40 protein-coding genes and 1 tRNA gene (1 of these 41 only partly in view) are annotated in these 49493 nt (G+C 50.6%); 38 read left to right on the plus strand and 3 right to left on the minus strand.

Annotated elements, in window-relative coordinates:
* On the plus strand, positions 1-3393 hold the 3' portion of the coding sequence (locus AC1W8Y_RS12000; RefSeq protein ID WP_482014718.1) for a YhdP family phospholipid transporter. Its footprint begins 246 nt before the window's first position; the window shows 3393 of its 3639 coding nt (coding positions 247-3639); its start codon lies off the left edge, out of view; the stop codon is at positions 3391-3393.
* Here AC1W8Y_RS12000 and rho read toward each other — a convergent pair whose 3' ends face one another.
* Positions 3394-4650: a transcription termination factor Rho gene (gene rho / locus AC1W8Y_RS12005; RefSeq protein ID WP_482014719.1), complete on the minus strand. Its 1257-nt coding sequence runs from the start codon at positions 4648-4650 to the stop codon at positions 3394-3396.
* A gap of 92 nt (positions 4651-4742) precedes the next feature.
* The gene (trxA, locus tag AC1W8Y_RS12010) at positions 4743-5069 is read right to left on the minus strand and encodes a thioredoxin TrxA (protein WP_482014720.1); all 327 of its coding nucleotides are present in this window, start codon (positions 5067-5069) and stop codon (positions 4743-4745) included.
* 253 nt (positions 5070-5322) lie between these two features.
* Between trxA and AC1W8Y_RS12015 the strand changes: the two genes are divergently transcribed.
* From AC1W8Y_RS12015 to trmD, 17 genes are all read left to right on the plus strand, one after another.
* The gene (locus AC1W8Y_RS12015) at positions 5323-7284 is read left to right on the plus strand and encodes a DNA topoisomerase IV subunit B (RefSeq protein ID WP_482014721.1); all 1962 of its coding nucleotides are present in this window, start codon (positions 5323-5325) and stop codon (positions 7282-7284) included.
* A 9-nt stretch (positions 7285-7293) separates the two neighbouring features.
* Complete coding sequence (gene parC, locus AC1W8Y_RS12020) at positions 7294-9603, plus strand: DNA topoisomerase IV subunit A (RefSeq protein WP_482014722.1); 2310 nt, start codon at positions 7294-7296, stop codon at positions 9601-9603.
* Between the two features lie 51 nt (positions 9604-9654).
* The gene (locus AC1W8Y_RS12025; RefSeq protein ID WP_482014723.1) at positions 9655-10686 is read left to right on the plus strand and encodes a CDP-6-deoxy-delta-3,4-glucoseen reductase; all 1032 of its coding nucleotides are present in this window, start codon (positions 9655-9657) and stop codon (positions 10684-10686) included.
* An 85-nt stretch (positions 10687-10771) separates the two neighbouring features.
* The gene (locus AC1W8Y_RS12030) at positions 10772-12103 is read left to right on the plus strand and encodes an extracellular solute-binding protein (RefSeq protein WP_482014724.1); all 1332 of its coding nucleotides are present in this window, start codon (positions 10772-10774) and stop codon (positions 12101-12103) included.
* A gap of 255 nt (positions 12104-12358) precedes the next feature.
* Complete coding sequence (locus AC1W8Y_RS12035) at positions 12359-13063, plus strand: TrbG/VirB9 family P-type conjugative transfer protein (RefSeq protein ID WP_482014725.1); 705 nt, start codon at positions 12359-12361, stop codon at positions 13061-13063.
* Positions 13060-14655 (plus strand): type II secretion system protein GspD, encoded by a 1596-nt coding sequence (locus tag AC1W8Y_RS12040; RefSeq protein ID WP_482014726.1) that lies wholly within the window; start codon positions 13060-13062, stop codon positions 14653-14655. The genes AC1W8Y_RS12035 and AC1W8Y_RS12040 overlap by 4 nt, the downstream gene beginning before the upstream one ends.
* Positions 14655-15941 (plus strand): hypothetical protein, encoded by a 1287-nt coding sequence (locus AC1W8Y_RS12045; RefSeq protein ID WP_482014727.1) that lies wholly within the window; start codon positions 14655-14657, stop codon positions 15939-15941. Before AC1W8Y_RS12040 ends, AC1W8Y_RS12045 begins: the two co-directional genes overlap by 1 nt.
* The gene (locus tag AC1W8Y_RS12050) at positions 15931-16347 is read left to right on the plus strand and encodes a hypothetical protein (RefSeq protein ID WP_482014728.1); all 417 of its coding nucleotides are present in this window, start codon (positions 15931-15933) and stop codon (positions 16345-16347) included. Before AC1W8Y_RS12045 ends, AC1W8Y_RS12050 begins: the two co-directional genes overlap by 11 nt.
* Positions 16344-18065 carry an ATPase, T2SS/T4P/T4SS family gene (locus tag AC1W8Y_RS12055; protein ID WP_482014729.1) on the plus strand — a complete coding sequence of 574 codons (1722 nt, stop codon included), beginning with the start codon at positions 16344-16346 and terminating at the stop codon, positions 18063-18065. Before AC1W8Y_RS12050 ends, AC1W8Y_RS12055 begins: the two co-directional genes overlap by 4 nt.
* 61 nt (positions 18066-18126) lie before the next feature.
* Positions 18127-19242, plus strand: a complete 1116-nt coding sequence (locus AC1W8Y_RS12060; protein WP_482014730.1) for a hypothetical protein — start codon at positions 18127-18129, stop codon at positions 19240-19242.
* Between the two features lie 21 nt (positions 19243-19263).
* Positions 19264-19902 carry a prepilin-type N-terminal cleavage/methylation domain-containing protein gene (locus AC1W8Y_RS12065; protein ID WP_482014757.1) on the plus strand — a complete coding sequence of 213 codons (639 nt, stop codon included), beginning with the start codon at positions 19264-19266 and terminating at the stop codon, positions 19900-19902.
* Entirely contained in the window at positions 19902-20765 is an 864-nt protein-coding gene (locus tag AC1W8Y_RS12070; protein ID WP_482014731.1) for a pilus assembly FimT family protein, read from the plus strand. Before AC1W8Y_RS12065 ends, AC1W8Y_RS12070 begins: the two co-directional genes overlap by 1 nt.
* 65 nt (positions 20766-20830) lie before the next feature.
* Positions 20831-23461: an alanine--tRNA ligase gene (gene alaS / locus AC1W8Y_RS12075; protein ID WP_482014732.1), complete on the plus strand. Its 2631-nt coding sequence runs from the start codon at positions 20831-20833 to the stop codon at positions 23459-23461.
* 41 nt (positions 23462-23502) lie between these two features.
* On the plus strand, positions 23503-23754 hold the full coding sequence (locus tag AC1W8Y_RS12080; RefSeq protein ID WP_482014733.1) for a sulfurtransferase TusA family protein: 252 nt from the start codon (positions 23503-23505) through the stop codon (positions 23752-23754).
* A 132-nt stretch (positions 23755-23886) separates the two neighbouring features.
* A complete protein-coding gene (gene rpsP, locus AC1W8Y_RS12085) occupies positions 23887-24147 on the plus strand; it encodes a 30S ribosomal protein S16 (protein WP_482014734.1) in 261 nt (86 codons plus the stop codon).
* An 18-nt stretch (positions 24148-24165) separates the two neighbouring features.
* Positions 24166-24786 carry a ribosome maturation factor RimM gene (rimM, locus tag AC1W8Y_RS12090; protein ID WP_482014735.1) on the plus strand — a complete coding sequence of 207 codons (621 nt, stop codon included), beginning with the start codon at positions 24166-24168 and terminating at the stop codon, positions 24784-24786.
* Between the two features lie 28 nt (positions 24787-24814).
* Positions 24815-25558: a tRNA (guanosine(37)-N1)-methyltransferase TrmD gene (gene trmD, locus AC1W8Y_RS12095; protein ID WP_482014736.1), complete on the plus strand. Its 744-nt coding sequence runs from the start codon at positions 24815-24817 to the stop codon at positions 25556-25558.
* Here trmD and AC1W8Y_RS12100 read toward each other — a convergent pair.
* Positions 25555-28428 (minus strand): valine--tRNA ligase, encoded by a 2874-nt coding sequence (locus AC1W8Y_RS12100; protein ID WP_482014737.1) that lies wholly within the window; start codon positions 28426-28428, stop codon positions 25555-25557. The two genes, trmD and AC1W8Y_RS12100, sit on opposite strands and share 4 nt — an antisense overlap.
* 142 nt (positions 28429-28570) lie before the next feature.
* Between AC1W8Y_RS12100 and ndk the strand changes: the two genes are divergently transcribed.
* From ndk to AC1W8Y_RS12200, 20 genes are all read left to right on the plus strand, one after another.
* Complete coding sequence (ndk, locus tag AC1W8Y_RS12105) at positions 28571-28996, plus strand: nucleoside-diphosphate kinase (protein WP_482014738.1); 426 nt, start codon at positions 28571-28573, stop codon at positions 28994-28996.
* 30 nt (positions 28997-29026) lie between these two features.
* Positions 29027-30196: a dual-specificity RNA methyltransferase RlmN gene (gene rlmN, locus AC1W8Y_RS12110; RefSeq protein ID WP_482014739.1), complete on the plus strand. Its 1170-nt coding sequence runs from the start codon at positions 29027-29029 to the stop codon at positions 30194-30196.
* Positions 30193-30702 (plus strand): helix-turn-helix domain-containing protein, encoded by a 510-nt coding sequence (locus tag AC1W8Y_RS12115; RefSeq protein WP_482014740.1) that lies wholly within the window; start codon positions 30193-30195, stop codon positions 30700-30702. Before rlmN ends, AC1W8Y_RS12115 begins: the two co-directional genes overlap by 4 nt.
* Positions 30699-31988: a flavodoxin-dependent (E)-4-hydroxy-3-methylbut-2-enyl-diphosphate synthase gene (gene ispG, locus AC1W8Y_RS12120; protein WP_482014741.1), complete on the plus strand. Its 1290-nt coding sequence runs from the start codon at positions 30699-30701 to the stop codon at positions 31986-31988. The genes AC1W8Y_RS12115 and ispG overlap by 4 nt, the downstream gene beginning before the upstream one ends.
* Positions 31989-32072: 84 nt before the next feature.
* A complete protein-coding gene (gene hisS / locus AC1W8Y_RS12125; protein ID WP_482014758.1) occupies positions 32073-33362 on the plus strand; it encodes a histidine--tRNA ligase in 1290 nt (429 codons plus the stop codon).
* 7 nt (positions 33363-33369) lie between these two features.
* Positions 33370-34005 carry a YfgM family protein gene (locus AC1W8Y_RS12130; protein ID WP_482014742.1) on the plus strand — a complete coding sequence of 212 codons (636 nt, stop codon included), beginning with the start codon at positions 33370-33372 and terminating at the stop codon, positions 34003-34005.
* Positions 34006-34049: 44 nt separating this feature from the next.
* The gene (bamB, locus tag AC1W8Y_RS12135) at positions 34050-35174 is read left to right on the plus strand and encodes an outer membrane protein assembly factor BamB (protein WP_482014759.1); all 1125 of its coding nucleotides are present in this window, start codon (positions 34050-34052) and stop codon (positions 35172-35174) included.
* A 3-nt stretch (positions 35175-35177) separates the two neighbouring features.
* The gene (gene der / locus AC1W8Y_RS12140; RefSeq protein WP_482014743.1) at positions 35178-36581 is read left to right on the plus strand and encodes a ribosome biogenesis GTPase Der; all 1404 of its coding nucleotides are present in this window, start codon (positions 35178-35180) and stop codon (positions 36579-36581) included.
* 3 nt (positions 36582-36584) lie between these two features.
* On the plus strand, positions 36585-37655 hold the full coding sequence (hisC, locus tag AC1W8Y_RS12145; RefSeq protein ID WP_482014744.1) for a histidinol-phosphate transaminase: 1071 nt from the start codon (positions 36585-36587) through the stop codon (positions 37653-37655).
* Positions 37656-37831: 176 nt separating this feature from the next.
* Complete coding sequence (gene hfq, locus AC1W8Y_RS12150) at positions 37832-38086, plus strand: RNA chaperone Hfq (protein WP_482014745.1); 255 nt, start codon at positions 37832-37834, stop codon at positions 38084-38086.
* Between the two features lie 79 nt (positions 38087-38165).
* Complete coding sequence (gene hflX, locus AC1W8Y_RS12155; RefSeq protein WP_482014746.1) at positions 38166-39263, plus strand: GTPase HflX; 1098 nt, start codon at positions 38166-38168, stop codon at positions 39261-39263.
* Positions 39238-40524, plus strand: coding sequence for an FtsH protease activity modulator HflK (gene hflK / locus AC1W8Y_RS12160; RefSeq protein WP_482014747.1), 1287 nt, complete (start codon positions 39238-39240; stop codon positions 40522-40524). Before hflX ends, hflK begins: the two co-directional genes overlap by 26 nt.
* 11 nt (positions 40525-40535) lie before the next feature.
* A complete protein-coding gene (hflC, locus tag AC1W8Y_RS12165; RefSeq protein ID WP_482014748.1) occupies positions 40536-41408 on the plus strand; it encodes a protease modulator HflC in 873 nt (290 codons plus the stop codon).
* Positions 41409-41417: 9 nt separating this feature from the next.
* On the plus strand, positions 41418-42578 hold the full coding sequence (locus AC1W8Y_RS12170) for an ATP phosphoribosyltransferase regulatory subunit (RefSeq protein WP_482014749.1): 1161 nt from the start codon (positions 41418-41420) through the stop codon (positions 42576-42578).
* On the plus strand, positions 42575-43870 hold the full coding sequence (locus AC1W8Y_RS12175) for an adenylosuccinate synthase (protein ID WP_482014750.1): 1296 nt from the start codon (positions 42575-42577) through the stop codon (positions 43868-43870). Before AC1W8Y_RS12170 ends, AC1W8Y_RS12175 begins: the two co-directional genes overlap by 4 nt.
* 16 nt (positions 43871-43886) lie before the next feature.
* Entirely contained in the window at positions 43887-44411 is a 525-nt protein-coding gene (locus tag AC1W8Y_RS12180) for a phosphoribosyltransferase (protein ID WP_482014751.1), read from the plus strand.
* A gap of 161 nt (positions 44412-44572) precedes the next feature.
* The gene (rpsU, locus tag AC1W8Y_RS12185) at positions 44573-44785 is read left to right on the plus strand and encodes a 30S ribosomal protein S21 (protein WP_482014752.1); all 213 of its coding nucleotides are present in this window, start codon (positions 44573-44575) and stop codon (positions 44783-44785) included.
* Between the two features lie 52 nt (positions 44786-44837).
* Positions 44838-46709, plus strand: a complete 1872-nt coding sequence (gene dnaG, locus AC1W8Y_RS12190) for a DNA primase (RefSeq protein WP_482014753.1) — start codon at positions 44838-44840, stop codon at positions 46707-46709.
* A gap of 405 nt (positions 46710-47114) precedes the next feature.
* A complete protein-coding gene (gene rpoD / locus AC1W8Y_RS12195; protein ID WP_482014760.1) occupies positions 47115-49382 on the plus strand; it encodes an RNA polymerase sigma factor RpoD in 2268 nt (755 codons plus the stop codon).
* Positions 49383-49407: 25 nt separating this feature from the next.
* A tRNA-Ile gene (locus AC1W8Y_RS12200) sits at positions 49408-49486 on the plus strand.
* Positions 49487-49493: the final 7 nt, after the last annotated feature.

The following is a 49493-nucleotide window of genomic DNA, read 5'->3' on the forward strand; positions in this document are numbered from 1 at the left end:
GACGGCACGAATTTACTCAAAATACCTGAATTGGATGGGGTGATTTCCTGGTCAAGCATTTTCTTAGGTGCTCCAGATTTTGTTCAGCTTAGCATTCATGACTTGAGTCTGACGGCATTTAAAAGAGCCGACGGTACCCTCGTGTTGCTTGGCATTGAATTGCCCCCGTTTGATCCAGGTCAAGTCAATCACCCATTGCAGGTCCCTGCGGTGAGTTGGATACTCAATCAAAAATTACTTGAATTAAAAAATGCCAATCTGGTTTGGACGGACGAGGTGAGGCCAGGCCGATCCCTAAGAATATCCGACATCAATCTCACCGTTCAAAATGGTTTACTGAGCCATCAAATCCTGTTGACAGCGCAGGCACCCCCAGAGCTGGGTGGGCAAGTATCCGCCATGATGCGTATGGATCAGGCATTTACTCAATATGTGCCAGCTCTCGGGCGAAAACTTGAGCTTTTCGGACAAATTGACAGATTTAAGCCTGAGGCGCTCCAAGAATGGTTCGACTTACCTCTTGTTGCAGGTACCTATGGCGCTAGGGCTTGGGTTGAATTTCACAACGGCCAACTTGGCGAAACGACGCTTGACGTGGTGGCACAGAATGCCAATGTCTCCGTTGGTTCCTCAACATTTCAAGCCAAGCAATTAAAAGCCAGGTTGAAAGGTCTGTTAGCCGATATTCTTCCTCAGGTTGAGTCGCCGTTGCTGGTCTCAAGTGCCGGTCACAGTAAAGGGGTGCATATCAGCGGTGCATTGCAAGGCGCCAGATTAACCAGTCAGATGTTTGAGCCCAACCGGCTTGATCTCGGCCAAGTCGACGTTGATGCAACCATTAATATATTAAATCTTACCGGTGCATCGGTTAACTTCACCAAATTGGCGGTGAAAAACAGCGCAACGGCATTTAGCTTGCAAGGTAGTTGGCATGCCGGTGGTGTATTGGGTCTTGGCTTTGCGGATGTCACCGGTTTGATTGAACATCTTGACGCCAATTATTTGTATCGCTATCTCCCGACGCTGGTCGAGAAAGAAAGCCGTGATTGGTTGCATCAGGCATTTCTGTCTGGTGAATTTATCCAGTCTAAAGTCAAACTTGCGGGCGATTTGTCGTACTTCCCGTTCAACGACTGTGGCAATTTTGGGCAGTTTAGGATTGAGGGTCAGTTAAAAAACATTCAACTCGATTATGCACCCCCCACCAAACTGATTGCCGGTTGGCCTGTCTTGGAAGAGCTTAACGGGGCTTTTAAATTTGAGAGATTGGGGGTTGATGTCAACGTTCAAACTGGTTTTTTTAAATCGACAGGCAAAGATCGAGTAAAGATAAGCAGTGCAACGGCGAGTATCGCAGACCTCTACTACGACCCGTTCATTCGATTGCACGTCAATACCGTCGGTGCTGGACAGAGCTATATCGAAACGATTGTGCAGACCCCCTTGGCAGAGCGGTTTGGGGAAGGGCTTGCTGATGCAAAATTAACGGGATCTTTGGCTGTGCCTGTTGACTTGGTCGTTAACCTTTTCCGACCTGAAGAGATTGACGCGAGTGGGCATATTGCCATGGATGGTGAATCGCTTGAGTTATCCAAGGATTTGCCACTGATTGAGAACATGAGCGGTCGCATTGATTTCTCCGGAGAAACTGCAAAATTCACAGACGTCCGAGCACAGATGCTCGATGGAAAGATCCTCGTCGACGGCAGTTTCGATCACGAAAATGGTGTCGTTAAGGTCGACGGTGAGCTAGGGGCTGCCTGGGTCCATAAAATGATTGGCGCCTCGCTGCAAGACCTAGTGACCGGTGATTTGCAATATAAAGGCGTGATGAAACTAAACGCCAATGGCGGCATCGACGTATCACTCACGTCATCGCTGAAAGGATTGAGCCTTAAGTTACCTAGCCCGTTTGGCAAATCTGCCGAACAGGATGTGCCATTGATTATCAAGTATGTCGGCACACGCAAAGAGGCTGATCAACGCAAAAGCTTGTTTGTTTCATACGGACCTCGCTTGAAAGGTCGATTCGAACGTACGTCGACTAAACACGGTTCGCCCCTGTTTGACAAAGGGGTAATTACTTACGATCGTGTGGGCACGCTGCCCAGCAGCGGTTTAGCGGTCGAAATGACCCTGCCGACGGTTGACGCGGATATCTGGAGTTCGTTGCTCGCACCCACTGAAAAATCTCAAAAGCCCCCCAAAGTCACTTCAGAGCAGTTCTTACCGCCTTTGACGCAAGTCAAGCTCAATGCCCAGCACTTGGTGTGGGGAGACGTTGGTCTCAGCGATGTTGATCTCAAGCTCGAGCATAAAATATTACCTTCGAGCGTGTGGCTGGCGAATCTAAATTCTCAAGAAACGGGTGGCACGGCCGAATGGGTTCAAGGCAGTGCGTCGAAGATTGGCAAATTAACCGTCAGATTGTCAAAAGTGGTTTACGGGTCGGCCGCCGAAGTTGTCAAAACCGATACTGACCCTGATCAGATCAAGCCAAGTGCAATTGACGCAGCCCTCGAAGATGACAGATTTTCAGATATTCCGTCGATCGATCTCACGATTGACGACTTGACGATGTACGGCACCAAGCTTGGCCAGTTCAGTTTAAAAGGGTCAAGTAGTGAGCGAGGCAAAAAGTGGGATATTGAAAGCCTTCACGTCGTTAATCCTTATGCCACTTTAGAGGCCAGTGGGGTTCTTCGGATACCCAGTGCACAGCGGGGTGTTACCTTAACGAGCAAGCTCAACATCTCGGATCTGGGCGGATTGACCAATTACATGGGCTATCCAGGGCATGTAAAAGACGGGGTAGGGGTCTTGAATGCCGATATCGACTGGCGCAATTTTCCTTGGGCTTTTGATTATGCGGGTTTGTCGGGCAAGGCTGATATCAATTTAAAAAACGGCGTGTTTGAGAATTTAAATTCGCGCAGCGCCAAATTGCTTGAATTGTTGTCTGTTCAATCCTTGCAACGCTTATTTAGTTTGAATTTCAAAGCAGGCACCGTTTTTCAAAATGGATACCCGTGGAATGTCATTAGTGGCAAATTCGCCATCAAAAACGGGGTCGTCTCAACAGAAGATTTGACGACGTCTTCTCCGGTGGCAGAGATCGTCTTAAAGGGCAACTCTGATTTGAAAGAACGCCAATGGGATATGCATGCAGACGTGAAGCCAATTTTTGATATGAGCGGCACCGCAGTGGCATCGGGTTTCGTGGTTAACCCGTTTGTGGGGCTTGGTGCCCTAGTGACTCAATATGTATTGCGTCGACCAATCGAAAATGCACTGACTGCACAATACAAAGTAACCGGTCCCTGGGACGATCCCAAATTGGATCCCATTGGTGCGAGTCCTTCTGCGGTAGGCGCGGAAGGAGCACCACGCTAATTATTTTTTCATCATATCGAAGAATTCGGCGTTGTTCTTCGTCGAACGCATCTTGTCAAGGATGAATTCCATTGACTCGACTTCGTCCATGCCGTGGATAAACTTTCGTAAGACCCATACTTTTTGCAAGAGATCTGGCTTAATCAATAGCTCTTCACGACGCGTGCCAGATTTATTCAGATTGATCGCTGGATAAACGCGTTTCTCTGCTAAGCGACGTTCAAGGTGAATTTCAGAGTTACCCGTGCCTTTGAACTCTTCGTAAATCACTTCATCCATCCGGCTGCCGGTTTCGATCAACGCTGTGCCGATAATGGTTAGCGAACCGCCTTCTTCTAGGTTACGGGCTGCACCAAAGAAACGCTTGGGGCGCTGTAGCGCATTAGCATCAACCCCACCCGTTAGCACCTTACCTGATGCCGGGACAACGGTGTTGTAAGCCCGTGCCAAACGCGTAATCGAGTCAAGCAAGATAACAACATCTTTCTTCATTTCAACCAGACGTTTTGCTCGCTCGATCACCATTTCTGCCACCTGCACGTGACGGGTCGCTGGCTCATCGAAGGTCGAAGCAACCACTTCGCCTCGCACCGTTCTTTGCATCTCAGTGACTTCTTCCGGACGTTCGTCGACCAGCATCACTATCATGACAGCGTCAGGGAAATTGGCTGTGATGGCATGCGCAATGTGCTGCATCATCACCGTTTTTCCGGATTTGGGGCTTGCCACAATCAAACCGCGTTGCCCTTTGCCAATCGGCGCGAAGATATCAAGAATCCGACCCGTCAGGTTCTCTTCGCTTTTGATATCGCGCTCAAGTGGCATGACCTTATCGGGATGCAGAGGCGTTAGATTTTCGAACATGATGCGATGTTTCATCGCTTCGGGCGGGAAGTCATTGACCTTGTCTACTTTGACCAAAGCAAAGTACCGTTCGCCTTCCTTGGGTGTCCGTACTTCTCCCTCTATCGAGTCACCCGTGTGCAAGTTAAAGCGACGTATCTGTGAGGGGGAAATATAAATATCGTCTGTGCTGGCTAAATACGAGGTGTCGGGTGATCGTAAAAAACCGAAACCGTCAGGTAAAACCTCTAGCACGCCGTCGCCAAAAATTTGCTCACCCAGTTTCGCACGCCGCTTCATGATGGTAAACATCAGCTCTTGCTTGCGCAGCCGGTTAGCGTTTTCTATTTCAAGGCCGGCGGCCATTTCTAGTAGCTGCGAGACGTGCAGCGCCTTCAGTTCATTAAGGTGCATTGATGTGCGTAAAAAAAGATCTTGGGGTGGGAGGGATACAACTAGAAGAAAAATGGCGGGCCTCGGACGGACCCGCGCGCGGTATCTTTACTTTAAATCGCGCTTTTGAGCCAATCGCTCAGTTGTGACTTGGATAACGCCCCAACCTTGGTAGCCGCAACCTGACCGTCTTTAAATAACATCAAGGTCGGGATGCCACGTATATTGAATTTTGCCGCAGTTTCTTGATTTTCGTCAACATTGACCTTCGCGATTTTCACCTGACCAGCGAATTCTGTTGCAAGTTCTTCAAGAATTGGTGCAATCATCTTGCACGGACCGCACCAAGCAGCCCAGTAATCCACCAGTACTGGCTCAGAAGAATTTAACACATCAGCCTCGAAGCTGACATCGCTGACATGCTGAATGTTTTCGCTCATGATTGTTCCCTGCAAAGCACAACTGCTAAAGTTTATGACATTAATACAGCAGATTAGAGCATAACATTAAGACTAACAGGTAAAAATCATCCCATTGATGCGCTTGAGGGTGGGACAATACCGAGGCTGCGCATTTCGCCGAACGGCTCTGCTGACAGCGTTGAGCATTCTTTATCCTCTCTGGTGATATGCGCGTTATTGCACGTATTTTCCGTAAAATGCAGTGCTTTTTCCACAGACAATTGGGGATAACTTGAGTAAGACGTCTTACAACGAATCATCGATCCGCGTGTTGAAGGGGTTAGAACCCGTTCGCCAACGTCCAGGGATGTACACCCGGACGGAAAGCCCATTGCACATTATTCAAGAGGTCATTGATAACGCTGCCGATGAAGCCCTGGCTGGTTTCGGTAAACATATCCAATTAACCCTGCATCAGGATGGCAGCGTGACCGTTGAAGATGATGGGCGCGGGATCCCTGTTGGCCTTCATCCAGAGGAAAAGGCGCCCGTGGCTGAACTGGTGTTCACCCGTCTACATGCAGGGGGCAAGTTCGATAAGAAAGACGGGGGCGCGTACGCATTTTCTGGTGGTCTGCATGGCGTGGGTGTGTCTGTCACTAACGCCTTATCCAAGCGCCTTGAACTTGTCGTTTGGCGAGAGGGAGGCTGTCACCGAATGGAGTTTGCCAACGGTGATGTCACGACGCCTCTTGGTCCTGCACCGGCATTGGCAAGAAAAAAATCGGGCACACGAGTGCGTGCCTGGCCCGACCCCGTTTTTTTTGACTCGGCAGCAATCCCTCTCGCAGAGTTGACACATCTGCTTCGCAGCAAGGCCGTCTTGATGGCTGGCGTTAAAGTATCCCTGCATATCGAGAAAACGGGAGAGACCCGTTCGTGGCAATACGAAGCGGGCTTGGCTGGTTATTTGAATGAAGCCCTGGCTGGGATAGAGCTCAAAGTGCCATTGTTTCAGGGAGAGCAATTTGCACGCGCAGACGATGAATCGTTTGCAACGGGCGAGGGCGCCCAATGGGTGGTAGCGTGGTCCGACGAGGGCAATGTAATTCGAGAGTCTTACGTTAATCTCATTCCGACACCAGCTGGTGGTACGCACGAGGCAGGTCTCAGAGACGGCCTGTTTACAGCGGTTAAAGCATTCGCTGAAATTCACAGTTTGATGCCAAAGGGCGTCAAGCTTCTTCCCGATGATGTCTTTGCCCGCACAAGCTTTGTCTTGTCGGCCAAAGTGCTTGACCCTCAGTTTCAGGGGCAAATAAAAGAAAGGTTAAACAGTCGTGATGCCGTTCGTCTGGTCGGTGGTTACGTGAGGACGTCACTCGAGCTGTGGTTAAACACCCATGTTGAATTCGGTAAGAAACTGGCTGAACTTGCCATTAGACAAGCGCAAGCCCGGGCAAAATCCGCACAAAAGGTTGAAAAACGTAAAAGTTCAGGCGTCGCTGTGCTTCCGGGCAAACTCACTGATTGCGAGTCAACCGACATTTCAAGAACCGAGGTGTTCTTAGTCGAGGGCGACTCAGCGGGCGGCTCAGCGAAAATGGGGCGAGATAAAGAGTTTCAGGCGATTCTCCCCTTGAGAGGCAAAGTCTTGAATGCCTGGGAGGTTGATCGTGATCGATTGTTCGCCAACAACGAGATTCACGATATTGCGGTTGCAATTGGCGTTGATCCCCACGGACCAAACGACCAACCCGACTTGTCTGGTTTGCGATATGGCAGGATATGTATTCTGTCTGACGCGGATGTGGACGGCTCTCACATCCAAGTCTTGTTGTTGACACTTTTTTACAAGCACTTCCCAAGGCTCGTTGAATTAGGCCACGTTTACATTGCACGCCCCCCATTATTCAGAGTCGATGTACCGGCGGTTGGTAAACGGCCTGCTCGAAAAATCTATTGCTTGGATGCAGGGGAACTCGAGGCCTTAGAAGATAAATTGCGTCAAGAAAATGTGCGCGATGGTTCTTGGGGTATCAGCCGATTCAAAGGTCTCGGTGAGATGAATCCCGAGCAATTATGGGATACCACCATGAACCCCGATACTCGTCGAATGCTGCCAGTCGGTTATGGCGAAATGGATTCTGTATCGACGACACGGATGTTTGACATGCTGATGGGTAAGGGCGAGTCCGGACAAAGACGCAGCTGGATCGAAGAGAAAGGCAATCTCGCCGAGTTAGATATTTAAGGCAAGCGAATGAACGACGTATTACAACCGGACCTGTTCGATCAGGGCGAATCAAGTGAATCGATCACACTCGGCAAATATGCCGAGCAAGCATATCTCGATTACGCGGTCTCTGTCGTCAGAGGTCGTGCCTTACCCGACGTTGGTGATGGACAAAAACCTGTTCAACGTCGAATTCTTTACGCCATGCAGGCGATGGGGCTTCAATCGGGATCACGCCCTGTTAAGTCGGCACGCGTGGTCGGTGATGTACTTGGTAAATATCACCCTCATGGGGACCAAGCCGCTTATGAGGCTTTGGTCAGAATGGCTCAAAGCTTCACGCTACGTTACCCGCTGATTGACGGTCAAGGTAATTTTGGTTCGCGTGACGGGGATAATGCAGCGGCGATGCGCTACACCGAGGCAAGGTTGACACCGCTTGCTCGAGTGTTACTGGACGAGTTAGATGAGGGGACAGTAGATTTCGTCCCTAACTATGATGGTAGTCATCAAGAGCCTGCAATGCTACCTGCTCGACTACCTGTCATGTTGCTTAATGGCGCGTCAGGGATTGCTGTGGGTATGGCAACCGAAATCGTATCGCACAACTTGCGAGAAATCGCTCAAGCTTGCGTTGCGCTGATTAAACAGCCCAAACTATCTGAAACAGAGCTATTGCAATTGGTGCCTGGGCCGGATTTCGCAGGGGGAGGACAAATCATTACCTCGCCTGAAGACATCGCTCTTGTCTATCAAACGGGGCGCGGCTCAATTAAAGCCAGGGCACGTTGGCAGTTCGAGGAAATGGCTCGTGGGCAATGGCAATTGGTGGTCCATGAGCTTCCTCCCGGCGCCTCTTGCCAACGGGTCTTAGAGGAAATTGAGGATTTAACGAATCCGAAGGTAAAAACAGGTAAAAAAGCACTGACCCCAGAGCAGCAGCAAACCAAGACCCAAATGTTGGCCTTGCTAGACGCCGTTCGAGACGAGTCGGGTAAAGACGCGGGTGTGCGTCTCGTTTTTGAACCTAAAACCTCAAAGATAGATCGAGATGAGTTTGTCACTACCTTGTTGGCTCAAACCAGCATGGAAACCAATGTCTCCGTTAATCTGGTTTGTATTGGCACTGATGGCCGCCCCAGACAAAAGCCGCTGCGAGAAGCACTCAGCGAATGGGTTGAGTTTCGTCTTGCGACCGTCCTTCGAAGAACTCGTTTTCGTTTGGACAAGGTTACTGATCGGATCCACGTGCTCGAGGGCAGAATGCTGGTCTACCTCAATGTCGATGAGGTGATTCAAACGATTCGTGAATCCGACGAACCGCGGCCAGCGCTGATGGCAAGATTCAAGCTGAGCGAGCGGCAGGCAGATGACATTCTGGATATGCGTCTGCGTCAGTTAGCAAAGCTTGAAGGTTTTAAGATTGAGCAAGAACTCGCCGATAAAAAATCTGAGCAAGCACGTCTGCAAGAGTTAGTAGAGCAGCCCTCTGCACTGAAACGGTTGGTGACAAAAGAAATTGAGGCGGACGCTAAACAATATGGTGATGATAGACGTACGCTCATCGAAGTGGCTGAGCGCGCTGTGCGAGAAGTCAAAATTGTTGATGAACCTGTCACCGTGATTGTGTCGCAGCAAGGCTGGTTGAGGTCGAGGCAAGGTCATGGTCACGACACGACTCAATTTACGTTTAAAAGCGGAGACGATTGTTATGGCGTCTTCGAATGTAGAAGCACTGATACGCTCATTGCCTTTGGTGACAACGGCAGAGTCTACTCTGTCCCTGTTTCTGGTTTACCGTCAGCGAGAGGTGATGGCGCGCCGGTAACCTCAATGATTGATTTGACGCCCGGTAGCCGGATAGAGCACATGATTGCGTCTGCTGCTGAGCAACAGTGGCTGTTGACTACCAAGAAAGGGTTTGGTTTTTCAACGAAACTGACCGACATGACTAGCCGTCAGCGAGCTGGTAAACAGTTCGTCACGCTCGAGACCGGGGATACTTTGTTACGCCCGGCACGGCCGATCCCGGGTGCTACCCACGTTGCGCTTTTCTCTGCAAAAGGCAAACTCCTCGTGATTGCGCTTGACGAGGTTAAAACGCTATCTGGGGGCGGGCGAGGAACCATTCTGATGATCATTGACGAGTCAGATGCGTTGTCGCAATGCGTGCCTATCTCAAGTCAAGGTTTGAGAGCGACCGGACTCTATAGAAACAAGCAAGTCGAAGACCTGCTTCAAGGGGCTTCCTTAGCGTCGTATGTCTCAAAGCGTGCCCGTAAGGGCAAACTGCTCGACGCTCGACCTAAAAACCCTGTTCTGTCTCCAGTGGTTTAATGGCGACAGTGCTATAAATCTGCCCATCCCAAAAACTCAGGTTAGCTTTTTATGTCTTTTCAAATCACCATTCAACCAAGTCAGCATCAATTCAACGCTCAGCCAGATCAATCTGTGCTTGACGCTGCGCTGGCTGCCGGTATCGTGTTGCCCTACAGTTGTAAAAGTGGCGCTTGCTCTACGTGCCGTGGCAAAGTCGTGCGTGGTACCTATGAGGCGGGTACAAGTCCGGCACAAATCTTGAGTGCTGAAGATATTGAGGCTGGTTTTACCTTGTTTTGCCAGGCGAAACCCACCTCCGACATGGTAATCGAGTCGCGAGAGGTTAGATTTGCCACGGATATCCAGATTCGCAAGCTCCCCGTTCGTGTCACTGCAATACATACGGCTGCGCCCGATGTAAAAATCCTGACACTGCAGCTGCCGGCAACAGAGACGTTTCGTTTTTATGCAGGCCAGTACATTGAATTACTTCTGAAAGACGGTAAGCGTCGTAGTTATTCCATGGCAAATGCGCCGCACGATGCTGCGACGCTTGAATTGCATATTCGACACATGCCGGGTGGTTTGTTTACAGATCATGTGTTTGGCAGTGGCGCGACACAGATGAAAGAACGCGAAATTCTTCGATTTGAAGGTCCGTTTGGTTCATTTTTTTTACGAGAAGATTCAAAAAAGCCCATCGTTATGGTGGCAAGCGGTACCGGTTTTGCACCCATTAAGTCAATCGTCGAACATATGATTCACCAAGGTATTCAGAGACCCATCAATCTATATTGGGGTGGTCGTCGACCAGCTGACCTTTACTTGGACGAGCTAGCCAAAGGGTGGGCCCGCGATTTGCGAGACTTTACGTACGTTCCTGTGGTGTCTGATGCTTTGGAAGAAGATGCATGGACTGGTCGCACTGGATTTGTACACCATGCGGTCATACAAGATTTTCCTGATATGCAACAATTTGAAATCTATGCGTGCGGGGCACCCATTGTTGTCGAATCGGCCCGTAAAGACTTTTCGGCAAAATGCCGGTTACCCGAAGATGCGTTCTTTGCAGATGCGTTTACCTCTGCGAAGGACGTTTGATCGAGTGTGCCAAGCATGCCGGTTGCATTTGTTCGATGCCAACTTCCATTCATTAACTTTGTAGTGCCTTATGAGGATTACCAGCTTGTCTTACCCCACTCGTCTTATTGCCACCCTTAGTGCCAGCTTAATCTGTGCGCTCTCTCAAGCAACCACCGAAATTGAGGTGTGGCATACGCTTAACCCAGCTAACCGCGCAGAGTTTGAGAAGATCGTCAAAAGGTTCAATTCAGAGCAAAGCGATGTCAAAGTCGAATTAAAGGCGTTTGTCGATCAGACGGCGCTTGCCAGCCCAGAATCACGTGCTTTAGCTGCAAAGCGTAAGCCTGACTTGGTGCAGATTGATGACAATCGTTCGCCTGATGTCATTGCAAATCATCACGACATCCTCCCTCTTTATGAGTTTGCAAAGAAATATCCGATTTCAGACTTGAACTCTATTTTGGGTCAAACCAGCGGTTTCATTCGCGACAAACAAAATCGGTTACTGGCGTTTCCGTTTATGGCGGAAATCCCTGTGATGTTCTACAACGTTGATGCCTTTAAGAAAGCGGGATTGGATCCTAACGCGCCTGGTGCGACTTGGTCTGCGTTGCAAGCGCAATTGCTGTTGCTTCGCGACAAAGCCTATTACGACTGTCCCTACGCAACCAGTGAACAAGTCTCTGTGCATCTCGAAAATTTGGCGTCGATGAACAATTCGCTGTACGCTACCCCAAACAATGGTCTCGATAATGCGAAGGGCGTTGCACTCAATTTTGATACGCTTTACATGCGCCATATGGCGCTCATGGTGAGCTGGAAAAAGGTCAATATATTTTCTGTCAATAGCAACAGCAATCAACCGGACGGACTGTTTTCAGAAGGGAAGTGTGCGGTGCTGACGACCGGATCTGGTTCGCTGGGGCAGTTTGTCGCGACCAAAGATTTAAAGTTTGGTGTTGCTCCTTTGCCATATTACGATCAAGTAACCACCAAGCCCGGGGTTCCATTTGTCAGCGGATCGGCGTTTTGGATAACCAGTGGACAGCCCGTTGAACAGAACAAAGCAACAGCAAGTTTTCTTGCCTATTTGTCTAAGCCTGTGATTGCAGCAGCGTGGCATCAACAGACTGGTTTCTTGCCGCTAAACGATGCTGCATCGCGCGCAGCAGACGTTTCTTTCTATAACAGCATTCCGGGTCTGAAACTGATTGTTGAAAACATGCGCCAAGCAACCAGCAAGACGAATCGAGGGTTTCGTTTGAGTGGTTATGCTCGCATAGAACCCATGCTGAGCGCACAACTCGATGCAGCACTCTCTGGGCAAGTTCCGCCAGTCAAAGCCTTAACGATGGCGATTGAAGACGCCAAAATGTTGTCAAATGAAGCACCTCAAAGCACACCTCCATCAGCAGCTAAAAAGGCCAAAAAATAGTTGTTAGCTATACGACTGCCTAAGTGAAGGCCAACCCCTGATTTCACGTCCAACGACGAGCTGACTTGCCAGCGAGTGTTTGTGGGCAATCACGAGGTTGGCTCTTTTTTTGCGCGATCAGATGCTGTCGCTTTCTGTTCATGTATACGTAGGTTTCACAATTGTTGTTTGATGCATCCGCGGTCATGATGTCGGTCGATTCCTTCTTCGTGATCATCGATGTTGACAGCGCGTCTTGTAATAATTTTTTCCTGCTTGCTTGTAGAGGCTTGCGCGTGGCCCTCAAAGCCAGCTCGTGGGGAAAGCGGTTTTGATGGCAAATTACTCAACAGTAGTGCCGGTGCATTAAATTTCAACTGGCGTTTGCTCGGCGATAAATCGGTTGGTCCCATTCAAGTATTTTCAGATACTGAACAAATCTGGCTGCAATGGCGACCATCACAGGCAATCCCAATCATTTCAGCGAAATTGCTCCATGGAGAACAGTTGCTCGAATACACCCGTCGAGGTGATTTGATTGTCGTCTCAGGTGGATGGGATCATCTCTACTTTCGGCAAGGCAAGAAAGCTGCTGAGGCACATCGTCACCGGTTGCCAGTCCCCAACGAAATAGTTGTCTCTGCTTCAGCCGCAAAAGAGAGCGTCGCGGTAAAAGCGACCCCTTCAGTCACCTTTGACTTGAGACCTGAAGATCTCCTGTTGCGTAGGGCACTCGTCAGATGGGCAGCGTTAGCAGGCTGGCATTTTTTGTCTGAACATTGGGCCGTCGATGTTGATGTTCCAATTTCTGGTTATGTCAGTTTTCCGCATCCTTTCGAGCAATCCGTCAGGCAGCTCATGGCGGCTACTGAATTGTCTGATCGACCGCTTCAAGCCTGCTTTTACTCAAACCGAGTGCTTCGGGTCGTGTCCGCGACACAATCCTGCGATCCAACCATGAGCCGGGAAGGTACGCCATGATCATTGGTCGGCAGATGCTGATTTTGGGTAGTTTCCTGTCTTCGGGATGTACCTTTCATGAGGTACTAGAAGAGCATCGACAACGGGTCGCGCTATCAACAGAGAACGTAGAAGGCCGAATCGATCGATTCAAAAAGGCGGCGACCAACGGACAAGTTCGACTTGAAGCACAATCGGTCAACAAGCCGTGGGTTGCGGGTAAATCGATACCTGTCGCGAGAGAAGTCTTATTGCCAAAAGCCCTGCAACGGCGGGTTGAGTCGACGTTGCTGTTTGGATCGACCGCATTTGATCTACCTGCAATCGCACAGAGGCTCAGCATTGCCATCGACCTGCCCGTTCGAATTAGCCCAGAAGCCTTATTGCCTTCATCAATGTTCGCACCACGCACATCACTCAACGTGCCCGGTGAAATCGTGTTGATGCCAAGCGAAGCTGCTTTTCCTCGTGGTTCGCAACCGTTGGCCAAAATTCTGGATGTCATTGCACGGCGCTTAAATATCTATTGGCGATACGAATCTGGCGCAATCATTTTTTATCGTACGCAGACTCAAGTGTTTGATGTGCGCCTATTAACGACGTCTGCCTCAGTTGAGATGGCCTTAGGGCGATCTAGCGCCGCAGGTGCCGGTGGGTTTGATAGCAGTGCCCGCACGGTCTTGAGATCAACGGAACAAAGCGCACTCGATGCGATAAAGGTAAAAGTTGAACCCTTCTTGACCAAGGCTGGTGTTGTCACCGCCCAATCTGGGGCTTCCAGTTCAATTGTGGTTACCGATGTGCCAGAATCGCTATCGAACATCGCACAGTTTATCGAGAAAGAAAATCGAATTCTCACCCGTCGTCTCAGACTGGTGTTTGAAGAACTAACCGTTGAAACCGAGAATGACCAAGAGCTTCGCGTCGATTGGTCAGCTGCCGTGATGACTGATCATTTAACGGCCTCTGTAAAAGGGCCAATCACTGCGAGCGAAGACGACCTGTCGACCTCGGCGGTTGCTGTCGCAGCACCTGGATCCAATCCTATTCAACTGATGCTTCAGGCACTTTCTCGCCAAGGCAAAGTCATACGACATAGCACTATCCCCATGATGACCATCAATCGTCGGCCCGTGACACATGCTGTCCGTACGACCTTCTCCTATATTGATCAGATTAAAACAACCCCAGCCACTGCAATAAAAAGCGATGGTAGTGAACCCCAAAACGGGTCGGTTTCCGTGAGTCAAAAAGAGGAAACGGTAGGCGCTTTTTTGACCATCTTGCCAGATGCTCAAGAAGACGGCCAAATTCTTATTTCAATTGCCTATGACAATACCGTTGCCCAACCTCTAAAAACGGTGAGCTTCGGCGGAAGTGGAAAAAACCTCTCCGTCCAACAAATTGTCATTGACGGCAACGGTTCGGTTCAGCAAATAGCGTTGCGCTCTGGGCAATCCATGTTGATATCAGGCTTCGAACGCACAAAAGAACAAAGCAAATCGTTAAGTTTGTCGCCAGAGCTTCCCGCTATCCTTGGTGGCAGCGACCGTATAGGTAAAAGCAAACTCATTACGGTGATCGTGCTGACTGCGTTACTGGAGGATGGCTAGTGCAGTCAGATGAGCAGATGGTGGCGTCTTCTTCGGGTCAAATTCGTCAGTCATCAGCCGATTCGTTTCTGACCGACGCGGGCGAGCAGTTGCTGGTTGGCATGAACTGGTTTGCGTTGGTTGGGTCTAACCCGCGTCAAGAGGTACTGCAGCGCGCGCGCGCGACACACGCGACTCACTACGTGTTCAGCGGCTCTGACGCACGTGTCGCTGCTTGCAAACGCCGGATCAATTCACGGCACATTGCCGGCAACACTTCAATTCATCGTCGATTATTTTCACTCGCAGCTATTTTTGCATCTCGTCATCCGTTAGGTGCGCACGTCTGCCTCTTATCCGATTCACAAGAGGGATATTGGCTGATTGCTTGCAGTGAAGGCTATGTTTTGTGTAGTAGCGATAAGCATTTTTCATCAAAGCAGTCTGCTTTGCACGCAGTTGCCGACTTAAAGACCCGATTCATCGATCTTGACTTGACGACGCTTGAAGCGACTTGGTGCTTGCAAAGGCCTACCTGGCTAGAAGGTGATTTTCCAGTCTGTTCGGTGGTCAACAAGATCCCTGATTGGTATGCCAGGTCAAGCTCGATTAAAGCAATGCTGATCGCGTCTGCAACGATTGGAGCTTGCTGGATGTGGTTTGGTTCGACCTCGGGCGAGTCAACTCGTTTGAATGGTTCAACGAATCACGGCGGATATCCTCCACAAACTGGCGTCAGTCTAGATCGCTTGTCGGATCGAACGGATGAGCCCGGATCACTCTGGGCGAGCATTCAAAAATGGTCGACATTGCCAGTAGAAAAAGACGGCTGGGCTTTGACGTCGTTGGATTGTGAATCTGTTCAAATGCTTTGGCAGTGTCAGGCGATCTATCGCCGGCGATCACCGGCGGCGCGTAATCACCATCTACAACATCTCAGCGTCACTCATGCCACCCTGGCATTTGAAGATCTGGATCGAGCGATCGTTGGATGGGTTGACGAGCATCACGCTAACTCAGTCGTTTATTCAAGTATTGATGATCTGAAGTGGCTCGATCAGATTCGTGAAATCGAGACTGGATTTGAGTCTGTCCAGGTGGGATCTGTTCGAGCCCACGCCAGCAATCAAAGCCATACCCTGAGGTTCAAAGGGCCACTGCGATCAGCGATTCTAACCAACCGACTTTTACTACCTATCTATTGGACGCGAGTATCCATCTCAGTAGACGCTTCATCTGAGACGCACAACAGCGGAAAGGGCAGTGCACTTCAATTCATCGCAGAAGGGGTTTTATTTGTTCTTTAAGTTGACTATTTGGTGGCACTGCGTAGGCGCTGTGGTACTGCTCTTCGGAACGACACTTTGCGCCGCCGAATCCAATATCGAGCAAACCGTTAATTCCCTGATGGAAGCCGAAGCCCTTGCGGCATTAAAAAGCGCAAGCCATTCCACCCCCGCGCGGTCTGACGATATCGCGGCATCACCCAAGGCGAAGACCGCGGATAAGTTACATGCCATTTACGGCCTCGGTAACAAGTTGACCGCCGAGGTGACGATCGACTCGGTATCCATGAGTTTTCGGTCAGGCGTTTTACAGCCGCTGTTCGGGCTTCGGATTGGCTACGAACTCGTCAATATTGATCCGCCTTGTGTGAAGCTCAAGCGCGAAGACGTCGTGAAGGAAATTTGTCTGGATTTCAAACCCCAATGAGTTGGTTCCGCACAAGTTTCAAGACAGGCTCGCGTGATGCTTCTGCTGTTTCAGGGATGCTGGTCAACACCCATGAGGAACTTAGTCAGCTACGCCCACGTTGCAAGCGATTGCTGGCCGTTGAGCTTGATACAGTAAGCCTGCTCGATCGGATGTGCCCTGTACTGTTTGACGATGGCAGTGCAGGTTTATTTGTTATTTGCGGAACCGATCATGATGATCAAGTAGCAGCCGTATTGGATCTCTTGATGCGCAAGAAATTTAAACTACAAGAGCGGCCTGTCTATGCCGTGTCGCGGCCCGTGTTGTTGAGTTTGATTAAACCACTCCGATTGAACGACGAGCGCGCTTTATCGTCAGGATTGCGAGGGCAAGATCGTCGTCCTGCCTTAATTCGAATTTTTGATGAAATTATTGAATGGGCGTTTGATGCGGGTGCAAGTGACGTCCATTTCAACGTTCGTACTTCTGACTCTCAGTCACTGATCAGATATACGATAGACGGACATTACGTTGAAGGTACAAAATTCTCTCAATATCCAACGTTGTTCATGCTTGAGATGCTCAGCCTCGTGTGGATGGAGATCAAAGGCGGGAATGGTGCCGTGTTTGATCCCACCATTGAACAACAAGGCCGTCTTGAACGCACCGCAAAGGGGATACAACTGACGCTCCGGTGGGCATCGCTGGCGACCGATCACGGTCCGAGTGTATGCCTGAGGCTGTTGCGATCTGATCCAACTGCGCTGGCGCCTACCCTGATGCAATTGGGGTATCTGCCGTCTCAAGTTGACACTTTTGAGCGAGCTGCCTTGATTGAGGGTGGTGCAGTGGTTTTATCTGGATCCGTTGGTTCGGGCAAATCAACCACCATTGCAACATTGATGAAAAATATTCCGGCCAACCGGAAAATCATCACAATTGAGGATCCTGCCGAGTTCGTGATCGCCAACGCCTTACAAAACACGTTAACTCGGTCTTTAGACGGTTCTGATAGACAGGTATTCGATTCAAAACTAACAACCATTAAGCGATCTGCCATGAATGATTTGCTCATTGGTGAAATACGAGATGCCGCAGGTGGTCGGGCTTTCATGGATCTCGCTGCTTCGGGCGCAAGCCTCTACACGACCGTTCACGCGCGGTCGTGCTTACTGATCTGTGAAAGACTCAGTTCAAGTTTGATCGGCGTTTCACGAGACTTCTTGGCAAGTCCTGGTGTTCTAAAGCTACTTGTTCATCAAATGCTGTTACCAGCGCTTTGTCGCGCTTGTTCGATAAGATTTTGCGACGTACCCGCGCAGGCAAACTGGTTGTGTGCCAAGGGCCATGCTAGACCTTATCAATGGTTTGTTCGCTGGATTAAAGCGCTGACATCTGCTTATCAACTGAACGTAGAAGCCTTGCGCTTTCGTAACGTCAAAGGTTGCGAGGTTTGTAGAGCTAAGAAAATCGAATCCCTATTTGGACTGGAGAGCAGGACAGTGGTTGCTGAGATGATCGAGCCCACCTGCGAGTCGGATTTTTTAGACGCGTTAAACGATCCAAATCGCTCAACGTTGAAATACTGGTTCGACACCCGCTCGCGGGCGACGCTGACAAACGACAATATGTTTGGCAAATCAATCTTTGAATGCGCCATTTTTAAAATATCAATCGGACAAATTGATCCACGGTCGGTTGAAACAAGGTTTGGGCCCTTTCAACTGTCTTTGTGACCCTAGGATGATAGAAAGATACTACCGACAGGGTCTGATGGTCATTTCTTTGGTCTGTTCAATGAAATGGTTCAGAAGCCATTACCAACGGCTATGCCTATCAATCTCTGCGCGTGTTTTTAAACCCTACCGTGCCGATTATTACGCCTACCTCAGTGAAATGATCGGGCTCAACGGTGGTGGTAAAACACTTTTGAAAATTCTTGAAGCAGATGCCAAGCGATATCGTGGCCGTGGTGCCCGTGGCTTGCTAGCCAACTACTGGGCGAATCGATTGACCCTAGCCTCTGGCGATGTGTACTCGACGTTTGATCAGACTTTACCCCAAGACGACATTGTTGCGTTGCGTACTGCCCAACTTGCGGGCGGTCAATCGCTCAGTTTGGTGTTTGGGAGTTTGGGTCGTTGTGTACGAACATACGACGAAGCAAAAAATAGCTTTTTACAAACAACGTCTGTCGGTTTTAGCGCTTGGCTGGTGGCGTTGCTGTCGATTATGGCGATGCCATTTTTTACCCACGATCGTTTGTTCATGGCGTTTTCTATGGTCCCCAGTGAATATTACGGGCCTTGGACAATTCGATTCGATCAGCTCTCTCAATTGCTGCGTTCGTACTGGTGTCACGCGCTGGTCGTGAGCTCGATTTGCCTCGGTTTCACTGGGTGGTCTGTTGAAAATTATGTGGGTCCATTTCGCTCTGTCCTGGATCGTTGGTTTATTTGGAAGTTGTATCGATCCCTTCAGGCAATGAGGTTCCTGTCCTTGCTAGCGGTACTGATTCAGCCACAGGGCAGCGAATTAGCCCGACTGCGTCATGCATTGGTTGTGATGTCAGACAATCGCTGCGCATGGCTGGACCATCACCTGCAGACGATGCTCTCGAGGATTGATGTGGGCTTAGGGTCAGTGCAAGCGTTGGACAGCGGTTTGATTGATGAAAAAACCTGGTGGTTCTTGTGTGATGTTGCGGAAATCGCAGGCCTGGATCAAGCGATTTTTCGCTCTGCCGACCGGTTGGGAACAAACGCCTTGAACGAGTTTAAACAAAGTGCGCAACAAATTCGATGGTCTTTACTGATTTTGGCTGTCATCGTTGTGATGGGCATCGCGCTCGTACACGTTAAGGTAATCGATGAGCTCAGGCAGGCCATGGCTATTGCGTATGCATTTAACTAAATGAAAGGATCAGTGATGTGTATGACTTATGGTAGTGGCCACAATTCCTTGCGCACAAAAGATGTGACCAAGCACCGGCAGCAGCAGGGCTTTTCTTTGATTGAGGTGTCGATTGTCACTGCAATCATGATGCTGATTGCCATTATTGGAATTCCTGCTATACAAGCTTATGTGATTGAAAATAAAGTGCCGCGAGTGGCAGAAGAGATGCAGCGTTTCGTTGCTCGAATAAAAGCAAATACACACGGTTTCGGCGCAACGCCTTACCAGGGCATTCACAACGGCACACTTGCCTCCGCCCTGAGAGGGTCGAGTGTGATTTCCGTTTCAGGTGAAGGTGCGACAAGCAACATCGCGCACGGTCTGGGTGGATCAGGCGTTAGTGGGCGAGGGGTCGTCCAGATCGAAGCTCAGAGCTTGGCGGGTTTTGCACGCGGTTCGGCGTTTTCAATGACGTTTACAGATGTCAATGATGCAGCTTGCCCCGCTTTGGCTTCAATTTTGCAGCGTGTCGCGGAAATCGTTGTGATCTCGGGACGAAATGGTTCAGCTCAAGTCAAGAACGCCACGCAGATTCCACCTCAGCCGTACAACCCAATCCTCGCAGATGCTCAGTGTTCTGCGGGCGATAGCAATCAGTTCCAGTTCGTCATTCGCTAATGGCACGCAGGCATAAGCATGATCAAAAGCAACAGGGTTTTCTGCTGTTCGAGCTAGTCGTGATCTTGATGATTGCTTCATTGCTAGCGGCTTGGTCAGCGGACCGATGGGTCAATGACATTGAGGATCACGCGGCAGCATCCAGTGGGGCGTGGCTCGTTTTGGTCGGCAATGCGGTCAGGCAAGAGTTGAAACTGCGAGCTGATGCGTTACAAACGAGTCGACTTAAAGGTGCTGCAGCATTGGCTGAATTCAGAACCCATCGGGTCAAAAAGCTAGAGGTGAGTAAGTTGATAGAGGCCGGACATTTGCCTGGCAGCTTCGTGACAAAACCGTCATTACCTTACCAGTTGGAGATTTATATCCGACAAGTTGTTCGCGCAAATTGTGTGAATGCTGCCTGCGCGCTGGAGGCCTTATTGGTTTTGCGGCCAGATGGGACCGAATCCGAAAATGCGCAAGATAGTAATCGGTTGGGCAAGTTACTCACGACGCTGGCCGGGACGGGCTTGGTCGTTCATCCTCTGGCCATCTCTCGGTTAAAGGGCGCGCCACTTGATTTGCCTAACCCACCTTGGGAGACCATCCCAACCTTACCCGTGGGCACCGTCGCACTGCATTTCTCACATCCGATTTCGTTGAGCCCGCAAGATAGATTTGGAGGCGCTTTCGTGTCTGCGGCAGGGGCGAATTGCAAGGGGTTGAATTCTCCTGACCAATATGTCAACCCATTGACCGGCGACTGCAACTGCCCGGAGGGCTATTTGGCCAGACTCGTGGCTGAATGGCGAATCGACCCACCATACGAGCATTCATTTCACGCAACAGGTGTCCGGGCCTATGTTTGTGTTGCTCCCCTATAATCAGTGGTTTATCCGATCCGGCATTGCGCCTTGCAATGCAGATTCCTCATTTTTTGTGTCGCATCATGAAAACCGCTGAAATTCGATCAAAGTTTCTTGAATATTTTCAATCTAATGGTCACACCGTTGTTGCGTCCTCCTCGCTGATCCCTGGCAACGACCCGACGTTGCTGTTCACCAATTCGGGGATGGTTCAGTTCAAGGATGTTTTTACCGGTAAAGATACGCGGCCTTACACACGAGCGACTTCTTCACAGAGAAGTGTGCGGGCTGGAGGAAAACACAATGATCTCGAAAATGTTGGCTATACAGCGAGGCACCATACGTTCTTCGAGATGCTTGGCAATTTCAGCTTCGGGGACTACTTCAAGCACGAGGCAATCAAGTTTGCCTGGACGCTATTGACCGATGTCTACGCGTTGCCCAAAGAAAAACTGTGGGTCACCGTCTATCAAGAAGATGACGAAGCGTACGATATCTGGAAAAACGTCATGGGCGTGCCGGCTGAACGAATCATTCGGATCGGTGATAACAAGGGTGCACGCTATGCCTCTGACAATTTTTGGCAAATGGCAGACACAGGCCCCTGTGGTCCTTGTACCGAGATTTTTTATGACCATGGCGAGGGTATTTGGGGCGGGCCCCCAGGGTCGCCCGAAGAGGATGGGGATCGCTATATCGAGATTTGGAATCTCGTTTTTATGCAATTTGAGCGAGACGCAGCGGGCAATTTAACCCCATTACCCAAACCTTGCGTTGATACAGGGATGGGGCTAGAGCGAATCGCTGCCGTGTTGCAGCATGTTCATTCCAACTATGAGATTGACTTGTTTCAGGGCTTAATTGCTGCGGCCGCCCGAGAAACTCACTGTAAAGACCTGACCAATAATTCGTTGAAAGTCATCGCAGACCACATACGGGCTTGCAGTTTTTTGATCGTCGATGGGGTTATTCCGAGCAACGAGGGCAGGGGCTATGTCCTACGCCGCATCGTTCGACGCGCCTTACGTCATGGTTATCAGCTTGGGCAGTCGAAACCATTTTTCTATTTACTGGTGAAAGACTTGGTCAATGAGATGGGCGACGCTTACCCAGAGCTCAGAAAGGCAGCGACAAGGGTTGAGCAAGTATTACGCCAAGAAGAAGAGAGATTCGGTGAAACCCTTGAGCACGGCATGAAATTGCTTGATGTCGCTTTGGCTGGCCTCGTCCAAGAGCCGGGGAAAAATCCTGTTTTGGATGGCAATACGCTCTTCACGCTCTATGACACCTACGGGTTTCCCGTTGATTTAACTGCTGATATTTGTCGTGAACGCAGCGTTGATGTGGATATTGAAGGCTACGATCTGGCAATGAATCGCCAGCGTGAACAGGCAAAAGCATCCGGTAAATTCAAAATGACGGAAGGGTTGTCGTATCACGGATCGCAAACTCAATTCGAGGGATATGACCATTTGTCTTGCCAAGCAAGCGTACTCGCTTTGTATCTCGATGGGGTGCAGGTAGATAACGTGTCGGCTGGGCAACAGGCGATTATTGTGCTGGATAGAACGCCGTTCTACGCAGAGTCGGGTGGTCAAGTGGGTGATAGCGGTTTACTCAAGACTGCCACTTCGTCTTTTACCGTTCTTGACACTCAAAAAATCCAGTCTTCGGTATTTGGACACCATGGACAGATAACCTTGGGTACCTTGTCTGTTGGGGATCAGGTTTTTGCTGAGGTTAATGCAACGAACCGTGCCAAAACTGTCAGAAATCACTCCGCGACTCATCTGATGCACAAGGCGCTGAGGGACGTATTAGGGGGGCATGTACAGCAACGTGGTTCGCTGGTTGACGCAGATAAAACTCGTTTTGACTTTGCACACGATGCCCCGGTTTCTGCTGCAGACATTGAAAAAGTTGAACGTTTAGTGAATGCCGAAATCCTTGCTAATCAAGCTGCGCGGGCTCAGGTCATGGCTTACGATGAGGCGGTTAAAGGCGGTGCGATGGCGTTATTTGGTGAAAAATACGGCGATACCGTGCGAGTTTTGGATATTGGTTTTTCGAGAGAGCTCTGCGGCGGTACCCACGTCGAGCGCACTGGTGACATTGGCCTATTCAAAATATTGGCTGAATCGGGGGTGGCAGCTGGCGTACGCCGAATTGAGGCGATTACTGGTGATAATGCGCTCGCCTGGGTTCAACGATTAAATACGACAGTGTTAAAGGCCTCTTCTGCCCTGAAGACGCAACCTGCTGATTTGGTTGATCGGATTGGGGTTGTTCAGGATCAAATCAAGAGTCTTGAGCGTGAGTTGGATCAGGCTCGAGCAAAGCTTGCGTCGAGCGCTGGACAAGCGCTGTCAGAGCAAGCGGTTGATCTGAACGGTATCAAGGTCTTAGCACATGAAGTGCAGGGCGTTGATCCCAAAGAGTTGCGAGCGATGGTGGATCAGCTGAAAGACAAGTTGCGATCGGCGGTTGTAGTGCTCGCCGCACGTTCGGCAGAGGGCAAGATTAGTGTCGTCGCTGGCGTGACTGCTGATCTCACCAATAAGCTGAAGGCGGGAGAGCTGGTCGCAGACCTTTCCTCTCAGTTGGGCGGTAAAGGGGGCGGTCGTCCGGATATGGCAATGGGTGGCGGAACACTCCTTGACAAGCTTCCTGCAGCGATCGCTGGGGTGCAGCCCTGGGTTGCCACGAGAATCTGAGCGGTAACGAATGTATGACAGACGATGGAAATAGGTCATTGATGACACAGCTAGCCGAAGCCATACCTGATTTTCAGCATCAGGTCGATGCCAAAGGGTTGGCATGCCCTTTGCCGATATTGAAGGCAAAGAAAGCATTAGCCATCATGATGAGCGGTGAGGTGTTGCAAGTGTTAACCACCGATCGAGGTGCGGTCAGAGATTTTCAGGCGTTTGCGAAGCAGACCGGCAATGATTTAATTGCTCAAATAGATCAAAAAAGCCACGTCGAACATTATTTGAAGAGAAGATAGCGGATTTTGCTCAAGCGTTGGTTCAACATAGGGTAAAAAGTGCTACACTAGTTGGCTTTGTTGGATCTTTTGGGTGATGCCATTTTCGGCACATCGACTGACATATTCACTAATTTTATAGAGGGATTACCTATGGTGGTGATTCGTATGGCCCGCGGTGGGTCGAAAAAACGTCCTTTTTATAACCTCGTTGCAACCGATTCCCGTAATCGTCGCGATGGTCGCTTCATTGAGCGTGTTGGTTTTTACAACCCAGTTGCTAATGCCAATGAAGAGCGTCTGCGCATTGCGATGGATCGCGTTGGCTACTGGACATCCAATGGTGCACAGTTGTCACCAGCCGTTGCACGTTTGGTAAAAGACTACTCGGCCAAAGTCGCAACTGCGGCTTAATTGAGCCAGACAATCATCATGGCAGTACAAGGCGTGTCAAGCGCGCCTAGCGACTTAATCGAATTAGGTCGCATTGTTGCTGGCTATGGTGTTAGGGGCTGGGTAAAAATCCAGCCACACTCCTCCAATTCGGACGTTCTACGCAAAGCATCCACGTGGTGGCTACAAGCGTCAGTTGCGCCTGCAAAACGCGCCACTAGCCCGACGGATGCTGGCGGGGTGGGTTTGCGTGCGTTCAAAGTCGTCGCGGTACGGCCTCAAGGGTCCACCGTGGTCGCTCAGTTAGACTCGATAAATGATCGTGACGCGGCAGAAGGTCTTGTTGGTCACACGGTTCTTGTCTCGAAATCACTGTTTCCACCCGCGAAGCACGATGAATACTATTGGGTAGATTTAGAAGGCTGTGCAGTCTACGAAACAGAGTCACAGACTCTGATCGGCCTTGTCACTGAGGTGCTCGACAACGGTGCTCATGCCATTTTGCGGGTTCAAAGGTTGAAGACCATGGATCCGTCTGACCCTCTGCTAGACGATAAGGGCAAAAAAATTGAAATACTCGTGCCATTTGTCGAGGCACACGTCCAGCAGGTAGATATCAGCAGAAAAAAAATCGATACTGATTGGCCACTCGATTTTTAGAACAAGTTTAATCATCGGGTGCCTTGCAATGCGCATTGATGTCATTACCTTATTTCCCGAAATTTTCTCCGCTGTCTCTGATGTTGGTGTCACTGGTCGCGCCCACAGTCAGCATATTTGGTCCTTGCACACGCACAATCCAAGAAGCTACTGTGACGACATTCATCGAACGGTTGACGATCGGCCGTACGGCGGAGGGCCAGGCATGGTCATGATGGCTGAGCCGCTCATCAAAACATTGTCGGCGATTAACCATTTGAGACAGAAAGCACCGGTCATTCTGTTATCGCCCACCGGTCAACCATTCGATCAAAAGCGTGCTGCCAGTTTGGCTGCCTCAACAGGCGCAGTTTTTGTGTGTGGTCGCTATGAAGGGGTTGATCAACGTTTTGTCGATCAGTACGTCGACGAGCAATGGTCTCTCGGCGATTTTGTGTTGTCGGGCGGTGAAATCGCCGCCGTCGCAATGATTGATGCAGCAGTCAGACTTTTGCCCGGCGTTTTGAATCACGCAGATTCGTCTCTGCAAGATTCTTTCCAACCGGCGTTGTCAGGGCTATTGGATAGTCCACACTACACTCGGCCTGAGCAACTCGGCGAAGTCCGAGTCCCGGCGGTGCTCACCTCGGGTAACCATGCGAATATCGCTCGTTGGCGCAGGGAGCAATCATTAATGATCACCGCAAAAGTGCGCCCCGACTTAATTTCTGCAGCGCGTGCCCGAGGCGACCTCACCCGAGAGGATGAGGCTTTTCTCAGAACCCTGGGTTAACCGAGTTTTGAGTACTGGGATTTCACCTTGTCAAGTGTTTCAGAGAATTGACTGATCCGAAGTTTTTCTTGCTCTACCACGGCCACTGGTGCACGAGCCACGAACCCCTCGTTGCTCAATTTAGCTTGAGCCTTGGCAATCTCAGTTTCTAATCTGACGATTTCTTTGCTCAATCTTATTTTTTCAGCAGCAACATCAATTTCAACTTTTAGCATCAAACGAGTATCACCCACGACCTGAACAGGTGCACCGTCATCTGGCAGGACGTCTACGACTTCAACGTTGGATAGTTTGGCCAGCGCGGCAAGGTAAGATGCGTGCGCCCTGAGTTGTTCGCTTGAGCCTTGAGCGAACAGAGGCACTCTTGCGGCAGGCGATAGGTTCATCTCACCTCGCAGCGCTCTGACGGCTTCTATTTCTGATTTCAGTCTATCCATTTGAGCCATGGCGCTCAGATCAATCGCAGCCATATTGGATTGTGGAAAAGGCTGTACAGAAATGCTCGTTACCTCTTGTGCTGTTCGTTTGCCAGCCACCAATGACACCTTTTGCCATAGCTCTTCCGTGATAAACGGCATGATGGGATGCATGAGGCGCAGCACTGCCTCTAACACGCGTATTAATGTTCGACGTGTAGCCTGTTGCTGTTCTGGGCTGCCTTGTTGTATTTGTACCTTTGAAAGTTCGAGATACCAATCGCAGTATTCATCCCAAACAAAATGATAAAGCGCATTGGCGATGTTATCGAAGCGATAGTCTGCAAAACCCTTGGCGACGTCGTGTTCGAGTTGTTGCAGCAAACTGATAATCCAGCGATCCGCAAAACTTGTGGCTGGGTTATTCACCGGGCCTAGATCAGTGCCCTCTGTATTCATCAGGACGTACTTTGTCGCGTTCCATAGCTTATTGCAGAAGTTTCTGTAGCCTTCGCAGCGTTTAAGATCGAAGTTGATGTTTCTGCCGAGTGTGGCGTAAGCGGCCATGGTGAATCTGAGTGCATCTGCGCCGAAAGCCGCAATGCCGTCCGGAAACTGCTTACGAGTTGTTTTCTCAATGCTACTTGCCTGCTTTGGATTCATCAGGCCGTAGGTACGCTTGCCAACCAGTGTTTCCAGCTCAACGCCATCAATCAGATCCACTGGGTCAAGCGTATTGCCCTTGGACTTACTCATTTTTTGCCCTTCAGCGTCGCGGATCAAACCATGCACATAGACATGTTTGAAAGGGACTTGACCGGTTAGATGAGTGGTCATCATGACCATTCTTGCGACCCAGAAGAAAATAATATCGAAACCGGTGACCAGCACGCTTGACGGTAAATAGCGTTTCAGGTCTTCGGTTTGCTCAGGCCATCCCATGGTAGTGAATGGCACAAGTGCTGAAGAGAACCATGTGTCAAGCACGTCGGGGTCACGCGTGACGATGCCCTGAACACCAGCTGCCGTTGCTTGGCTCTGAGCCTCTTGTTCAGAGCGGGCCACGAAAACCTGCCCATCTTCGCTATACCAAGCCGGGATTTGATGGCCCCACCACAACTGGCGCGAGATACACCAATCCTGAATATTCTCAAGCCACTGGTTATAGGTCGTTGTCCAGTTTTGAGGGAAGAATTGGACTTCCCCGCGCTGAACAACGTCAAGCGCGACCTCGGTGATGCTTTTGCCCGGGTTTAGCGTACCAGCAGGTGCGGGTTTACTCATCGCAACAAACCATTGATCCGTCAGCATGGGTTCAAGGACTTCTTGCGTTCGATCGCCGCGAGGTTGCATCATCTTGTGATCGACGACCTTGACCAAAAAACCTTTTTCTTGCAACTCAGAAACAACCGCTTTGCGTGCAACGAAGCGATCCATGCCCTGAAATTGCGCTGGGCCGTTCTCATTGATCTTGGCATCAAGGGTAAAGATGACAATGAGCGGCAATTGATGACGCTGAGCGCATGCATAATCGTTAAAGTCATGTGCGCCCGTAATTTTGACGCACCCCGTTCCGAAAGATTGATCAACAAAGTCATCGGCGATGATGGGGATTTGTCTATCGCAAAGGGGTAAATCCACCAGCTTGCCAATTAGATGTTGGTAGCGGCTATCGTGAGGATGTACACACAGTGCGCCGTCGGCCAACATGGTTTCCGGACGAGTGGTTGCAATGGTAAGACCAGCGAGTGTTTCTGTTGTCCCATCGGCATGCGTGATGGTTTGCGGGCCATCTACAAAAGGATAAAGAATGTGCCACAGATGACCGTCGGTTTCGACAGAGACGACTTCGAGATCCGAGACTGCTGTGCGTAGTTTAGGATCCCAGTTGACCAGCCTTTTGCCGCGATAAATCAAACCTTGTTCGTAGAGTCTGACAAAGGTTTCCACAACACCAGTGGACATCTTTTCATCCATCGTGAAATACTCGCGAGGCCAATCAGCAGAGGCACCGAGTCTGCGCACTTGACTGGTAATGGTGTTGCCGGATTGCTGTTTCCAATCCCAGACTTTTTCGATAAATGCGGGGCGACCCAAGTCATGCCTGGACAGCTTTTGCGCATCGAGTTGTCGTTCAACGACAATTTGCGTGGCAATACCGGCATGATCTGTGCCAGGCACGAACACGGTGTCGTCTCCCAGCATTCGGTGATAACGGATCAGTCCGTCCATGATCGTTTGATTAAACGCATGGCCCATGTGCAATGTGCCTGTCACATTGGGTGGCGGAAACTGAATGGCGTAGGTCTGGCCGCTGGCCGCTTTGCCTTGCACATGCTCACCGGCAGCGAAATAGCCTCGACGCTCCCATTCGGTGTACCAGCGTGATTCAAGTTCGGCAGGTTCAAAACTCTTAGAAAGTTCACTGGCGATGGGGTCGGTCATTTGGCTCATTAGGGATTTCCGAGAAAACAGCTTGCAGCATTAGCAAAACCGTCATTTTAAAGGGTAGGCGTTAGAATGCGCGTGCTAGAATGCACAGCTAACGTAGTTATACGCAAAGCCCCTGTTTTTATTGAGATTTATTGGAGTTTTTATGTCTGTCGAACGTACCTTGTCAATCATTAAACCTGACGCCGTTGCCAAGAATGTCATCGGTCAAATCGTTGCTCGTTTCGAGTCTGCTGGTCTGAAAGTGATCGCAGCCCAAATGAGGCAACTATCACGTGCAGATGCTGAACGTTTTTACGCAGTGCACAGCGCCCGCCCGTTTTTTAAAGATCTCGTTGATTTCATGATCTCAGGGCCAGTATTTGTTCAAGTGTTGGAAGGCGAAGGCGCCATCTTGAAAAATCGTGACCTGATGGGTGCGACCGATCCTAAGAAAGCAGACAAAGGCACTATCCGTGCTGATTTCGCTGACAGCATCGACGCGAATGCAGTGCATGGCTCGGATGCGCCTGAGACGGCTGCGGTTGAAATTGGGTTTTTCTTCCCTGGCATTAACGTTCACAGCCGTTAAGCCATCGCTACTGGCCGTGACATTGTCGCTATGCACTCCGATCACATCAACTTACTTGGCTTGGATAGTGCTGCCTTAACCGACCTGGTTGGGCAGTGGGGGGGCAAGCCCTTCAGAGCTAAACAAGTTGAGCGATGGGTGCATCAACGGGGTATCAGTGATTTCGATGAAATGACTGATTTGGCCAAAGCGTTTCGGGTGCAATTGCGTGACGCTTGTCACGTACAAGCCCCGGGCGTGATAAGCGACAAAGTGTCCTCAGACGGTACGCGCAAGTGGTTGTTTGATGTAGGGCAGGGTAACGCGATTGAGTCAGTGTTCATCCCTGAGGATGATCGTGGCACATTGTGTATTTCAAGCCAAGCTGGTTGTGCCGTGAATTGCAGGTTCTGTTCGACGGGCCATCAAGGCTTCAACCGAAATTTAAGCACGGCTGAAATCGTGGGCCAGCTTTGGTGGGCCAATGTAAAGTTACGGGAAGCTGGGCAGCACGCTCGTCTGCCCGCATCATCCGGTTCAGCTTTAGAGCAAAGTGCGCCGATTGATCGACGTCTGATCAGTAACGTCGTCATGATGGGGATGGGTGAACCCCTGCTCAATTATGATGCCTTGATCCCAGCCTTAAAGTTAATGTTAGACGACAACGCGTATGGCCTTTCGCGACGGCGCGTCACGGTGTCCACCTCTGGGGTAGTGCCCATGATGGATCGGCTCGCTCGTGATTGCCCTGTGGCTTTGGCCGTGTCGCTGCACGCTCCCAATGATGCATTGCGCGATGAACTCGTCCCCTTGAACAAAAAGTATCCACTCGCCGAGTTGTTGGCCGCCTGCGAACGCTATCTTGAATTTGCACCGCGAGACTTCATCACGTTTGAATACGTCATGCTTGACGGGGTCAATGACGCCGATGAGCATGCGACGCAATTGGTAGAGATTGGTCGAAGGTTGCATTGTAAATTCAATTTAATTCCTTTTAATCCGTTTCCTGAGTCGGGATTATTGCGGTCAAAGGACTCGAAAATTCGTATTTTTGCTCAGCGATTGCTTGATGCAGGAATCGTCACCACCGTTCGCAAGACTCGCGGCGACGATATCGATGCGGCGTGTGGTCAGTTAGCGGGTCAAGTGAAAGATCGCACGCGGTTGCGAGAAAAAAAAGATGCAAAGATATCTATCCCAATTAAGGAGATCCGGACGTGACTGACACAGGCCTTGAGCAATTGCACATCCCGGATGTCGCATCTGTGGCTGTTGAGCCTCCCGCGCTAGTGCAACCTTCTGTCTCTGCGGGTAAGTCGCTTGCAGACAAAAGAGTAGCGCTTAAATTGACGTTTGACGATGTGACCGCTCGACTTAAATATTCGCGTCGGTTAATCGAATCGCTAGAATCGGATCGGGTGGATGAATTACCAAGCGGATTATCGCTACGTGGACTGATCAGAAATTACACCCGTTTGCTCGGGATGGATTCCCAGCCCATCGAAGAAGCGCTCAAAGATCGGATCGGTATGATTGGTGGCACCATTGCGAACCATACGTCGACAAGATCACTGGCGGCCCACGAACCCGAGCGTCCCCAGCAGTCGTCTATCGGTTGGGTCGTGCTCATTGCCTTGGTTGTGATCGCAGCCTTAGCGATCGCCATTTGGCAGGGGGTTGTCCCGAGGGCGATGCTTCCTCAATGGCTAGGGTCGATGCTGCAATGAGCAACCTGTCCCCCCAACGGGATGAGTCTTGCAACGACCTGGTCGGTGCAGCGACGCGACGCCCAACACGTGCGGTAGAGGTCAAGTGGGGGGGTAAGTCCGTCATCATCGGCGGCAGGGCTCCTGTCCTCGTGCAGTCAATGACGAACACGGATACGGCTGACGCCATTGCGACTGCAATTCAAGTCAAAGAGTTGGCGCTTGCGGGTTCAGAGGTGGTGAGAATTACTGTCAACACCCCTGAGGCAGCCAAAGAGGTTGCGGCGATTCGGAATCAGCTCGATCGTATGGGTGTTCATGTGCCGCTTGTTGGTGATTTTCACTATAACGGCCATAAACTGTTGACACAGTTTCCCGATTGCGCTGCGGCGTTATCCAAGTACCGCATCAACCCAGGCAATATGGGAGGTGGTAAAAAGCGTGATGATAACTTCGCTCAAATGATTGAAGTTGCCTGCAAACACAACAAACCCGTGCGTATTGGCGTCAATTGGGGCAGCCTTGACCAAGAGTTGCTCGCCAAAATGATGGATGCCAATAGTCAATCACGCGTTCCCCGTGACGCACGAGCAGTCATGCGTGACGCGCTTGTTGTCTCTGCGATCAGCAACGCCGAAAGAGCAGAGGTGCTGGGGCTGCCGTCAAACGCCATCATTTTGTCCTGCAAAGTGAGCCATGTTCAGGATTTAATCGCTGTCTATCGAGACTTGGCTGATCGATGTGACTATCCCTTGCATCTCGGGCTCACCGAGGCCGGCATGGGCAGCAAAGGGATTGTGGCCTCTACGGCGGCGTTGTCTGTGCTGTTGCAGATGGGCATTGGCGATACGATACGCGTGTCATTGACGCCCGAACCCGGTGGGGACAGAACCAAAGAAGTCGTGGTTGCTCAAGAGATACTTCAAACCATGGGTCTGAGAGCTTTTACACCCATGGTGGTGGCTTGCCCTGGTTGTGGTCGCACCAGCAGTACGGTTTTTCAAGAACTTGCAGACCAGATACAAACGTATTTGCGAAATCAGATGCCAATCTGGAAATCTCTCTACCCTGGCGTAGAGTCGATGAACGTCGCCGTGATGGGGTGTGTTGTCAACGGGCCGGGCGAGAGTCGGCATGCAGATATCGGGATTAGCCTGCCCGGGACTGGGGAAGTACCCTCTGCCCCTGTCTTTGTGGATGGCGAGCGGACGGTAACGCTCAAAGGCGATAGCATCGCCCTTGAGTTTCAAGCAATTGTCGAAGCGTACGTTGCACGTCGTTATGGCATCGTGACAGCCACCGTTTGATTTGGTGCTGACATGCAGTAAAGATCCACAAATCTTCAAGATGCAATTTGCCGGCTTGTGGCACCGAATTATTGAATGGATAACATGACTCAGGTTTTTAATAAAGTTAACGCTATTCGTGGCATGAACGATGCTTTGCCGCGTTCGACAGGGCGACTCAACGATTTAGAAGCGATTGTTAGAGAGTGGCTTCGTATCTATGGTTACAGCAATATGCGTACACCCATACTTGAGCACACTCGACTTTTTACGCGCGGTATCGGAGAAGTGACCGACATCGTCGAAAAAGAGATGTACACCTTCACGGATGCGTTAAATAACGAGTCGCTGACCATGCGGCCTGAGTTCACCGCTGGCATGGTACGAGCGGCGATTGAGCATAACCTTCTCTATGATCGCCCCCATCGCGTTTACGCGATGGGGCCGGTGTTTCGTCACGAAAGACCTCAGCGGGGTCGATACCGACAGTTTCATCAGATTGATGTCGAGGCACTCGGGATTGCAGGCCCGGATGTGGATGCTGAACTTATCGTGATGACCAATCGCTTATGGCGCATGCTCGGCATCAATGACGTGAAGCTTGAAATCAATTCACTCGGGCAGGCCGACGAGCGAGCGGCTCATCGAGAGGCATTGATCAGTCATCTTGAGAAATTTAAGAGTATTTTGGATGAAGACGGTTTAAGACGGATGTACACCAACCCGTTAAGAGTCTTGGATACCAAAAACCCTGCGTTACAAGAAATGGCCGATGCAGCGCCAAAGTTATCAGATTATCTGGGCGAATCTTCCCGCGCTCATCTCGATGGCGTGCTTGCGCGCCTATCCGACGCAGGCATTCAATACAGTATTAACCCAAGAATGGTGCGGGGTCTTGATTATTACAATTTAACGGTCTTCGAGTGGGTCACCGATAAGCTGGGCGCCCAGGCAACCATTTGTGGTGGTGGCCGCTATGATGGTCTCATTGAGTTGCTTGGGGGCAAGCCAGCGCCGGCGGTGGGGTTTGCTATCGGTGTCGAGCGATTGATCGATCTTTGGGATCAAATCACCCCCCCGACTGATCAAGCAGAGTGCGCTGTTTATCTGATTCATCAGGGTGAAGAAGCACAAAGGCGTGCCGCCGTATTGGCCGAGTCCATCCGCGATGAAGGGATTTCTGTGGTAGTTCATCCCGGCTCGGCGAGTTTTAAGTCTCAGTTCAAGCGTGCTGACTCCAGCGCGGCCTCAATTGCGGTTATCCTTGCAGGCGATGAATTAGCGGCAGGGGTAGCTTCTGTGAAAATGCTGAGGCTAGACTCGGCTCAAGCGGATTTGGCTCAACATCAGGTGGCGCTGGATAGTCTCGTCCCATTTTTGAAAGATAAGGTTTAATACGAGTATGGCTCTCGATCTAGAAGAACAGGAACAAATTGATCAGCTGCGTGCTTGGTGGTCCAAGTATGGTAATGCTGCAATGACGCTTCTCATGATTGCTTTGGCGGTCATGGCCGCTTGGCGGGGCTGGCAGTGGTATCAGGTGCATCAGTCGACGCAGGCCCGAGGATACTTCGAGGCACTTCAGGATGCAGCGACTCAGCAGACAGGTGATGAATCCGTTGCCCGCATAAATGCCGCTGTGAAAACGCTACGCGATGACTACGCAAAAACGGATTATGCGACACGGGGCGCGCTGATTGCGGCGTCTGCACTTGAGGTTCGCAAGGATTTAGTGGGTGCACAGGCACAACTCGACTGGATCATTCGGTCGGGTGATCGGGCGTTGGTGCCCGTTGCCAAGCTGCGTTTAGCGGGTTTGTTACTCAGCAAAAGCGATTTTGAAGCTGCGCTTGCTACGCTTGAAAATCCCCCCGAACCATTTGCGGCCGTTTATGCGGATAGACGCGGCGATATTTTAGCGGCCAGTGGTCAAATGGCCTTGGCAAAAACGGCTTGGCAACAAGCCATTGAGCGACTTGGTCCCACCGACCCTCTCACCCCCTTGGTTAAATTAAAGCTAGAAGCCCTCGGAGTCTAACGAACATGTCTTTTTTATCAGTTAGTTGGTTCAAACGTACGGTAATGGTGTGTACAGTCCCGTTACTTACAGCGTGTGGTGCAATGAATATTTTTACCGGGGATGACGGGCGCTATGATCCAACCCCGTTGAAAGAGTTTCCTGCTGCCGTTTCAGCAACGATTGCATGGCAAGTTCCCGTTGGTAGCGGTTCTGGGGTTGGTTTTGCCCCTGCGATTGTCAACGATAGTGTCTACGCGGCGGCAGCAGATGGCTCAGTCGGCAAATTCGACTTAAAGAATGGCGCTAGCGTTTGGTTGCAAAAGTTAGATTTGAAGCTGACGGCTGGCGTCGGTAGCGATGGTAACGTGACAGCCGTTGCCGCGAATGATGGCACCGTTGTGGCTTTCGATGACACTGGTGCAGAAAAATGGCGTGCGAAGGCAACGAGCGATGTGTTTGTGCCACCAGTGGTCGGTTACGGTATTGTCGCCGTTCGAAGTGGTGATTACCGGATTCAAGGTTTCAATGCACAAACAGGAGAGCGGCTCTGGAGTATTCAACGCCCCGGTCCTAGCCTGGCGTTGCGTGGCACATCGAAGATGATTGCGGCAGAAGGACTGCTCATCACTGGTGTCCCGGGCGGCAAGATGATTGCAGTCAATATGCAAACGGGCGACATCCAGTGGGAAGGTGTCGTCGCTGCCGCAAAGGGGTCAACTGACCTCGAGCGTGTGACCGATGTCACCGGTAGTCCAATTTTGACAGGTTCCCTGCTGTGTGCCGCCTCGTATCAGGGGCGCGTGATTTGCTTTGACGTTTCGCAACGCGGCAGACCTGTTTGGGGCAAAGACTATTCCAGCCCGAATGGGATATCTGTCGACGCTAATGCAGTCTACAGCGGCGATCAAAAAGGGGTTATCACGGCTTTTGGCATGCAAAACGGTGCGCAAAGCTGGACGCAAGATGCGCTGAAGTATCGCAAGCCCACAACCCCAGTTTCAAACGGTAAGTACATCACCGTCGGTGACTACAAGGGCTATGTACACATTTTGTCTGCAACCGACGGAAAAATGGTCGGTCGAATTGCAGTAGGCGGAGATGCAATGATTGTTGCACCGCAAGTCACTTCCCAAGGCATGTTATTGCAACTCGGCAATGGCAGTCTTGCTTTAATAGCGTTGAACTAACTCGTGCCATTTAAACCTGTCATTGCGCTGGTCGGGCGACCAAACGTTGGTAAATCTACTCTGTTTAACCGGATGACTCGATCGCGCTCGGCGCTTGTCGCTGATTATTCAGGATTGACGCGAGATCGTCACTACGGGGAAGGGCGTGTTGGCGAAAAGCCCTTCATTGTGGTGGATACTGGGGGCTTTGAGCCTGTCGCAAAGACAGGTATCTTGCACGAGATGGCCAGACAAACCAAGCAAGCAATTGCTGAAGCGGATGTCGTCATCTTTATGGTTGATGCGAGGCTGGGCATTAGTGCGCACGATCACGACATTGCGCGCCTGTTGCGTAAGACGGGTCAGCGATGCTACCTATGTGTCAATAAAGCCGAGGGGATGCGTCACTCTAGCGCGGTGGCTGAGTTTCATGAGCTTGGTTTGGGACAGCCGTATGCAATCTCTGCGGCACATGGTGACGGGGTTGCAGATTTGGTCGACATTGCGCTGGAGGGATTGGGTGACCCCGCGCCCGAGCTCGCGCCAGTCTTTGATGTCGATGATGCCGAACCGACTGCATTTGACGTTGCTAATGATGCGCTTGAACAGGCCTTGCCCGTCGAGCATCGAATTAAACTCGCCATCGTGGGTCGACCTAACGTGGGTAAGTCGACCTTGATCAACACTTTGCTCGGCGAAGAACGTGTCATCGCCTTTGATATGCCTGGCACCACGCGGGATGCGATTGAAATCGAGTTTGAGCGTGGCGATAAGAAATATACGATTATCGACACCGCGGGTTTGCGTAAACGTGGCAAAGTATTCGAGGCCATTGAGAAGTTTTCTGTGATCAAGACGCTGCAAGCGATTGAGGCAAGCAACGTTGTTTTGCTCATGATTGATGCGCAGCAAGAAGTGTCTGAACAGGATGCACATATAGCGGGGTTTATTCTTGAGACAGGGCGAGCCTTGGTTGTCGCCATCAATAAATGGGACGGCGTAGACGCTGATCAACGGGAACAAGTCGAGCGCGACTTTGATCGTAAGCTTAGATTCTTGTCTTTTGCTCGAATGCATACGATCTCAGCAATGAGAGGTCAGGGTGTCAATGCCGTGCTTCGTTCTGTCAACGCAGCCCATGCCGCAGCGTTTGCCAAGTTATCAACCCCCAAGCTGACGCGTGAACTTCAGGCTGCGCTCGAACAGCAACAGCCACCGCGTAAGGGTATTTTCCGTCCGAAAATGCGTTACGCGCATCAGGGTGGGCAAAATCCGCCACTGATTATTATTCACGGTAATGCTCTGGATCAAATTCCGGATTCTTATCGACGCTACCTCGAAGGCCGCTTTCGAGATGCCTTTGAGTTGGCTGGAACGCCGCTTAGAATTGAATTCAAGTCCTCTCATAATCCTTACGTTGACGATTAAATCATGAGCCGATTCTGGAGCAATCTGGTTGCTAGACTTGACCCCTACGTGCCCGGTGAACAGCCGCAGATTGAAAACTTAATCAAGCTCAATACCAATGAGCATCCCTACGGGCCTTCACCCAAAGTCATCGAGGCGATTAAAGCGGCGACTGACGACAGGCTGCGACTTTACCCGGATCCCAACGCTTCGGCGCTTTGTCAGGCAATCGCTAAAAAATTCTCTGTAAGTGCGGATCAGGTATTTGTTGGCAATGGGTCGGATGAGGTGCTGGCGCACGCGTTTCAGGCCTTGCTAAAGCATGATGATCCGCTTGTTTTTCCAGATATCACTTATAGCTTTTATCCTGTCTATTGTGGTCTGTACGACATTGCGTACCGGACTGTCGCTCTCGGTGAAGACTTGTGCCTGAGAACGTCTGAGCTATTGCCACCTGCCGTTGGTCGTATTGGCGGGATCATTTTCCCAAATCCGAATGCGCCGACAGGGCGGCCACATCCTCTGGCCGAAATTGAAACCATTCTGACTGCCCATCCCGATATCGTGGTTGTTATTGATGAAGCATATGTTGATTTTGGTGCAGAAAGTGCTGTCCCATTGATTAACAAATATCCGAATTTGCTCGTTGTGCATACTTTATCCAAGGCTGCGTCGCTGGCGGGTTTGCGCGTGGGTTATGCGCTGGGTCATCATGATTTGATTGACGGTTTGAATCGAGTCAAGAACAGTTTCAACTCGTATCCCCTTGATCGTCTAGCGATTGCAGGTGCAATTGCTGCGATCGAAGATGATGCTTATCTTCGTCAGTCTTGCTCGATGGTGATAAAAACCAGAGAGAAAATGACGCAAGGGCTGCAGAATCTTGATTTTTTGGTACTGCCCTCAACAGCGAACTTTGTCTTCGCCAAACATCCAAAGGTGGGCGGTACTGAACTAGCACTCGCACTGCGTGAAAAGTCTATCTTGGTTCGTCATTTCAATAAGCCTCGATTGTCAGATTATTTGCGAATTACGGTAGGCACTGACGCTCAGACAGAGCAGTTACTGCTCACGTTAAAAGAGATACTTAGTTAGTCTTTAGGTGTCTTCGTCACAGTGAGATAGCAGAAGGTCAACGACCAGTCTCGCTGATTTGTAAGCCCTTGTAAAACCAGTTGGTTATTATGGGGAAAACCCTGTACAGTGGTAACATTGTGGTGGTTGTTAATCCGGCAACCGATTCCACCAACAACAACAAACGGAGCCTGCCAATGAGCAACAAAGGGCAAACTTTGCAAGATCCATTTTTAAACGCTTTGCGTAAAGAGCACATACCAGTGTCTATTTATCTGGTAAACGGCATTAAGCTTCAAGGGCAAGTTGAATCTTTCGACCAGTACGTCGTTTTGCTTCGTAACACCGTCACCCAAATGGTTTACAAACACGCCATTTCTACCGTGGTTCCCGCACGTGCTGTTTCCCTTCCTGTTGAAGGTACACCCGTCGCCGCTATTGACGAAGAATAAGTGCGGCTGATCTGAACTCGGTTTTGATCGTGATGGGGTTTTTCGATCAATCCCCGTCCACTAACACATCGCTGAATTGATGCGGGCGTTTATCATCAGTGTCGATCTGGGTGTGCCTGATTATCAGGCACACGCAGACGAATTTTTCATGCTTGCTAAAGGCGCTGGCGCAGAGATCAGTACCGTACTAACGGCAAGACGGGCTCGTCCTGATGCTGCTTATTTTATCGGCACTGGCAAGCTGCAAGAAGCGGTTTTGCTGTGCGAAACGCTGTCCATTGAAGTAGTTCTGTTTGACCAGGACCTTTCGCCGGCACAGCAGCGAAATCTTGAGCGGCAGCTTAACTTGAGAGTGGTGGATCGCGTTGCGCTCATTCTTGATATTTTCGCACTGCGGGCTCAAAGTCACGAAGGCAAGCTGCAAGTAGAGTTGGCCCAGTTACAACATTTATCCACTCGATTGACTCGTCTCTGGAGTCACCTCGAACGTCAGCGTGGCGGGATTGGCATGCGCGGGCCCGGTGAGTCTCAACTTGAGATGGATAAGCGGATGATTGGGGCAAAGGTCAAAGTACTTCGAGAACGCTTGGCAAAGGTACAGCGTCAACGAACAACGCAACGTAAATCTAGAGCTCGCGGTAAGACTATGTCAGTGTCGCTGGTGGGTTACACCAACGCAGGGAAGTCCACGCTTTTTAACAGTCTCACGCGTGCGGGTGCCTATGCTGCTGATCAACTTTTTGCCACACTAGACACGACCACCCGTCGATTTTGGGTTGAAGGTGCCGGTCAGGTAACCTTGTCAGACACCGTTGGGTTCATCCGTGATTTGCCACCCACGTTGATTGCGGCTTTCCGGGCGACCCTCGATGAGGCGATTCATGCAGATTTACTGCTACATGTGGTCGATGCTGCGAGCCCACAGCGTGATGAGCAGATTCTTGAGGTTAATCAAGTTCTGTCAGATATTGGGGCGGGAGACGTGCCGTGCATCCTGGTCTATAACAAAATCGACTCATTGGGGCTCGAACCAAGGGTTGATCACGATGCGCATGGTACGATTTGCCGTGTTTTTGTGAGCGCGCAACAGCGTGCTGGGCTCGATGGCTTGCGTCTGGCCATTTCGCAATTCGCTTTACTTCCGGACAACGATGAGATTATTCAGCAGACTTTTTAATCTGAACGACCCAGGCTGGGGCCGTGGCTCACAAAATAACAATGCTGAGCCGCCAAAACGTCCCAATACCGATGGTGGCCCGCCTGATCTTGATCAGGTTTGGCAGGATTTCAACCAAAAGCTGAGTCGATTGTTTGGGCGACGGCCTAGGGGCAATCGTCCAAACGGTGCGCCTGACGGTGGCATGAATGGGCCAACCGCGCGTCAATCAACCATCGGGCTGATGGTCATTGTGGTGGTGACTGTATTTCTATGGCTTGTGAGCGGCTTCTTTATTGTTCAAGAGGGGCAGGTTGCCGTTGTTACACAATTTGGTAAATTGAACGGCACGATGCCAGCGGGTTTCCAATGGCGGCTACCTTATCCCTTTCAGGCGCATGAGATTGTGAATATCTCGCAGCTGCGGACCTTTGAGGTGGGATTTAGAGGTAATGCACGTAATCGAGTGTTGCCAGAAGCGTTGATGTTGACTGACGACGAGAACATTGTTGATGTGCAGTTTGTTGTTCAATATCGCCTAAGGGCAGACGGCGCTGCGCTTTATCTATTCAAGAGTAAAGACCCCGATGAGTCTACCCGTCAGGCCGCTCAGGCAGCGATGCGAGAAGTTGTGGGTGGCCGCAAGATGGATTTTGTCTTGTATGAAGGCAGAACAGCAGTCGCAGGTGAAGTGCAAAAGCTGATGCAAGAGATTCTTGATCGTTATGAGTCAGGGATTCAAGTGAGCAGTGTTGCCATTCAAAACGTCCAACCGCCAGAGCAAGTGCAATCTGCATTTGATGACGCAGTAAAGGCTGGCCAAGATAGAGAACGTCAAATCAACGAAGGTCAGGCGTACGCCAACCAAGTGGTGCCGCTGGCTCGCGGTCAAGCATCCCGAATGATTGAGCAAGCAGAAGGATATCGGGCTAAGGTCATTGGTGATGCGACTGGCGATACCTCTCGGTTCAATAGTGTGCTGACCGAGTATCTAAAGGCGCCACAGGTGTTGCGCCAGCGGCTATATCTCGAAACCATGCAACAACTGTATTCGAATGCCAACAAAGTGCTTGTTGATCTGAATAGCAATCAAGTTATTTACCTGCCACTTGATAAGCTGGCGCAGCAAGTCGCGCGTGACCCGTCAGCGCACGCTTCAGCGGGCACGAGTATGGGCACGAGTGCAGGTGCTGCGGCTCAGTTGGCACCTTTAACGAGTCGACCCCCTCAAAAGCAGACAGGGGCAACCAACAACATCTCGCGCGATCGCGCGGACAGATAAGAGGATAGAAAATGAAACGTATCTTGCCTCTTGTCATTGCTGTTGGCGTGTTGTTGTCGATTTTGTCGAGCACTGTCTTTATTGTGCGCGAGCGTGATTACGGGATTGTGTTTGCTTTGGGCGAAATCAGAAAAGTCATTGATAAGCCAGGTTTGTATTTCAAGTTACCCCCCCCGTTTCAAAACGTGGTGACACTTGATAAACGCCTGTTGTCAATTGATGCACAAGAAGCTGAAAGAATTCAGACGTCAGAAAAGAAGAACCTGCTGATCGATTCGTATGTGAAATGGCGCATTGTTGATCCGAGACTTTACTATGTGACTTTCGGTGGCAACGAGAGAGCGGCTCGCGAGCGATTACAGGCTCAAATCCGTGATGCACTGAACGCCTCTGTGAATATTCGGACGGTGAAAGATGTTGTGTCACTTGAACGCAACGTCATCATGTCCGAGGTGTTGACGAATGTTGCAAAGCGGGCAGAGGCGCTTGGCGTTCGTATCGTTGACGTACGATTAAAGCGGATCGAATTTGCGCCTGAAATTTCAGAATCCGTGTTTAGACGGATGGAGTCCGAACGTTTGCGCGTTGCCAATGAGCTTCGGTCGATTGGTGCCGCTGAAAGTGAGAAAATACGGGCTGAAGCTGATAGGCAGCGTGAAGAGATTGTTGCCGAAGCCTACGGAAGATCACAAGCCACGATGGGTCAAGGCGATGCGTCTGCTGCTGCACTATATGCACAGGCATACGGCAAAGATTTGGGTTTTTACAGTTTCTATAAAAGCCTCGAGGCTTACAAAGCCGCCTTTGGCAAGTCAAGCGACGTCATGGTGATGGATCCAAGTTCAGAATTCTTTAAATTCCTCAAAAACCCTGCTGCGAAATAAACATCTAGTATGAAAGGTCATTGGTTGCTGCCTGAGAGTTTGGCGGATGTGTTACCCGCGGAAGCCCGTCGGATAGAAGATCTGCGCAGAGCGCTGCTCGACTTATTTCGAACTTACGGGTTTGAAACCGTTGCACCTCCGTTGGTTGAGTACATTGATTCATTGTTGTCTGGCTCTGACGGCGATCTGAATTTGCGCACTTGCAAATTGGTTGATCAATTATCAGGTCGTACCCTCGGCGTTCGGGCTGATATGACCCCGCAGGTCAGCAGGATAGATGCTCACCTGTTGAATCGCGCTGGGGTGACGAGGCTTTGCTATTGCGGCCCAGTGCTGCACGCCAAACCCGCGGGGCTCTTGGCGAGTCGAGAGCTACTGCAAATCGGCGCTGAAATTTTCGGGTACGCTGGGATCGAGGCAGACGTAGAAATCGTGAGATTGGCACTCGAGTCGACCCGACTAGCGGGGATTCATCATGTCCGGCTTGACCTTTGTCATGCTGGTTTGGTCAGATCGATTATCGAAACCGATCCGATGGCCGTCAGACGAGCAGACGAGATAAGTACCTTGTTGAAAGATAAAGACTTGCCTGGTATCCAAGGGCTGGCGACGGGGGCTACCGCCTTGGCCGACTCAACTGTTGCGGCGCTTGCTGAATTGCCTTTGATGTATGGCGGTCTCGAACAAATCACCAAAGCACGTACTGTGCTGCCGAGTTTGCCTGGGGTGATATCTGCTCTCGATACGCTTGAGTCGTTACTTGTGCAGCTTAACGATTTATCCGTTGGGGTGGATTTGTCTGATGTCGGTGCTTATGGTTATCACACAGGGACAATTTTCTCTGTGTATGCACCTGGCTGGCACGATGCGTTGGTGAGTGGCGGCCGCTACGATGGGGTTAGTTTGGCCTTTGGTCGCTCTAGACCTGCAACGGGATTCAGTCTCGATTTGCGGAAACTGGCGCGTGGGTTGAACCCCGCACGGGCCACCAGTGCCATTCGGGCGCCAGCGGGATTCGACGCCACACTAAGAGCAGCGATGCAGTCACTGAGACAGGCGGGTGAAATTGTTGTGCAGGTGTTCGCTGATGAGCAGGCGGATCATGATGAATTTGTGTTTGATCGTCAACTCTTAAACAGAAACGGTCAATGGGTTGTGGAGACGGTATGAGTAAGAATGTAGTGGTGATCGGCACCCAATGGGGCGACGAGGGCAAAGGCAAGATCGTTGATTGGCTTGCTGAGTCAGCACAAGGCGTCGTCCGGTTTCAAGGGGGTCACAACGCCGGGCATACCCTCTGGATTAACGGTAAAAAAACTATTCTTCGTCTGATCCCCTCAGGCATCATGCACCCAAATCTGATTTGCTACATCGGTAATGGTGTTGTTCTATCGCCTGAAGCGCTACTCAAAGAGATTTCTGAACTCGAAAATTCTGGTTTGAATGTCCGTGATCGGTTACAGATCTCTGAAATCTGCCCCTTAATCTTGCCTTATCACGTTGCGCTCGACCAAGCTCGAGAAGCTCGACGTGGTGATGCGAAAATTGGCACGACGGGGCGCGGTATTGGCCCGGCCTATGAAGACAAAATTGCACGCAGAGCGCTTCGCGTTCAAGATTTATTTGACCCTGTTTCGTTTCGCAGCAAAGTCGATGAAGTGCTGGATCTTCACAATTTCGTTTTGACGAAATATCTGGGGGCAAATCCCGTTTCAGGCCAAGAAGTTTTTGATCAAGCTATGGCGTTAGCACCCGCGATTGCACCGATGGTTAAAGATGTCAGCTCAAATTTATTTGCAGCTCAACAGGCTGGGCAAAATCTGCTGTTCGAAGGCGCGCAGGGTGCGCTGCTAGACGTAGATCACGGCACTTATCCCTTTGTGACCAGCAGCAATTGCGTGGCAGGTGCCGCAGCGGCGGGGGCAGGGGTTGGCCCGCAAAGTTTGAGTTATGTGCTCGGCATCACCAAGGCGTACGCCACTCGTGTAGGTTCTGGCCCTTTCCCGACTGAGCTTGATGATGATATTGGTGCGCATTTAGCAAATGTTGGTAAAGAGTTCGGTTCAGTGACCGGGCGCCCAAGGCGCTGTGGCTGGTTTGACGGGGCTGCGTTGAAACGATCTGTCCGATTAAACGGCATTTCAGGGCTTTGTATTACCAAGCTAGATGTGCTTGATGGCATTGAATCTATTCAAATTGGGGTCGGTTATAAGCTTGATGGTCAGTTTGTTGATGTTCTGCCGTACGGTGCCGCTGCCGTTGCTCGGGCCGAGGCTGTCTTTGAAGAGATGCCTGGCTGGTCAGAATCAACGGTTGGGGTGACTCAGTTTGATCAATTGCCTGTGAATGCCCAGCGTTACCTCGAGAAAATGTCAGCAGTCTGTGGTGTACCTATCGATATGGTGTCAACAGGCCCCGACCGTAACGAGACCATCCTTTTGCGTCATCCTTTTAAATCCTGATATTCGAAGCACGTGCGTGAGAAACGACCTGTGGGTGCAATGGGATGAATATCACCATTTAATCGAGAAGCTAGCGCTGCTGGTCGACGATTCTGGGTGGAAGTTCGACCGGATCTTGGCCATCGCGCGAGGTGGCTTAAGGCCAGGGGATGCGCTGTCGCGGCTTTTTTCTGTGCCCCTAGATATTATTTCAGCCAGTAGTTATCGGGCAGAGGCAGGGACAAAGCAGGGCGAACTCGTGATTTCGACGGCGATTGCCAGCACCCAGCATGCTTTAGCGGGCAGTGTCCTTGTGGTTGACGATCTCGTTGACAGCGGACGTACGCTTATTGAGATCGTTGCGTTGTTAAAAGAGCGCTACCCAGCGATGAGCGAGATCAAAACGGCCTGTCTGTGGGGTAAATCATGCTCGGTGGTTAAACCCGATTTTGTCGCCCTTGATTTAGCGGATAGCCCATGGATTCACCAGCCGTTTGAGCATTATGACAACATGAGCATGGTAGATTTACGCAACCTTTGGACAGAAAAGTCATTAAAATAGCGTAGTTATGCTATTATAGAGAGCTAACTGTATTCAAGCGATTGTCATCCGCTGGTTTTGCCCTAAAGGCAAGTTGTTAAGTGATGGCTGGCAATGGTTTGAATTTAGTTTGTTAATTAACCCCGAATATCGTTTCACTTTAAAAAAAGACTAGCGTCCCTATGCCTATCGTACGTCTGAAAGAAAATGAGCCCTTCGAAGCCGCTTTGCGTCGCTTCAAGCGCACCATTGAAAAAACCGGTCTGTTGACTGAGTTGCGTGCTCGTGAGTTCTATGAAAAACCAACTGCTGAACGCAAACGTAAGTCTGCTGCGGCTGTCAAGCGCCACTACAAGCGTATCCGTAGCCAGCAACTGCCACCCAGAATGTATTGATCTGTTGCGCTCGCGTCTCATACGCTTGCGCGCAACGTTGATGGTCTGATCGGTGATCCCAGATTCTTTTATCCAGGATCTCCTCGCCCGCGTAGATGTCGCGGATGTCGTTGGCCGATACGTGCAGTTAAAGAAAGGTGGCATAAATCTGTTAGGTTTATGCCCTTTTCATAACGAAAAGTCCCCCTCATTCACTGTCAGTCCCACCAAGCAGTTTTATCACTGTTTTGGGTGCGGAGCTCATGGCAGTGCTATTACGTTTCTGATTGAGCATTCGGGCTATAGCTTCCCAGAGGCGATAAGTCAGTTGGCGGCCAGTGCAGGGATGGTTGTTCCTCAAGAACAACGATCGCCAAAGCAAGACGTCGAGCGCGCTCGATGCCGCGATGAGGTTTCGCAGCACACCAAGGTGTTGCAGTTGGCACAAGATTTCTATCGAAAGCAACTCAGCCAGAGTCCTGAGGCAATTGCCTATCTGAAAAAGCGTGGCCTGACGGGGCAAACGGCTAAACAGTTCGGCTTAGGTTGGGCCAGTGCCGATCGACAAGGCCTTTCTCGCGTGTTTTCGCAATACGCTGACCCTCTATTGGTCGAGTCAGGCTTGGTGATTCAATCGGACGATGGTCGTCGATACGATAGATTTCGCGAACGTGTGATGTTTCCCATTCACAATGCTAAAGGAGACCTCATCGGATTTGGTGGCCGAATCATTGGCAAGGGAGAGCCGAAGTACCTGAACTCGCCCGAAACCCCGGTCTTTTCAAAAGGCCAAGAATTGTATGGTCTACACGAAGCCAAGGCTGCGATCCGCAAAGAAGCCTGCGTGATCGTCGTAGAGGGCTATATGGATGTAGTCGGTCTTGCACAGCTAGGGGTGGGCAATGCTGTGGCAACGCTGGGGACAGCAACTACGGCGGTCCATATTCAAAAGCTGCTGCGCTCAAGTGACCGAATCATTTTCAGCTTTGATGGCGATAAGGCAGGGCGTCGGGCTGCTTGGCGGGCACTAGAAACCTGTTTGCCATTGTTGCGCGATGACGTCTCGATACGGTTTTTATTCTTACCTGCTGAACATGATCCTGATAGTTACATCAGACAATTCGGTCCAGAGGCCTTCCGGGCTTGTATGGCTGATTCAGATGCTTTGTCGGTGTTTTTTCTCAACGAACTGGCCAGCCGCTATTCACTTAAAGAAGCTGAAGGGCGGGCGAGGTTGGTTCATGAAGCGAAGCCACTGTTGTCTCAAATCCCCACATCGATGGTCAAGGTGCAGCTTCAAAATGAGCTGGCCAAGCTGGCCCAATTGACGCCTGAAGAATTGAATCAGCTTTTAGAACAACCCCCTATTCTAGGCCCTCAGTCGCTGCAATCACCCCCCTCATCGCAGATGAGTCCAGAGCTGACGGGGCAAATCGTTCAGCCTCAAGCACAAGAGGGCACAAGAACGCGCACGGTGAGGCATGTATCAAACCGTGCAACTCGGCGTGCCGTCACCCCTTTAGCGAGAAGATTGCTTGGGTTATTGCTTGCTCATCCATCGCTCGCAGAGCAAATGGGTGATCAGCAGCTTGACGTGCTTGAGCAGGGTGAGTACCTAGAAATGGTCCTTGATTTGATTGTTTTGATTCAGAAAACCCACGCCAGGCATATCGGTGCCCTCATTCAGACGGCAGAGCCCGGTTCAGATCTTGAGGCCTTACTAATCTCGGTGAGCGCTGACTTGATGTCACAAGAAGAGTTGCCTGACCCAGAAGCTGAGTGGGCAGATGCTTTGCGTCGAATCGAAATAGACAACTTAAAGCGAGAGCAAAGTGCGCTGATTGCCTCTGGTGAAAATAATTTGCAACTTTCTCAAAAATATCAGGAACTTTCTCGAAGGATCACCCGTCTAATTGGGGTTGTTAATCCAGGCACCACTCGGTAAATAAGTTAAAATCAATAGCTTTCCGGCCTTGATTGACGCTGTTCCGGCCCGCCTTTTCAGTATCCGCTAGTTCATTTCACGCAAATTTCCCACAAAAGAGCGACTATGACAAAAGCTTCTGGTAAAAAAACTGTTGCCGTTAAAAACAGCACACGAAGTAACGCGGCAGCACAGTCTAAGACTGTTGCTGCAAAAGTTCAGCCTAAAAAGGCTGCCAAGGTCGAGAAAAAACCAGTGATGGCCAAGACAACACCGTCGTCTAAAAACGTTGTGGCGAAAAAACCTGTTGGCAAGCAAGTCGCTGCTAAACCAACGAAGGCCACAGCGAAACCTCCAGCAAAACCTGCAGCAAAGTCCAGCCCCCCCGCTGTGAAGAAGCAAGCAACAAAATCAGTTAAGGATTCAATGAAGTCGGCATCAAAAGCACCCGTAGCACCTGCTAAACCAGCGTCAAAAACCGCTGCAAAGGTTAGCCCTAAAGTTGCGGCAAAAGCCGTTGCCAAAAGCACTGAAAAGCCGATGGCGAAAGCGCCCACTGCGACCAAGCCAGTGGCAAAGCCCGTCAACAGCAAAGCCCCGTCTGAACCAAAAGTTAAAGTTGTAGCCGTTGCTGATGATATGGATGAGGCACCTGTTAAAAAATCTAAATCGGCACGTCCCCCAGGTGGCACAGGACGTCGTCCTGGGCGTCCTTCAAAGAACCCGAATAATAATGCTGACAGCGAGTTTGGTGATCCAAATGATGGCGACGGCGAAGCAGAAGCTTTGCCTGACTTAAAGCCGGTCAAGCGCGGTAAGCGTGGCAAAGGCGAGGGCAAAGAGCTTCTTGCCCGAGGTCCTGTATCGCCCGAAGAATACGAGGCACGTCGTAATCGCTTGAAGCTGTTGATCAAGCTCGGTAAAGACCGTGGCTATTTGACCTATGGTGAGATCAACGATCATTTGCCTGATGATTTGGTCGACGCTGAAGCGATTGACGGCATTATCAGTACCTTTAGTGATATGGGTATTGCCGTATACGACCAAGCCCCAGATGCTGAAACTCTGTTAATTGGCGAAAACGCGCCAATGCCGACGAGTGATGACGACGTTGAAGACGAAGCTGAAGCTGCGTTGACCACGGTTGATTCAGATTTTGGTCGCACCACTGATCCCGTGCGTATGTATATGCGCGAAATGGGTACCGTTGAGCTCTTGACCCGCGAGGGCGAGATTGAAATCGCTAAACGGATTGAGGATGGCTTAAAGCACATGGTCATGGCAATCTCTGCCTGCCCAACGACGGTCAACGAAATTTTGAATCATGTCCAACGAGTACGTGATGGGCAGGCGCAAATTGATGAAGTTGTTGATGGTTTGGTTGATCCCGATGATGGCGAAGAATACGCCGGTGCCGGCGTTGCTGATGAGGCAGAAGAAGACGGCCCAGCCGGCGGAATGAGTAGCAAGCAACTCGAAGATCTACGTGTCAAAGGCCTCGCCAAGTTCGATATTGTGGCAACTCAGTTCGCAGCCATGCGCAGTGCTTACGAGACAGATGGCTATCGCTCTGCGCCTTATATGAAAGCTCAAGAACTCATCCAGAATGAGTTGATGGGTATTCGCTTTACCGCCAAGATGGTTGAGCGTTTGGCCGACACTTTGCGTGCACAAGTCGAAGAAATTCGTCAACTCGAGCGTGCAGTACTGCACACCTGCGTTGACCGTGCTGGTATGCCACGTAGTCATTTTATTAAAGTCTTTCCTGGAAATGAAACCAATCTTGAGTGGGTCATAGAAGAAGTCAACGGTAATCACGATTACTCGCACACCTTGCGTCGGCATATCCCCGCGGTGCAAGAGTTGCAGCAGAAACTGATCGATTTGCAGTCACGTGTCGTTCTGCCTTTGAAAGACCTGAAAGAAGTCAATAAACGTATGGCAACCGGCGAAGCAAAAGCCCGTAAAGCTAAGCGTGAAATGACCGAGGCGAACTTACGTCTGGTGATTTCGATCGCTAAGAAATACACCAACCGTGGTTTGCAGTTCTTGGATCTGATTCAAGAGGGCAATATCGGTTTGATGAAAGCGGTCGACAAGTTTGAATACCGTCGTGGCTATAAGTTCTCAACGTATGCGACCTGGTGGATTCGTCAGGCCATCACGCGTTCGATTGCTGATCAGGCGCGTACCATCCGCATCCCAGTTCACATGATCGAAACGATCAACAAGATGAATCGGATCAGCCGTCAAATCTTGCAAGAAACCGGTGCCGAGCCTGATCCTGCAACCTTGGCTGCCAAAATGGATATGCCTGAGGACAAGATCCGTAAGATTCTCAAAATCGCCAAAGAGCCCATCTCGATGGAAACCCCAATCGGTGACGACGATGACTCGCATTTGGGTGACTTTATCGAAGATAATGTGACGCTCGCACCAGCCGAGGCTGCGTTGCATAGCTCAATGCACAATGTGGTGCGTGAAGTGCTTGACTCGTTAACCCCACGCGAAGCAAAAGTATTGCGCATGCGTTTCGGTATAGAGATGAACACAGATCAAACGCTTGAAGAGGTTGGTAAACAGTTTGACGTCACGCGCGAGCGCATCCGTCAAATAGAGGCCAAGGCGTTGCGTAAACTGCGCCATCCAAGCAGAGCTGATAAACTGAAGAGCTTTCTCGAAGGTCAACAGTAATCACGATTACTGAAGCCCATCGAATGCCCCTCTAGCTCATGCTTGGTTAGAGCAGCGGACTCATAATCCGTTGGTGCCGTGTTCGACTCACGGGGGGGGCACCAGTATTGA

The sequence above is a fragment of the Jezberella sp. genome (assembly GCF_964834465.1).

Bases quoted from the DNA above. Each gene is read 5' to 3' on its own strand.
- rho (WP_482014719.1), bottom strand. From the start codon at position 4,650: ATGCACCTTAATGAACTGAAGGCGCTGCACGTCTCGCAGCTACTAGAA.
- trxA (WP_482014720.1), bottom strand. From the start codon at position 5,069: ATGAGCGAAAACATTCAGCATGTCAGCGATGTCAGCTTCGAGGCTGAT.
- parC (WP_482014722.1), top strand. From the start codon at position 7,294: ATGAACGACGTATTACAACCGGACCTGTTCGATCAGGGCGAATCAAGT.
- AC1W8Y_RS12025 (WP_482014723.1), top strand. From the start codon at position 9,655: ATGTCTTTTCAAATCACCATTCAACCAAGTCAGCATCAATTCAACGCT.
- AC1W8Y_RS12040 (WP_482014726.1), top strand. From the start codon at position 13,060: ATGATCATTGGTCGGCAGATGCTGATTTTGGGTAGTTTCCTGTCTTCG.
- AC1W8Y_RS12055 (WP_482014729.1), top strand. From the start codon at position 16,344: ATGAGTTGGTTCCGCACAAGTTTCAAGACAGGCTCGCGTGATGCTTCT.
- AC1W8Y_RS12060 (WP_482014730.1), top strand. From the start codon at position 18,127: ATGAAATGGTTCAGAAGCCATTACCAACGGCTATGCCTATCAATCTCT.
- AC1W8Y_RS12065 (WP_482014757.1), top strand. From the start codon at position 19,264: ATGACTTATGGTAGTGGCCACAATTCCTTGCGCACAAAAGATGTGACC.
- AC1W8Y_RS12070 (WP_482014731.1), top strand. From the start codon at position 19,902: ATGGCACGCAGGCATAAGCATGATCAAAAGCAACAGGGTTTTCTGCTG.
- alaS (WP_482014732.1), top strand. From the start codon at position 20,831: ATGAAAACCGCTGAAATTCGATCAAAGTTTCTTGAATATTTTCAATCT.
- AC1W8Y_RS12080 (WP_482014733.1), top strand. From the start codon at position 23,503: ATGACACAGCTAGCCGAAGCCATACCTGATTTTCAGCATCAGGTCGAT.
- rpsP (WP_482014734.1), top strand. From the start codon at position 23,887: ATGGTGGTGATTCGTATGGCCCGCGGTGGGTCGAAAAAACGTCCTTTT.
- rimM (WP_482014735.1), top strand. From the start codon at position 24,166: ATGGCAGTACAAGGCGTGTCAAGCGCGCCTAGCGACTTAATCGAATTA.
- trmD (WP_482014736.1), top strand. From the start codon at position 24,815: ATGCGCATTGATGTCATTACCTTATTTCCCGAAATTTTCTCCGCTGTC.
- AC1W8Y_RS12100 (WP_482014737.1), bottom strand. From the start codon at position 28,428: ATGAGCCAAATGACCGACCCCATCGCCAGTGAACTTTCTAAGAGTTTT.
- ndk (WP_482014738.1), top strand. From the start codon at position 28,571: ATGTCTGTCGAACGTACCTTGTCAATCATTAAACCTGACGCCGTTGCC.
- rlmN (WP_482014739.1), top strand. From the start codon at position 29,027: ATGCACTCCGATCACATCAACTTACTTGGCTTGGATAGTGCTGCCTTA.
- ispG (WP_482014741.1), top strand. From the start codon at position 30,699: ATGAGCAACCTGTCCCCCCAACGGGATGAGTCTTGCAACGACCTGGTC.
- hisS (WP_482014758.1), top strand. From the start codon at position 32,073: ATGACTCAGGTTTTTAATAAAGTTAACGCTATTCGTGGCATGAACGAT.
- AC1W8Y_RS12130 (WP_482014742.1), top strand. From the start codon at position 33,370: ATGGCTCTCGATCTAGAAGAACAGGAACAAATTGATCAGCTGCGTGCT.
- bamB (WP_482014759.1), top strand. From the start codon at position 34,050: ATGGTGTGTACAGTCCCGTTACTTACAGCGTGTGGTGCAATGAATATT.
- hisC (WP_482014744.1), top strand. From the start codon at position 36,585: ATGAGCCGATTCTGGAGCAATCTGGTTGCTAGACTTGACCCCTACGTG.
- hfq (WP_482014745.1), top strand. From the start codon at position 37,832: ATGAGCAACAAAGGGCAAACTTTGCAAGATCCATTTTTAAACGCTTTG.
- hflX (WP_482014746.1), top strand. From the start codon at position 38,166: ATGCGGGCGTTTATCATCAGTGTCGATCTGGGTGTGCCTGATTATCAG.
- hflK (WP_482014747.1), top strand. From the start codon at position 39,238: ATGAGATTATTCAGCAGACTTTTTAATCTGAACGACCCAGGCTGGGGC.
- hflC (WP_482014748.1), top strand. From the start codon at position 40,536: ATGAAACGTATCTTGCCTCTTGTCATTGCTGTTGGCGTGTTGTTGTCG.
- AC1W8Y_RS12170 (WP_482014749.1), top strand. From the start codon at position 41,418: ATGAAAGGTCATTGGTTGCTGCCTGAGAGTTTGGCGGATGTGTTACCC.
- AC1W8Y_RS12175 (WP_482014750.1), top strand. From the start codon at position 42,575: ATGAGTAAGAATGTAGTGGTGATCGGCACCCAATGGGGCGACGAGGGC.
- rpsU (WP_482014752.1), top strand. From the start codon at position 44,573: ATGCCTATCGTACGTCTGAAAGAAAATGAGCCCTTCGAAGCCGCTTTG.
- rpoD (WP_482014760.1), top strand. From the start codon at position 47,115: ATGAAGTCGGCATCAAAAGCACCCGTAGCACCTGCTAAACCAGCGTCA.